This is a genomic window from uncultured Roseobacter sp., assembly GCF_947493125.1.
In the GTDB taxonomy this organism is placed as follows: Bacteria; Pseudomonadota; Alphaproteobacteria; order Rhodobacterales; family Rhodobacteraceae; genus Roseobacter.
This window is the reverse complement of sequence record NZ_CANLQB010000006.1, coordinates 337,304-389,001: the sequence shown is the minus strand read 5'-3', so window position 1 is coordinate 389,001 and position 51,698 is coordinate 337,304. Positions and strand designations below refer to the sequence as shown.

Below are 51,698 nucleotides of genomic sequence, written 5' to 3'. Positions count from 1 at the left end.
ACGCTTTAGTTCCTTCAATTGATCCGTGCCTATTCCACCGTACTCTTTCTTCCAACGGCAGAACGTCTGTTCAGTCCACCAATCTGACGGATCGCATCCAGACGCGGCATCCCTTGCCCCGTCAGAACCTCAACTTGCCGCAACTTCGTGACAATCTCTTCGGGCTTGGGTCGCTTGTTGGCCATGTCTTTCCTCCGCTTTCCTAAACATAGCGGAGGACCACTTCACTGGCGGAGGACCAGGTGTCGATGTCGGGGGGTTTTGGTCTGCCGCTCCTCCCTGTCTGGAGGCGGATGAACTCTTTCGGTTAGTTGATTCCCGACTGGCATTCATAGCCGCTCTTGGACCCGTTATGGACCGAGGTGCATCGCTCGCGCCGGCGGTGGGACCGCCGCTCAGTCGTTTAGAGGTGCAATTCGACGCGTGCTATTCGGCGGCCCAGCCGGACACTGCCTTGACCTCGAGGAATTCTTCCAGCCCGTAGGTGCCGCCCTCGCGGCCATTGCCCGACTGCTTGTAGCCGCCGAAGGGGGAACCCTGCGCGAAGCCCTGGCCATTGGTCTCGACCATGCCAGAGCGCAGGCGACGGGCGACGCGGCGGCGTTTTTCGTCATCCTCGGTCTGGACATAGTTGGTGAGCCCATAGGGCGTGTCATTGGCGATGCTGATCGCCTCCTCCTCACTCTCGAAAGGGATGATGGAGAGGACCGGACCGAAAATCTCCTCGCGTGCGATGGTCATGTCGTTGGTGACATCGGCAAAGACTGTGGGTTTGGCGTAGAAGCCGCGATTGAGCCCATCGGGGCGGCCCAGACCTCCGGCGACAAGGCGGGCCTCCTGCATCCCGGTTTCGATCAGTGCCTGGACTTTGTCGAACTGCGCCTTGGAGACAAGCGGGCCAATGTGGCGGCCTTCCTCAGACGCGGGCCCAACATGGGTGGCTTTGGCCGTCTCCGCAGCCATTTCAACGGCTTCGTCGTAGCGGGACTTGTGTACGAGCATGCGCGTGGGTGCGTTGCAGGACTGGCCGGTGTTGCGGAAACAGCGGATGGCACCCGCCTTGGCGGCCTTGGGGTGCGCGTCCTCAAAGATGATATTCGCACCCTTGCCGCCGAGCTCGAGGCTGACACGCTTGAGGGTATCGGCGGCGGCCTTGGAGATGGCGATCCCTGCGCGGGTGGAGCCCGTGAAGCTGACCATGTCGACCTCCGGATGCGCCGAGAGCTGGCTGCCCACGCCCGCGCCATCGCCGTTCACCAGGTTGAAAACGCCGGGCGGGAAGCCCGCCTCATGCACGAATTCGGCGAAGAGCAACCCGGAGAGCGGTGCGATCTCGGAAGGTTTCAGCACCATGGTGCAGCCGGTGGCCAGGGCAGGCACAGCCTTGAGCACGATCTGGTTCATCGGCCAGTTCCACGGCGTGATCAGAGCGCAGACGCCGATGGGTTCGAGCAGGGTCTTTTCGGTGGCGGTATAGTCACGCTCGAAGCGGAAGTCCTCGAAGGCCTTCAGGAAACCTTCCAGATGCCAGCTACCCGCGCCGACCTGCTGCGCGCGGCTGAGGTCGATGGGGGCGCCCATCTCCATGGACATGGCCTGTGCCATCTCTTCGGCGCGGGCGTTATAGATCTCGAGCAGCTTGGCGAGCAGCGCCGTACGCTCCGCCTTGGAGGTCTGCGACCAGCTGTCGAAGGCGGCGCGGGCGGCAGCGACGGCGGCATCTGTATCGGCCTGATCGCCCAGCGAGATGACCGCGCATTGCTCTTCGGTCGAGGGGTCGATCACGGCAAAATCATTGGGTTTTGCGGGGGCGACCCACTGGCCGTTGATGTAGAAGTCGCGTTTTTCCAGCATGGGTTCTGTCCTTCGTGTCTGAGCTTGGCGGCACTCTGTCATCGGGGGGGTGGGTCCGCAAGAGAGGGGGATGAAACCCGCCGGTGATATGATTAAGTTAACGCAACGAGTCACCAAAGCATTGCACCGGAGGACACCATGGGCTTGCGCATTAACGACACCATCCCGAACCTGACCGTCGAAACCGACCACGGGACCCTGCAGCTGCATGACTGGATCGGCGACAGCTGGGCGATCCTGTTCTCGCACCCCAAGGATTTCACACCGGTCTGCACCACCGAATTCGGGGCCGTGGCACAGCTGGCCGACGAATGGGAGAAGCGCGGAACCAAGGTGATTGGCGTCTCCGTCGACGGGGTCGAGGACCACAAGAAATGGAAGCAGGACATCGAAAAGGTGGGCGGGGCGAAGGCCGGTTTTCCGATCATCGCGGATGACGGGCTGGAAGTGTCGAAGGCCTTCGACATGCTGCCCGCCGAGGCCTACCTGCCCGACGGGCGCACGCCGGCCGACAGCGCCACTGTGCGCTCGGTCTTCATCATCGGGCCGGATAAGCAGCTGAAGCTGAGCATGACCTACCCGATGACCGTGGGGCGCAACTTTGCCGAGGTGCTGCGCGCGCTCGACGGGTTGCAGACCTCGACTGGCAAAGGAGTGGCGACGCCGGCGAACTGGAACGTGGGCGATGACGTGATCATCCCGGCGACGGTGTCCGATGAAGATGCCAAGGCGAAGTTCGGCGAGTTCACGACGGTGCTGCCGTATCTGCGCACAACCAAGGCGCCGGAGTAACCCAAGCTTTTGTGGCGGCGTCATCCTGCGCCGCCTCTCCCGGTTGAAATCGACCAAGGTTGGAGTGGGACCGTGCTGTGCTCCGCGGACTCTCAGCTGGGCAGACCATAGTCGTGGTCATTGCCCGAACGTGCCCTTGGGACGCCCCGCCTGACCTGATGCGCTAAATTGGCAGTTCGGTGGTTGATTTCAGCTCTTTCAACACAAAGCTCGAGTGCACTCCGCGCACGACCTCGTTGCGCAGAAGCGTATGGGTCATGAAGCGCTCGTAGGCCTCCACATCCTCGACGCGGATTTTCAGCTGATAATCGGCGCTGCCCGACGTGGCATAGCATTCCACGATCTCCGGATGTCCCTCGATCAGTTGTGCAAAACCCGCCACCGTCTGTTCCGCATGATCGCGCAGGGTGATTGCCGCCAGAACGCAGAGTTTGGAGCCCACCTTGGACGGATCCAGCAGTGCGACCCGCGCGGTGATCAGCCCCTGGCGCTCGAAGTCCTGCATCCGTCGCCAGACCGTGCTCTGGGCCATGCCGCACCGGTCAGCCAACTGAGCAAGCGACAGGCTGGCGTCGCGTTGAATTTCCCGCAAAAGCCGCTGGTCGGTGGAGGAGAACGCCATTCTGGCTCCATCTGTGAAATCTCATCCCATTCTACAGTATCCCGTGAACAGAAAAACCCCCGGCGCAGGCCGGGGGCATGAGAGTGTTTCGGGTGTGCTCCCGCTCAGGCGCGGCGGCGGCGCGCCATGACGCCGAAGACACCGAGCCCAGCCAGCAGAAGAGGCAAAGCTGCGGGCACCGGAACCGGTGCGGGCAGGCGGTCTTCGATACTGGACAGGGCGAACTCTGCAAATCTGGCCTGTGCGATGCGGTTCGGATGCACACCGTCAGCAAAGAGCACGCTGTCCGCCAGCGTCGGATCGAAGATCGGTTGCCCGTCCGGGGAAAACCCGACAAAGGAGCAGTTGCCTTGCAGCTGAACCTCTCTCAGATTTGGTGTGCAGGGAAAGACGGTGTCGACGATCCCGAGGCTGGGCGCTTCGGTAATCAGGTTGTTGAAGTAGGAGAACTGATCGACCCGGGCGATCGTCAGCCCGTCGATGTTCTCAAGCTCTTGCAGGCCGTCTTCGAGCTCTGCGTTGAACAGCAAAGAGGCGCCCTGGATCGCCGCAGCCCGCGCGCTGAGCGCCGCAACCGTAGCCTCGGCGCCCGCGACTTCGACCGGGTCTGCGGTCGGATCGGCTTTGAGCGCGGCGAGGGTTGCCTGCGCGACCACAAGCTCGGCGTTGAAAGCCGGCGTACGGCTGATGTCTGGAAGGTTGGAGACCAGGAAGTCGTCAAAGACTGGCCCGACGGCCGCAACTGCCCGGATACCGGAAATGACCTCGGAGGCCGTGCGTGCGGGGTCAAAGGCTGCCGTCCCGATCTGCTGAAAGAAGTCGTTGGCCCCGAACAGCACGGAAACCAGCGGGTTGCTGCCCGAATTGGCAACCGTCGCAGCGAGGGTGGCGGCCTGGGTCTTGAAGGTGGAAAGTGCCGTCAGCGCGGCCACCTGAGCGGGTGGCACCGTGCCGCCATTGCTATAGTCGGTGGTGTTCAGGTCACCTGCTGTGGCGCCGCCCAAGGCGTAATTCCGGGTCTCCTTCCGTGCCGTGCGGAACCGGTCGGCGATGATCTCGGTCCAGACCGGACCGTTGGAGAAACGCCCGCCGACGCTGGGTGGTGCAAGCTGGCCGAGCTTGCCGTCATCGGACAGGCTGTCGCCCAGAGCGTAGTAGCTGGTGAAATCGAGAACACCGGCCCCAGCGCTGGTTGCGAGGCTGCAGGCCAGCGCAAGTGAAAGAATACGGTTTTTCATGAAGGCCCTCCCAAGCCGGAATCGCAGGCAGGGTAGCACCGATTTGTGCGTCGCCTAGGCTGACCCTGCGGAAGGCAGTAGAGACGCTGCGTCACGAAAAAGGCCCCGGTGGGGTCACCGGGGCCTCATTTTTGCCGTGTCGCGCCGATTATTCCTCGGCGGGAGCGGCCTCTTTCTTGATCTCTTCGCCGGTCTCCTGATCGACGACCTTCATCGACAGGCGCACCTTGCCGCGGTCGTCGAAGCCCAGAAGCTTGACCTTCACTTCCTGACCTTCCTTCAGCACATCCGACGGATGGTTCAGGCGGCGGTTTTCGATCTGGGAGACGTGCACCAGACCGTCGCGCTTGCCGAAGAAGTTCACGAAGGCGCCGAAGTCCACGATTTTCACGACGGTCCCGGTGTAAACCATGCCTTCTTCCGGCTCGGCCACGATGGAGTGGATCATGTCGTAGGCCTTCTTGATGGCTTCGCCGTTGGGCGAGGCGATCTTGATGGTGCCTTCGTCGTTGATGTCTACTTTCGCGCCCGACACTTCCACGATCTCGCGGATGACCTTGCCGCCGGAGCCGATGACTTCGCGGATCTTGTCAGTTGGGATCTGCATGGTCTCGATGCGTGGGGCATGTTCGGAGAATTCCGCGGCCCCGGTGATCGCCTTGCTCATCTCGCCAAGGATGTGCATCCGGCCGTCTTTCGCCTGCGCCAGAGCTTTCTCCATGATCTCGGGCGTAATACCCGCAACCTTGATGTCCATCTGCAGCGAGGTGATGCCGTTTTCGGTGCCCGCCACTTTGAAGTCCATATCGCCGAGGTGGTCTTCATCGCCCAAGATGTCCGACAGGATCGCGTAGGATCCGTCCTCTTCGAGGATCAGACCCATGGCCACACCGGCAACCGCTGATTTCAGTGGCACACCTGCGTCCATCATCGACAGAGAGCCGCCACAGACGGAGGCCATGGAGGACGAGCCGTTGGATTCGGTGATCTCGGAGACTACGCGTACCGTGTAGGGGAAGTCGGTCGCTGCGGGCAGCACCGCTTGCAGGGCGCGCCAGGCCAGCTTGCCGTGGCCGATTTCGCGCCGTCCCGGAGGGCCCACGCGACCCGCTTCACCCACTGAGTAGGGCGGGAAGTTGTAGTGCAGCAGGAAGTTGGATTTGAAGTTGCCATGCAGCGCGTCGATGAATTGCTCATCATCGCCGGTGCCGAGCGTGGTCACGACCAGACCTTGCGTCTCGCCGCGGGTGAAGAGCGCCGAGCCATGGGTCCGGGGCAGGAAGCCGGTTTCACAGACGATGTCGCGGATTTCGTCGGTTTTCCGACCATCGATCCGCTTGCCGGTTTTCACCACATCGCCACGCAGGATCGAGGCCTCGAGGCCTTTCATCGCGGAACCGAGGTTGGGGTCTTCCTGCTGCTCTTCTGTCAGCGCTTCCATGATCTTTTCGCGGGCGGCGGCGACGGCTGTGGTGCGCTCCTGCTTGTCGGAGATCGCGAAGGCGGCACGCATGTCCGCTTCACCTGCCGCGGCAATCGCAGCGGAGAGCTCGGAGTAATCCGCGGGCTGGAAATCAAACGGCTCCTTGGCCGCTTCTTCCGCGAGGCTGATGATGAGGTCGATCACCGGCTGGATTTGCTCATGGGCGAATTTCACCGCACCCAGCATTTCCTCTTCGGTCAGCTCGTAGGCTTCGGATTCGACCATCATCACGGCATCTTTGGTGCCGGCGACCACCAGATCGAGCCGCTGGTCCGGGTTCAGGCGCAGGTCCTGCATATCGTCCACGGTCGGGTTCAGGATGTATTCGCCGTCCTCGAAACCAACGCGGGCACCAGCAATCGGGCCCATGAAGGGCGCGCCGGAGATGGTCAGCGCGGCGGAGGCCGCGATCATCGCCACCATGTCGGGGTCGTTGACCAAATCATGGGAAAGCACGGTGCACATCACCAGCACTTCGTTCTTGAAGCCGGGGACGAACAGCGGGCGGATCGGACGGTCGATCAGACGGGCGGTCAGCGTCTCTTTCTCGGTCGGGCGCGCCTCGCGCTTGAAGAAGCCACCCGGCACTTTACCGGCGGCGTAGTATTTCTCTTGGTAGTGCACGGTCAGCGGGAAGAAATCCTGCCCCGGCTTTTGTTTCTTGGCAAAGGTGACGTTTGCCATCACGCTGGTCTCGCCCAGCGTTGCAATCACCGACCCATCCGCCTGACGGGCCACTTTTCCGGTTTCCAGTGTGAGCGTCTCTTCGCCCCACTGCATCGATTTTTTCGTTTCGTTGAACATCTAGGTTCCTCAAGTTGGCCCATTGGCCATTTGCATAGGGGGCGTATTCCCCCTGACCCCGGTATCTTCTTTGACAACGGTTTTCGTCTGGCGCTGAGGTCCGGGCGCCTGTCTCAGATTGCGCGTACGTACACGAGATTGCGGGCGTTGGAAAGGGACGCCTTCCGCGACGTTAAGCCCTAGCTCCAAGGTTTTTTCGGTGGGGTTTTATAGGCGGGTGGGGCGTCAGGAAAGAGATCGCCCGTTGCGCTGTCAGCGGCGCGCGCGAAGCGGGTCATCCAGGGTTTGGGCGGAGCAATCTCACCGCCCGGACCCCACTCGAAATAGCCGAGCGCCCCACTTGCCGGGATTGGGTCGATCGGGCGGGGATTTTCCAGCAACAGGCCGGCTTCGCCGCCGAACCAGTCGCTATCGCTCTCCGTGATGATCTCCACCACGTCGACCGTGCCGATGATGGCGCCTCGCACCAGCTCGTCCGGGCGGGGGCAGGAGGTTCCATGTTGGGCAAAGCGCCAGTGCAGGTAGCGGTATTCGTCTTCCTTCATGCCGGTCGCTGCGTGGATGCAGATGGGGCCGGGCGTCATCCGGCCTGCCCGGATCGCGCCCAGTGAGCGGTTTTCGATGATCTTGCCACCGTGGATGATCGCCCAGGCGGAGGGTTGGCGGACAGAGAGAGCGAGGCGGGGCAGGTGGTCCATGCGGCAGAGCTAGCGCGTGGACAGGGTGATCACAGATCCTTTTCGCCCAGGATGCGGGTGAAAAGACCCACCACGAAGGCCGTGGTCATCCCGAACATCAGGATGCCGGTCACCGAGATCATCGCGCCAGCGATCCGGTAGCCTGGATCAAGGACCACATCGCCGTAGCCCACGGTGGTGTAGGTGACGAGCGAGTAGTAGATCGCCGCTTCATAGCCAGGTAGCGCACCGATGATCCAAAGCGAGAAGGCGCTGATGTAGATCTGGATGGTATGCGAGGCCAAAAGCAGCAGGAACAGCACACAGACGGTCAGCAGCTGGTGGCGCGTGGTGCGCCCTGGCTGAAAGTGATCGTTCTGGCGCAGATGCCGGATCAGCCGGGCAATGCTGAGGATATGCAGCAGCGCGCAAATCAGGAGCACGGTGCTGCCGAAGACGATCTCGAGAAGAACAGGCATGGGCGCGCCCCGGGGTTGCGTTTTGGCGTGGGTTTGGAACGGTTTACGCGCCGGCGCGGGGCTTGTCCAACGCTCTGCGATCAGGCCTGCGAGAGGGCCGCTAACAGGACAACCGCCATCATCGAAGCGGCCATGGCGATATTGATGGTGCGCTGGGTGCGATGCGGCAGGTTCATGCGTTGCAGCGTGATGCCGAGCCACAGCCAGCTGAAGTGGATCGGGATCCAGATCGCGTTCACAATCAGGAATTTCAGTGCGATCTCCACGGGAAAGTTTTGTGGCCAAAAGCCGAAACCTGTGAAGAGTGCTGTGTTGACCGCATAGGCCTTGGGATTGATCGCCTGCAGCAGAATGCCGCCCCGGATGCCCGGCGGGCGGGTGCGTTCGATAAAGGCCACTTTACTGCCTGCCAGTGCGATGCGCAGCGCGAGGTAGGTCAGGTAGGCAATTGAAGCAAAGAAGAGGAGTGTGCGCAGCCGGTCATCGGCGAGGATCGCTGCCGTGACGCCGGAGACGATGGCGATGCAGACCAGATTGGTGCCGATGAAGAGGCCCAGCACATAGCGGGTGGCCACACGCGCGCCGAAGGCGGCACCCACACCGGCGGTGGAGAGCACGCCGGGGCCGGGGGTGATCATCAGGAAGAAGACGGCAGCGGCGAAGGTCAGCATGGGGGCACTCTAGGTCAGAGAGACCGGGGGTAAAGAAAAACCGCGCCGGACGGGCGCGGTCTGCTTTCAACTTTGACCGGGTGCCGGACCGCAGGTTTGCTGCGCAAACCCACGCGTCGGCACGCGGAGAAAATCGCTCTGCGATTTATCTCCGGAGGCCCAGGCGTTTGATCAGGTCCTGGTAACGTGCCTCATCCTTGCCTTTGACGTAGTCGAGAAGCTTGCGGCGTGTCGCCACCATCTTCAGCAGACCACGGCGGCCATGATTGTCTTTCTTATGGGTCTTGAAGTGCTCGGTCAGCGTCGCGATGCGCGAGGAGAGGACGGCAACCTGGACTTCGGGCGATCCGGTGTCGCCCTCCTTGGTTGCGTATTCCTTCATGACGCGGGCTTTTTCTTCAGCAGTGATCGACATCGGGGGCTCCTGTTCAAATGGTTTCGGTCAAGGCGCAGGCCGGGATGTCGTCCAGCGCAGGCCCATGGAGGACACCGCGCGGAGAGATTCCACGCGGGGATGCGGGCGTATAAGCGCCCGGTTTCAAAATAGCAATCACTGAATCGGAGAGGCCCGTCCTCAGACGGCCTCGAGGCCCACTGCCATGGCGGAACTGAGCGGGATGAGGGTCAGGTCCGCGACGCTGAGCTCCGCATCCCCATAGACTTCGGCGACGTTCTCGCCGTTCATTGACACATGCATGACCTCGGGATCATCCGGGTCGGGAGAAACACCCACCTGAGGCTCGGCTGCGGCTGCGTCGCTGTCGTCCCAGACGATCATCAGGCTTTCGGTGCGCGCCTCGTAGTCAAGTATCTCTGCTCCGTCGCGTTCGGCAATCCAGTCGCTGAGCAGTTGATCGACGGCGGACTCTTCGCCGAGGTCGACATCCTCAGCGTTCAGCATCGCACTGCTGTAGGTGGTCTCGTGTGATGGCGCGGGTGTGTCCGCGGTCTCGCCCCCGGTCGCTTCGAATTCGGCCATGATTTCGTTCAGGACATCGTCACCCCAGGTGTCGCCCGATGCGGCGGTTGCGGGCGCGTTGAAGGCGACGGTCGTGTCGGAGTGCAGCAATCCGCCCGCCGCACTGTGCCCTTTGATCTGGGTCAGCAGCGTCTCGCCCTCACCGGATGTCATGAGTTCGTCGGGAAGCGTATCGTCTTCCTCTGTCGTGTCGGGTTTCACGCCGACAAATGCTGCAGCGCCGACGCCTGCCATCCCTACCAAACCAGCTAACCAGAGCATAAGCCTTTGCCCTCTTGCACATCACCGTCGACGATCTGGCCACCCAAAGACGGCACAGTCCCGCTCTGTTCGCGGTCTAGGTGCAATTCCTGACCAATGTGTTAACGCGCAGGGGCAAAATCCCAGCATTCGGGTGTTTTGGCATAGGGCAGATAGAGGGGGTGGCGGGGGTGACCGTGCTTCGACATGCCAAGATGATGGAGTGTGTAGCCCGCGTCCTGCAGCAGCTCCGCAACTCTGGCGCCCCGACCGAGGTGCGCGCCGTGCACCCCCCAGGCGGCGATCACCTGATCGGCCATCTGTGCGGCGGTGATCAGAACGCCGTCGTTCTCCGGGCCGATGGGCGCGGAGGCCTTCCGCATCGCCTGCGGGTCTGTGTCGCGCCAGGCAAAGATATTGGTGACCTCGAAGGCGCCGAAACCCAGCTGGCGGGCGCGGCGCTCGCACCGTTCGACTGTGGGGTCGTTGCGCATCTCATCCGCTTTCGAAGGGTTCAGCATCACAAAGTTTACACGCGGTCCGCTGGCGTCCCAGACCCGGGAGAGACGGTAGCGGTAGGCCGCGCATTCGGAGTAGACGGCCGTTGAACAGGTGCCGTCTGCCGTATGGGTTCGCGTGCGCATGGTGCTTCATGCCACCGGGTGCCGGTCGGAGCAAGGCGATAGAAAAAGGCCGCCCCGGAGAGCGGCCTTTCGGCGATAAGTGTCCGGAATATCACGTAAGTGCGGCGGCGCGCTTCTGCGGCAGGTCCAGCACCTCGCCGCGCAGTTCGAGCGTGGCGGCGGCGACCAGGGCGTAGACCACGTGGCCCCAGAGCGCCACCCAGGTGATGCCGGTGAAGCCGAGGAACGGCTTCATGCCCGCAACCAGATGCGCCATGCCGTAGAGTGCGAAAGCCCAGAGGGCGATGCCGTAAACCACCGCCGTCACACCCCAGTGGAGTTGCGGTAGTACGGCGCGCTGCACTGGCCGGGCAATGGCGTAATAGCCGATGACATAGAAGATGAGGCCCGTCAGCGTGTGCAGCAGGTAGGCGGCACCGGAGGGTGCAGCGCCGAACACGGATTTCAGCGTGGCGCCCGCCAGGCCGACGGGGGCCAGCTTGGCGTAGCCGAAGAGCGGGCTGAGCGCCTGGCCGAAGGTGTCGAAGGCGATGGTGGCGAAGGCGCCGGCGGTGAGGACAGTGAAGATCGTGCGGTTCATGTGAGTGTCTCCGGGTTGGATCAGTGTGCGTCGTCTGACCGCAATATGGCGGCTGTTTCGCCTCACGTGCAGAGACCTCACGCAGGGCTTATTGCGCAGCCACTTTTCGTAATATTCTTTGTAATAACCCGACGTTCTGGCTGACATCCGCGCGAGGTTTGCGACGGACTGTAATATTTGGGACCAACTAGTTCCGAATATTGAGGACGCGAGTCGGGTGCAACTCACCCGATTTGTAGCGCCCGATGGCAAGTGCCTGACCCTCATAAGAGGCCCAGGCCTCATCGCCGTAGTCCACATCGCTCGCCAAGACCATGCCGGGGTTGCCATTGCGCAGGCGGGCGGCGCCCTCGGCTGTCGCCTTCACTTCCGGCAGATCGGCGAGCGCCATTTCCACGGGGCGCAGGTGATCGTCCAGCGCGGGTGTGCGGGCCATCTCTTCGATCTGGTCAAGGCTAACGCCGTCCTCGGCATCGAAAGGGCCCGACCAGATGCGGCGCAGCTCGCGCACATGGCCATAACAGCCAAGCGCCTGTCCGAGGTCGCGCGCAATGGAGCGCACATAGCCACCCTTGCCGCAGGTCAGCTCCAGTGTGACGTGGTCGGGATCCGGCATGTCGATGAGCAGGAGGCTGTCGACATAGAGAGGCCGCGCGGCGATTTCCATGGTCTCGCCGTCGCGGGCGCGTTTGTAGGCTCGCTCGCCGTCAATCTTTACGGCGGAGAACTGCGGCGGAACTTGCTCGATGTCACCAATGAAAGCGCTGAGCGCGGCTTTGATCCGCTCTTCATCCGGGCGTCTGTCGCTTTCGGCAATTACTTCGCCCTCGGCGTCATCGGTGTTGGTGGCCTGCCCCAGCCGGACGGTGAACTCATAGGCCTTCAGCGCATCCGTCACGTAAGGCACCGTCTTTGTGGCCTCGCCCAGAGCCACGGCCAGGACGCCTGTTGCGTCGGGATCGAGTGTGCCCGCGTGCCCCGCCTTCTTGGCATTCAGCGCCCAGCGGACCTTGTTCACGACAGCGGTCGAGGTCGGGCCCGCGGGTTTGTCCACCACCAGCCATCCGGAGATGTCTCTGCCTTGCCGTTTGCGTCCCATGATGTCCTCGTCAGTCTTGACGCCGCCGCTCTAGCGGGTTCGGGGACAAACGGCCAGTGCAGGGTGCCGAAAATCTGCACCATCCGACCACCGCGCTGAGGGCAACGGCCCAACCCCAGGGGACAAGCGCGTCGTCCTCCGCATCAGGGTCAGGCGCCGTTCGGCAGTTCAGTTCGGCGAGACACCTGGGGCAGTTCGCTCCGACGGATCAGTCGGACGGCGCCACCACCCCGACGATGGGGCCGAGACTGAACCCGAAATCGCTGCGCCCCAGTTCCGGCGCGTAGAGCCGCGAGATCTTGCCATCGAAGTAAAGCGCGTTGGGCAGGCTGAGATGGTCGCGAAAAAGCCGCCCGAAATCGTAGAAATTCACCGGCTCGTCGGAAATGGCGAAAACCACCCGCTGTCCATCCTCTGAGGTGCCGACCCCGTTGCGGATGAACTTCGACGTCCCGTCTTCCAGAAACCGCGGGTGCAGTGCGCCGTCGATCACCAGCATCGGGCCGGATTGCGTAGCGTCCTCGCATGCGGGAGCGGCGGCAACAAATTCGGATGTCTCGAAGACATCGGCCCGTCCCTCGCGCAGGCAAAAGACACCGTTGGGCAGCAGCCCGAAGTTGCCCGGGCCTGCGCTTTCAATCACGCGCATGATCTCCTGCCCGTCTTGCACATAGTGCCCGACGGGCGCGCGGTCGTCATGATACATGCCGGCGTTCATGGCGAAAATGAGTTGCAGGTTTTCGGATGCGAGTGCGCGGTTGATGTTGGAAAACTGCCCAAGCGGTGATCCATCCTCGCCGTAGAGGAACAGCTCTAGCGTTTCCGTCGCGGCGTCCACTTCGCAGATGGTATATCGGACGCCATCGAAAGGCTCGGCGCGGCAGTCGACAGCGCCTGCCGTTTGCGCCAGCAGCATCAGCCCCGTGGCCATGACAGCCGTGCGGATCATTCGGCCCCGCGCTCCTCCGCGTCGGTATTCTGCGTGTCCCGGCGCACTTCTTCGCGGCCGAGCATCTCGCGCGTTTCATCCATCCGGTCGAACGTCTCGTCGAGCTGGAACCGCAGGTCGGGTGCGAATTTCAGCGCGAGCTTCTTGCCGATGATGCGGCGCAGCTCGCCCTTGTTGCGGGCCAGCAGTGCGATGACCTCGTCTTGCCCGCGCCCGCCGAGAGGCAACACATAGGCCGTGGCGATCTTGAGATCGGGCGAGGTACGCACCTCGCCGACAGTGATCGACATGCGGTTGAGGTCGGGGTCATGCACGTCGCCGCGTGCGAGCACGTCCGACAGCGCGCGCCGGATCAGTTCGCCCACGCGGAGCTGCCGTTGCGAGGGCCCCGGCCCGTCGTGAAACTTGTTCTTGCCCATGCGCCTCATCTAAGCGGTCGCAGAGGCTTTGCCAAGCGCGGGGTGGCGCGATAAGCAGAGGCCCGGAGTTTTGCGCGAGGGAGAGCGGCATGGGCGAGCAGATGAGAATCGTGGTGACGGGCGTGTCGGGCCGGATGGGTCGGATGTTGGTCGAGACCATTGCCGCCTCGGACCGCGCGGTGCTGAGTGGTGCTTTGGAGCGCAGCGGGCACGATTGGATCGGACGCGATCTTGGGATGGCCATGGGCGGCGTTCAGAGTGGCGTTGTGGTGAGCGATGATGCGGCAAAGGTCTTCGCGGCGGCGGATGTGGTAATCGACTTCACAGCGCCGGCGGCCACGATTGCCTTTGCCGAGGCCGCAGCGGCGGCTGGTGTGGCCCATGTGATCGGGACCACCGGCATGACGGATGCAGAAATTGCGCAGCTCGAAGGGCCTGCGCGGCAGACGGTCCTTGTCCGGGCGGGCAACATGAGCCTGGGGGTGAATCTCCTGGTGCAGCTGACAAAGCGTGTCGCAGCGGCGCTTGATGATGACTATGATATCGAGATCGTCGAGGCGCATCATAACAAGAAGGTAGATGCGCCCTCGGGCACGGCGCTGATGCTCGGTGAAGCCGCGGCGGAGGGGCGTGGCGTTGCGCTGGCGGATGTGTCCGACCGGGCGCGCGACGGAATCACCGGCGCGCGGGAGCGGGGCCGGATCGGCTTCACGGCGATCCGGGGCGGCGACATTGTGGGTGAGCATGATGTCATGTTTGCCGCCGCCGGAGAGCGCATCACCCTGCGCCATGTGGCGTCGGACCGGTCGGTCTTTGCGCGCGGCGCCTTGAAAGCGGCGCTCTGGACGCGAGGAAAGACGCCCGGCGCCTATGATATGCGCGATGTTCTGGGGCTCGCTGAGCAATAATTTGCCGGTTAACCACGGTTTGAGAAAACCAAACCCGAGGCTGAGGCGTATCTCTATCACAGCACCAAACGGGAGCTTGGACAATGGGACGAGTGAAGAGTGTACTGATTGCCGCAGCGCTGCTGGCCGCGAGCCCGGCGGCGGCTGAATTTGCCAAGGTTGACAGCCAGGAAGAGTTTATCTCGCTGATCCAGGGCAAAGAGCTGCGCCGCCCCTTCGTGCGGCTGGAAGTATCACGTGAGGGTGAGATTTCGGGCATGGGCGCGGCCTGGGCGGTGACCGGGAACTGGACCTGGCAGGACGGCTATTTCTGCCGCGATCTTTTTTGGGGTGGCGATCCGCTTGGATATAATTGCCAGGAGGTGCGGGCGCATGACAACCGCATTCGGTTCACCTCGGACCGTGGCGCGGGCGATTCTGCAGACTTTCGGCTGAGATAGTCTGCTCCTGATCCCACGGAACGCGCTGCGCGCGTGCGCCAATCCTTGTTTGCGGGTGGCACAGGTGGCGCTCAGAAATCGATCGCAAGACCCTTCTTTTCCCAGTCGCCATAGCGGACGGGTTCCGGCCCATCGCGCCCGCCAAGTTCGGGCGGCAGGTTGAGCTGTTCGGCTTTGCGCCGACGGTCTTGCGCCTCAGCCAGTGCGCGTTGGGCTTCGGGCGGCAGCTTGCGGGCAGGCTGTTCGGGCGGGGTTTCGTCAGTCATCTGTGCATCTTTCGTCGCTCAGTGCTTGATATACCCCGGAGATTGACGCAGACAACCCGCCAGCACCCAACGGAGCCTCATTCATGTCCGACACCGGCGTTCCCGCGCGCAGAAGCGCGGTTTATCTGCTTGACCAGATCCTGGGCGAGAGGCGGCTGATGTCGGAGCTTGCGAGCGCGGGTGCGCTGGACCGTCTCGCGCCCGAGGAGCGCGCCCGGGCGCAGCGCCTGGCCATGGATACGTTACGTGGACTGGAGCGGGCAGACCGGTTGTTGCAGAAGCATCTGTCGAAGTATCCGCCACTGACCGTACGCAACGCGCTGCGGGTCGGCACGGTGGAACTGTGTCAGGGCGCTGCGGCCCATGGCGTGGTCAACGCGATGGTTCAGCTGGTGTCGCGGCACAAGCGGTTGAGGCATCTGAAGGGGCTGACCAATGCCGTGCTGCGCAAGGTGGCGCAGGAGGGTCCCGAGGCCTGGGCCAAGCTGCGTGCGCCGCGCTTGCCGAAATGGTTGCGCGGGCCTTTGCTGGAAGCCTGGGGTGCGGACGCCATGGGCGCAATGGAGGTGGCGCATTTTGCGGGCGCGCCGCTCGATCTGACCGCCAAGGGGGACCCGGCGGCGGTCGCGCAGAAGACAGGCGGCGTGCTGTTGCCGACCGGGTCTGTCCGGGTGATAGAATCGGGGCAGGTTTCGTCCATGCCGGGGTTTGGCACTGGTGAGTGGTGGGTGCAGGATGCGGCGGCTGCGCTGCCGGTGCAGGTTCTGGCCCCGCAGAAGGGCGAGCGGGTTCTGGACCTTTGCGCCGCGCCGGGCGGCAAGACCATGCAATTCGCCGCTGCGGGGGCAGAGGTCACCGCGGTGGACGACTCAAAGGTGCGGATGGCCCGGGTGTCGGAGAACCTTGCGCGCACGGGGCTGACGGCCGAGCTGGTCGTGCAGGATGCACGGCATCACGAGGGTACCTATGATGCCATCCTCCTGGATGCACCCTGTTCGGCCACGGGCACGATCCGGCGGCACCCGGATTTGCCTTTTGCCAAGGACGGCTCGGAGTTCGCCGCGCTCATCAGGCTGCAGAGCGAATTGATCGACCACGCATGGTCGCTGCTGAAGCCCGGCGGTCGTATGGTGTTTTGTACCTGCTCGCTCCTGCCGGATGAGGGCGAGGTGCAGGTGCAGGAGGCGCTGGCGCGCCATGGTGACATGCTGGTGGATGTGTTCGCGCTGGAGCGGCCCGGTGTCGAGGTCAGCTGGCGGTCAGAAGAGGGCGGACTACGGCTGAGACCCGACTATTGGGCCGATCTTGGGGGCATGGATGGTTTCTACATCGCCTGCCTGCGCAAATCCGGCTGATACAGGCAAAGATAGTCGATGACTTGATTCGCTACTCGGGGTAGAATCGGACCACACGCCGCCAGAGCGTCCAGCAGGCAGGTACCCCATGTCCGAAACCCGCAGTTTTGCCGCCCGCAAAGCGCATTTCTTGAACCGCTGGCATGCCTTGCACGCGGGGCGGATGCGGGCCCGCGCCGTTGGGTTCGTCTCGTCGCCGGAACCGCGTACGATTGGCAGTTTTGCCCGCGGTCGGCAGCTTGTGGCGGGCAACTTCCTGTTTGCGGGACATCTGCTGGAGCATAGGGAGGCGGATCTGTGGGATCTGCCTATGCCCAACGCGGATTTCGAGCAGGAGATCCACGGATTTTCCTGGCTTGACGATCTTGCAGCCGTGGGTGATCGCGGGGCACGGGCGGCCGCGCAGCGCTGGGTCTGGGGCTGGATCGACCGATACGGGCGCGGACGCGGGCCGGGTTGGACGCCAGATCTGACCGGACGGCGGCTCATTCGGTGGATCAACCACGCGCTCTTCATGCTGCAAGGCAATGACGCGCCAGACAGCGACCTGTTCTATCGCTCGCTCAATCAGCAGACGCATTTTCTGGCGCGGCGCTGGCAGGGGGCGGTCAGCGGGTTGCCAAGGTTCGAGGCGCTGACCGGGCTGATCTATGCCAGTCTCGCGCTGGAGGGCATGGAGCGCATGGCTGAGCCTGCAGTTAAGGCCTTGGCGCGGGAGTGTCAGAGCCAGATCGACGCGCAGGGCGGGTTGCCGACGCGCAACCCCGAAGAGCTGCTCGATGTCTTCACGCTGCTGACCTGGGCGGCGTCGGCGCTGTCGGATGCGGGGCAGAGCGCTGCCGATGAGCATCTGGAAGCCATCGAGCGCATCGCGCCCACCTTGCGGACCCTCCGGCATGCGGACGGCGGCCTGGCCCGGTTTCACGGTGGCGGGCGCGGGCCCGATGGCTGGCTGGACCATGCGCTGGCGCAGGCCAGGGCCAAGACGCGGCAGCCGGATGGGTTATCGATGGGATTTGCGCGGCTCTCGGCGGGGCGCACCAGCGTCATCGTCGATGCGAGCAAGCCGCCCGCGGGCCGTGCCTCCTACAATGCGCATGCCTCGACCCTGGCGCTGGAATTGACATCCGGGCGGCGGCCCGTGGTGGTCAATTGCGGCTCGGGGCGGTCTTTCGGGCCGGACTGGCGCCGCGCGGGGCGGGCGACGCCGTCGCATTCCACCCTGTCGCTCGACGGCTATTCCAGCGCGCGGTTGGGCGATGAGGAACGCGCCACCGGACGCGAAGAGCTTATCGAAGGGCCGACAAAGGTGCCGATCGAGATTGGCCATGTGAGCGACGGGCTGCGCTTTCAGGGCGGGCATGACGGCTTCGCGCTGACCCATGGGCTGACCCATGCGCGCACGCTGGAGATGACCTTCGATGGCCGCGCAATGGCCGGCGAGGACATGCTGCTCGCCTTGACTGATGCAGAGAAGAAGCGCTTCGATCTTGCGATGGATGCCGCGCGGCTGCAGGGCATCGCGTTCGACATTCGCTTTCATCTGCACCCTGAGGTGGATGCGACGCTGGATCTGGGCGGTGCCGCGGTCTCGATGGCGCTAAAAAGTGGTGAGATCTGGGTCTTCCGCCATGATGGCGCGCAGACGCTGACCATACAGCCCTCCGTCTATCTGGAAAGCGGGCGGCTGAAGCCGCGCAGGTCAAATCAGATTGTGCTTTCGGGCCGGGCTATGTCATACGCCACGCGTGTCCGCTGGTCTATCTCCAAGGCGCAGGAAACTGCGGTGGGTGTGCGGGATCTGAACATGGACACGGCCAGTTTGACAGAAGACCCCTGAAGGACCCTGCCCATGACCGATCTCGCCCCGCTGCGCCGCGCGCTGCTTTCCGTTTCCGACAAGACCGGGCTGGTCGACTTCGGGCGCGCATTGGCCGAACGCGGTGTGGAATTGCTGTCGACCGGGGGAACAGCGAAGGCGCTGCGCGCGGCGGGGCTGGACGTGCGTGATGTGGCCGAGGTCACCGGTTTTCCGGAGATGATGGATGGCCGTGTGAAAACCCTGCACCCGGTGGTGCATGGGGGGCTGCTGGCGCTGCGTGACAATGACGATCACGTTGCGGCGATGGAGACGCATGGGATCGGGGCTATCGATCTGGTGGTGGTGAACCTTTACCCCTTTGAGGAAACCGTGGCCAAGGGCGCTGAATACGCCGAGGTGATCGAGAACATCGACATCGGCGGGCCGGCAATGATCCGGTCGGCTGCGAAAAACCATGGCTTTGTGACTGTGGTGGTGGATGTAGAAGACTATGACGCGGTATTGGCCGAACTGGAGGCGCAGGACGGGCAGACATCCTATGTGCTCCGCCAGCGGCTTGCGCAAACAGCCTACGCGCGGACGGCGGCCTATGACACCGCGGTCAGCACCTGGATGGCGGCACAGGTGGACGAGACACCGCGGCGCCGAACCTTTGGTGGCACGCTGGCGCAAAGCCTGCGCTATGGCGAAAACCCGCATCAGCAGGCCGCCTTCTACACGGATGGTTCCGGCGGTGCGGGGGTGGCGACGGCGACGCAGCACCAGGGCAAGGAGCTGAGCTACAACAACATCAACGACACCGATGCCGCGTTCGAGCTGGTGAGCGAGTTCGACCCGGCGGGTGGCCCCGCCTGCGCGATCATCAAACACGCCAACCCTTGCGGTGTGGCGCGGGGTGCGACGTTGAAAGACGCTTACACACGGGCCTTTGACTGCGACCGGACGTCGGCCTTTGGGGGCATCATTGCGCTGAACCAGCCGCTTGATGCCGAAACGGCCCAAGAGATCACCGGCATTTTCACCGAAGTGGTGATTGCGCCCGGCGCCGATGCGGACGCCCGCGCCGTATTTGCGCAGAAGAAGAACCTGAGGCTGCTGACAACCCATGGGCTTGCCGACCCACGCGCGGCCGGGCTGGCGGTACGGCAGGTCTCGGGCGGGTATCTGGTGCAGGACAAGGATGTGGGCCATGTCAGCGTCGAGGATCTGCAGGTGGTGACCAAGCGCCGGCCGTCCGAGCAGGAGATGGCCGATCTGCTGTTTGCCTGGACTGTGGCGAAACACGTGAAATCCAATGCAATCATCTATGTGAAGGATGGGGCTACCGTAGGTGTGGGCGCGGGGCAGATGAGCCGGGTCGACAGCACGCGGATTGCTGCGCGCAAAGCCGAAGATATGGCCGAAGCGATGGGCCTGCCCACGCCGCTGACGCAAGGGTCGGTTGTGGCGTCGGATGCGTTTTTCCCTTTTGCCGACGGGCTGATCACCGCCGCCGAGGCAGGGGCCACGGCGCTGATCCAACCCGGTGGGTCGATGCGCGATGACGAGGTGATTGCCGCCGCCGATGAGGCCGGGCTGGCGATGGTCTTTACGGCCATGCGCCATTTCCGGCACTAGGGGGCTCTGATGCGTGCCTTGGCCTGGGCCGCGGTGGCGGCTTTCGCGATCGACCAGTTGAGCAAGTATCTGGTGATCCACCAGATGGAGCTGTGGCGCATTCGCGCGGTGGATGTGCTGCCGCCGGTGCTGAATTTTCGCTATGGCGAGAACCGGGGCATCAACTTCGGGCTCTTCGGCGATGCGCCGGAGGCCAGCCGCTGGGTGCTGATTGGTCTTGCTTTGGTGATCTGTGTCGCAGTGCTCATCTGGGTGCGCAGGCATGATATTGGCCCTTGGCCGCAGGTGGGTGCGGGGTTTTTGATCGGCGGGGCGCTGGCGAACGTGCTTGACCGGCTGATTTACGGCTATGTTCTGGATTTCCTGAACATGTCCTGTTGCGGCATCAACAACCCCTTTGTGTTCAACCTCGCGGATGTGTTCATCTTCGGCGGCGCACTTATGCTGGTGTTTCTCGCCCCGGATCCGAAGGACAAGACCAAAAAAGGCCAGTGACATTCCCTGCCGGGCTGGCGTATCAACGGGGTGTTCTGAAGGAGACTTCCATGCGCCGCATCCTGGCCCTCATCCTGATCACTGCGTGCGTTGGCGCCTGCGCCAACACGGGGCTGCGCGACCTGCGGTCGAATTCGCGCGGGCCGGATGAGTTCATCATCGAGCCAAGGGCCCCCCTGCAGACACCTGATGATCTGACCACGCTGCCTGCGCCGACGCCGGGCCAGGCCAATCTGACCGATAACGACCCTATGGCGGATGCCGTTGTGGCGCTGGGGGGGCGGCCGTCCAGCGGAACGGCGATCCCCGCGTCTGATGGCGCGCTTGTGACGGCTGCGAGCCGCTTTGGCGTTACGCCCGGTATCCGACAAGAACTCGCCGAAGCGGACGAGCGGTTTAGAACGCGTCAGGCGCGCTTTACGCAGTTCCGACTGTTCCGCGAGGACCGCTATCTGCAGGCCTACCGGCGGGAGCGGCTCGACGCAGCGGAGACCGCGGCGCAGTGGCGGCGCGCGGGTGCGCGGACGCCAAGCTATCCGCCCAATTGACGCGGCGCTTGCCTCACATTCCTGACAGTGCGACTTGAACCGCCGCCCTCGGGGCGTATCTCTTTGCGAAACCGGTTGTCTCGTTCCTGAAGGATCTCTCATGCTCCGATTAATCCTGCGCGCCGCCTGCCTTGCGATTTTGCCCGGCCTGGCCGCGGCCGATGACGAGACGGTCACCACCTTCGCGCTGGAGAACGGCATGCAGGTGGTGGTGGTCGAGGATCACCGCGCTCCGGTCGTGCAGCATATGGTCTGGTACCGCGCAGGCTCCGCGGATGAGCCAAAGGGATCATCCGGCGTGGCGCATTTCCTGGAACACCTGCTGTTCAAGGCGACCGACACGCTGGAGGCAGGCGAGCTGTCCGCCACCGTCGCGCGCAATGGGGGGCAAGACAACGCCTTTACGTCCTATGACTACACAGCCTACTTCCAGCGCGTGGCGGCGGATCGGCTGGATCTGATGATGCGCATGGAGGCGGACCGGATGCGCAACATTCGCCTCACCGAGACCGATATCGAGACGGAGCGCAAAGTGATCATTGAAGAGCGGAACCAACGCACGGAGAACAATCCGGGCGCGCTTTTTGGTGAGCAGCTCGCGGCCGCACAATATCTCAACCATCGCTATGGCGCGCCGATCATCGGATGGATGCACGAGATGCGGAGCCTCGATATGGAGGATGTGCTTGGCTTCTATGATCTCTACTATTCTCCCAACAATGCCATCCTGGTGGTGTCCGGCGATGTCGATGCTGAGGAGGTCCGCCGGCTGGCCGAGCAATACTATGGCATGATCCCCGCAAATCCCGATTTGCCCGCGCGCCTCCGGACCGAGGAGCCGCCTCAGACGGCGGAACGGCGGCTGATCTTCCGCGATGCGCGTGTGGCGCAGCCTTATGTGCGGCGCTCCTATCTCGCGCCCGAGCGGGACCCGGGCGCACAGGAGGCTGCGGCGGCCTTGACCTTGCTGGCAGAGATCCTGGGTGGTGGGACGACCTCCTATCTTTCCGACGCGCTGCAGTTTGATACGCAGATCGCGACCTATTCCGCGGCCTTCTATCGAGGCGTGTCGCTGGATGATACGACCTTCAATCTCGTGGTCGTGCCGCGCCCGGGCGTGAGTTTGCAGGAGGCGGAAGATGCGCTGGATGCGGCTGTGACACAGTTCATGGTGGATGGTGTCGACCCCGAGCAGCTTGACCGGATCAAGCTGCAGATCCGGGCCAGCCAGATCTATGCCCGGGACGACGTGGACCGCATCGCCAATCGCTATGGTCAGGCACTCGCGTCGGGCTTGTCGGTGGAGGACGTGCGGGCCTGGCCTGATATTCTCAAGGCGGTCACGGCGGAGGATATCATGCAGGCTGCACGGGACGTGTTTGACCGGCGGGCGTCCGTCACCGGCTGGCTGATGCGCGAGGAGGTGACCCAATGACGCGGTTTGTTCTGACGATTCTCATGGTGTTCGGTCTGTCGCTGTCGGCGCGCGCTGATGTGGAGATCCAGGAGGTCACGTCCGACGCGGGGCTGACCGCCTGGCTGGTCGAGGACCATTCCATTCCCTTTGTGGCGCTGGAAATCCGGTTTCGGGGCGGTGCTTCACTCGATGCGCCGGGCAAGCGCGGGGCGATCAACCTGATGACCGCCCTGCTCGAAGAAGGCGCGGGCCAGATGGATGCGCGGGCCTTTGCCCGAGAGACAGAGGCGCTGGCGACCAGCTTCGGCGTTGATGTGGGCGATGACGCCCTCTCGGTGTCAGCCCGGTTTCTGACCGAGAACAAGTCAGAGTCGATCGCACTCTTGCGCGCCGCCCTGCTCGAGCCGCGGTTTGATGCGGATGCGATCGAGCGGGTGCGGGGGCAGGTTCTCACCGGCATTCGATCCGACGAGAAGGACCCGACGACGCTGGCCTATCGGACCTTTGATCAGATCGCCTTTGGCGATCACCCCTACGCAACATCGCCTGATGGCACCCTGGAGAGCGTGACGGCCTTGACCCGGGAGGACCTCATTGCCGCGCACCGGGCCGTGCTGGCGCGGGATCGGGTCTATATCGGGGCGGTGGGAGATATCACGCCGGACCAATTGACCGAGCTGATGGACGCGGTGCTGGCCGATTTGCCGGACACCGGCGCGCCGATGCCTGAACGCGCGGACGTGCAGATCCCGCCAGGTGTGACGGTCGTGCCCTTCGATACGCCCCAGTCGGTTGCAATCTTTGGCCAGGGCGGCATCGCGCAGGACGATCCGGATTACTTTGCGGCGCTGGTCCTGAACCAGGTGCTCGGCGGTGGCGGTTTCGAGAGCCGCCTGATGCAGGAGGTGCGCGAGAAGCGGGGGCTGACCTATGGGGTTTACTCTTTTCTTGCCCCCAAGGACCTCGGTGAGGTGTTCATGGGCTCGGTGAGCTCGGCCAATGACCGGATCGCCGAGGCCATCGACGTGGTCCGAGAGGAATGGTCAAAGGCCGCAGCGGAGGGCATCAGCCAGGCCGAGCTGGACGATGCCAAGACCTATATGACGGGGGCCTATCCTCTCCGGTTCGATGGCAACGGGCCCATTGCGCGGATTATGGTGGGGATGCAGATGCTGGGCCTGCCGATTGACTACATCTCCACACGGAACGCGCGGGTCGAAGCGGTGACGCTCGACCATGTGAGACGCGTGGCGGATGAGCTGCTGACCCCTGAGGGGTTGCATTTCGTTGTGGTCGGTCAGCCTGTCGGGTTTGAGAGCTCGCCCGGCAACTGAGGACATCTGTCAGAAGGAGGCGCTGACGCGCCACGCCATGTCCTCGGCCCTGATCGGGCCGAGTGTTGTCGCAAGGTGCGGGCGTCACTCTCCGTAGGGAACCCAGATGTTTTTCACCTCCGTCGCGGCCGCGAGGAAATCGTGGCCCTGCCCTGCAGAGCCCATCCAGTCAAGGGCCTGTCCGTTGTTGACCCAGGTGCGTTTGAGGTTCGAGGCGCTCGCTTTTTCGATGTCTGCAGAGAGGGGCGCCGCTCCGAAGCACCAGACCCCATCGATGTCCATATGGCCGGCCATATGCAGCGCGATCTCTTTGTGTGAGCCCGTCAGCAGGTTCACCACGCCTGCAGGAACGTCCGAGGTTTCCAAGACCTGGATAAAGTCTGTCGCGGCAAGCGGGAAGGTTTCGGATGCGCTGAGAATCACCCGGTTGCCCATGGCGATGGCAGGGGCCATGCAGGAGATCAGGCCCAGCAGTGGCGCCTCGTCCGGGCAGAGCGCCCCGATCACACCGACGGGCTCCTTCATTGCCAGCGCCACACCGCGGATCGGCACACCATGGATCTGGCCATCGTATTTGTCGGCCCAGGCGGCATAGGTGAAGAGCCGATTTATGGCCGCCTCAACTTCCTTCGCACCTTGTTTGCCACCCTGCATCGCGTTCAGACGCGTGGCGAACTCCCCGGCGCGGGCTGAGAGGTTTTCGCCGATGTAGTAAAGGATTTGTGCACGCAGATGGCCGGTGGTCCTGGACCAGCCCTTGGCGGCCTGCGCGGCTTCCACGGCGTTGCGCAGGTCTTTGCGGTTGGCCAATGAAACATGGCCCAGAAGTGCCCCCGACCTGTCCCAGACCGGTGCCGAATACCCTCCGTCGGGGCGTGTTTGTTTGCCACCGATGTAGAGCTTCGCGGTTCTGTCGATGAGGTCTGCGGGCCCACCGTCGCCCTTGAACGGAGTGATCTCCTTGAGCGATTTGCGGGCGCCTTTCATGCGGGTGTAGGCTGCAAGCCCTTCCCAGCCGCCTTCGCGGCCAAACCCGCTTTCACGGACGCCACCAAAACCCGCGGCGGCATCCATCAGATTGGTGCCGTTGATCCAGACAATGCCGGTGGCGAGCTTGGGCGCGATGTCGAGCGCGAGATTGATGTTCTCGCTCCAGACCGTCGCGGCGAGCCCATAGCGGCTGTTGTTCGCCAGCGCCACCGCCTCGTCCGGCGTGCGAAAGGTCGTGGAGACGAGCACGGGGCCGAAGATCTCCTCCTGCATCAGCGTGTCGGCGGGGTTCAGTCCGGTGATCAGAGTGGGGGGATAGAAGGAGCCGTCAGCGGGCAGGGTGGCTGCAGCCACATGGCGTTCACCGGCGGTGTTTGCGGCAACAAGATCAGTGATGGTGCGCAGTTGTACCGGATCGACAATCGCGCCGACGTCGATGCCCTTGTCGAGCGGGTCGCCCACGCGCAGCTTGTCCATGCGGGCGCGCAGTTTGGCATAGAAGAGCTCGGCGACTGGCTCATGCACCAGAAGGCGGGATCCCGCGCAGCAGACCTGACCCTGGTTGAACCAGATCGCATCCACCAGCCCTTCGACTGCTGAATCCAGATCGGCGTCATCGAAGACGATGTAGGGCGACTTGCCGCCGAGCTCCAAGGTCAGGGCTTTGCCTGAGCCCGCCGTTGCCTCGCGAATGCGGCGCCCCACAGCAGTGGAGCCTGTGAAGGCCACCTTGTCCACCTCTGCCGTCACGACCATCTCACCCACGGCACCATCTCCGGTCACAATGTTCACCACGCCCTTGGGCAACCCCGCCTGCTGGCAGATCTCGGCAAAGAGCAGCGCGGTCAGAGAGGTGTATTCCGCCGGTTTCAGCACCACCGTATTGCCCATGGCCAGCGCCGGCGCGATCTTCCAGGCGAGCATCAGCAGCGGAAAGTTCCAGGGGATCACCTGCCCGCAGACACCCAACGCCTCCCGGTCGGGCAACTCATCTTCCATCAACTGCGCCATGCCGGCGTGGAAGTAGAAATGCCGCTGCGCCAGGGGCACGTCTATGTCGCGGCTCTCGCGGATCGGCTTGCCGTTGTCGAGCGTCTCCAACACGGCGAAGAGGCGGCTGTGCTTCTGCAGCAGCCGCGCCAGAGCGTAGAGGGTGCGCGCTCGACCGGCGCCGCCCAAGCGCTCCCAGCCGCTCTGCGCCTTGCGGGCGGCTTTCACCGCGGCATCGACGTCCGCCTGGCTTGCCTGAGTCAGCGTCGCCAGCACCTCGCCCGTTGCCGGGTTGCGGCTCTCGAAGCCCTTGCCGGGCTTTGTGAAATCCCCATCGATGAAATGACCGAACGCTCCATCCCGCTCGGCAATCCAAGCCAGCGCTTCCGCTGCACTCTCCGGTGCCGGACCATAGTCCATGGTCTCGAAGACTTCTTTGACAGTCATGTCTGCACCCTTCCAAAAATACTCAAATCCCGACGCCTGAACTCAACTCGTCGGGTGGCGATAGCTGGCGGAATACTGGCCTGTCACGTGGTGCTCCAGCTGCCGCTCGATGTCGTTCAGCAGCGACGATGCGCCAAAGCGGAAGAGGTCGGGTTGCAGCCAGCGGTCGCCCAGCTCTTCCTTCATCAGCGCCAGATAGGTGATCGCGTCCTTGGCTTTCGAAATCCCGCCCGCAGGCTTGTAGCCCACACGATAGCCGGTGCGCGCATGATACTCGCGGATGGCGCGGATCATCACGAGCGACACGGGCAGCGTGGCGTTCACGCTTTCCTTGCCCGTCGAGGTCTTGATGAAATCCGCCCCTGCCATCATGCAGATCAGCGAGGCCCGCGCCACATTGCGCAGGGAACCGAGCTCGCCCGTCGCAAGGATCGCCTTCACATGCGCCTCGCCGCAGGCCGCACGAAAGGTGCGCATCTCGTCATAAAGCGCCTGCCAATCGCCTAAGAGCACATGGCGGCGCGAAATCACGATGTCGATCTCGGCGGCCCCTGCGGCAACACTCTCCTCGATCTCCGCGATGCGCAGATGAAGCGGCGACAGACCCGCCGGAAATCCGGTGCTCACGGCCGCGACGGGTATACCCGAGCCCTCAAGCGCGTGGACGGCGGCGGGGATCATCTCATGATAGACACAAACCGCGCCCGTGGTGACCGGCCCCATCTCCATCGCGTCGAGCAGGCTCTGCGCGATCGGCTGGCGCGCCTTGGCGCAGAGCCGCCGCACCCGGTTCCCGGTGTCGTCGCCCGACAATGTGGTCAGATCAATGCAGGTGACGGCGCGCAGCAGCCACGCGGCCTGATGGACTTTCTTCACCGACCGCCGCGCAGGCAATGTCGCGGCACGCCGCTCAATGGCGGAGGTATTCGCCTGCACCGCGCGCACCCAGTCCATGTCGAGCGCCATGCCAGGATTGCGCGGTTCGGTCACCTGCGGCAATTGATGGCTGGCTGAGGCTGTGGCGGTCTGGTCGGCGGGACTGAGCATCGCGATCCTCCGGGTCGGTCAGAGCGGCAAAATCGCATGGCCTGCGCGCCTTGGCAAGGCGCGCGCCGCCGCGTCACCTATCAAATCGGATCAGCTGCCGCGATAGGTGGAATAGCCGAACGGCGACAGAAGCAGCGGCACGTGATAATGGCTGTCAGCCTCAGACATGCCAAAGCGGATCGGGATGCTGTCGAGAAACCGCGGCTCTTCCTGCGCCACCCCACTGGCGGTCAGGTAAGGCCCTGCGTCGAACACCAGCTCATAGGTGCCCGTCTCAAAAGCCTCCTTACCGAGGATCGGCGCATCTGTGCGTCCATCCGTGTTCGTCACCGCCTCGGCGATCTTCAGAGGCCCTTTGTCGGTGATCCGGTAGAGCGTAATCTCAATCCCCGCCGCAGGACAGCCGCGGGCCGTATCCAGAACATGGGTGGTCAGATATCCTTGCGCCATCCGTCTCTCCTTGGTCGGGGTGCGCGCAGCCTGCCCGCCCCAGATACGAATTGCAACGCGGTCTTAACGGGTATTGAATGGCGCCGCTGAGCAAGGAGACCATTTGTGAAACGCTACCCCCGCGATTTTTCAGGCTATGGCGCAACTCCACCGGATGCGGCGTGGCCCGGGGGTGCCCGGATCGCTGTACAGTTCGTCCTGAATTACGAGGAGGGCGGCGAGAATTGCCTGCTGCATGGGGATGCGACCTCTGAGGCGTTCCTGTCCGAGATCGTCGGTGCGCAGCCCTGGCCGGGGCAACGGCACTGGAACATGGAATCGATTTACGACTATGGCGCGCGGGCGGGGTTTTGGCGCTTGCACCGGCTCTTCACCGGGGCGGGCATTCCGGTCACCGTCTACGGCGTTGCCTCAGCACTGGCGCGCGCGCCGGAACAGGTGCGCGCCATGCAGGACGCGGGCTGGGAAATCGCCAGCCACGGGCTGAAATGGATCGACTACAAGGATCATTCCGAGGCCGATGAGATGGCCGATATGATGGAGGCGATCCGTCTGCATGGCGAGGTCACCGGCGAAAGCCCGCGCGGCTGGTACACAGGGCGCTGCTCGGAAAACACCGTGGCGCTGGCGGCGAAGACCGGGCAGTTCGAGTATATCTCGGACACCTACGATGACGATCTGCCGTATTGGGCCAGGATCGGGCGGCGCACCCAGCTGATCATCCCCTATACGCTCGACTGTAACGACATGCGGTTTGCGACGCCGCAGGGGTTCAATTCCGGCGATCAGTTCTTTGCCTATCTGCGTGATACCTTCGATGCGCTTTATGCCGAAGGCGCGGCGGGTGCGGCCAAGATGATGTCGGTCGGGCTGCATTGCCGTCTTGTGGGGCGGCCCGGGCGGGCACAAGCGTTGAAGAAATTCATAGAGTACATTCAGGGGTTCGAAGGGGTGTGGTGCTCCCGCCGGATCGAGATCGCCGAGCATTGGCGCAAGGTCCACCCGCCCGCCCGCGGCCCGGCGCGGCCCTCGGCCATGAAAAAATCGGATTTTCTTGAGAAATTCGGCGGCATCTTCGAGCATTCGGAGTGGATTGCCGAGCGTGCCTATGATCTGGAGCTGGGTCCTGCCCATGACACGGCGGTGGGCCTGCACTCCGCACTCGCCAGGATGTTCCGCAGCGCCAGTATCGACGAGCGCATGGGCGTGCTGCGCGCGCATCCGGATCTTGCAGGCAAGCTTGCGGCAGCCAAGCGCCTGACCGTGGAGAGCACGGAAGAGCAGGCCAGTGCCGGACTTGATGCGCTCACCGATAAGGAGCGAAAGTCCTTCGAAAAGCTGAATAAGGCCTATGTCAAAAAACACGGCTTTCCCTTCATCATTGCGGTCAAGGACCACGACAAACCCGGCATTCTGCGTGCTTTCGAGCGGCGGCTGGATCATGAGACGGACGCCGAGTTTGATGAGGCCTGCCGACAGGTGGAGCGTATCGCCGAGATCCGGCTGGAGGCGCTGTTGTGAGCTATGCGTTCCCGCCCGGCGGTCTGCCGGATCAGGCGCAGAGTCCTAAAGGTACGGCGATTTTCACTGAGGCCTATGCGGTTATCCCGGCGATAACCCAGCGCGATATCGTGACAAGCTTCCTTCCCGGTTGGCAGAACGCCCGGGTCTGGGTGCTGGCGCGACCCCTGAGTGGCTTTGCCGAGACGTTTTCCTACTACGCGGTGGAACTCGATGAAGAGGGCGGCAGTGCGGAGCCAGAACCGGACAAGGACGCGCAGGCGGTGCTCTTTGTCGCCAAAGGTCAGGCCCGGCTCACACTCGGGCATGACACCTTCGATCTGATCCCCGGCAGCTATGTCTATCTGCCCCCCAGTGCGGTCTGGACGATCTATAACGTCCATGAAGAGCCCTGCAAGTTTCACTGGATCCGCAAGCGGTTCCAGCCGGCGCCGGGTCTGAAGGTGCCCGAGGCGCTGATCACCCACGACAGCGAGGTGCCGAAGGCGTCGATGCCCGGATGCAACGGCACTTGGGCCACGCAACGCTTCCTTGACCCCCTCGACCTCAGCTATGATTTTCACGTCAATATCGTGAATTTCGAGCCTGGTGCCCGCATCCCCTTCGCCGAGACCCATGTGATGGAGCACGGGCTTTACGTGTTGCAGGGCACGGCGGAGTATCTGTTGAACACCGACTGGGTCAGCGTCGGGCCGGGTGATTTCTTGTGGTTGCGCGCCTTTTGCCCGCAGGCCTGTATCGCCACGGGCGACGAGCCCTTCCGCTACCTGCTCTACAAGGACGTGAACCGTCATATGCCGCTGTGAACCGGACACTCACCTGCGCGCCGCTGACGGCAGAGGCCTTTGCGCCGTTTGGCGATGTGCTGGAGTGCGCAGGCCCGCCGGACAGACTGATCAACGCAGGCCTGTGCGGGCGGTTTCATGATCGGGCACGGATGGAATTTGGGCCAGACGGCCGTGCAGGACTGAGCCTTTTCAACGCCGAAGCGCGCAGCCTGCCCTACACACTCGACCTACTGGAGCAGCACCCTGAGGGCAGTCAGGCATTCGTGCCGATGACGCCCGCGCCCTTCCTCGTCACCGTTGCACCGGATGAGGGCGGTCAGCCGGGCACGCCAAGTGCCTTTCTGACCGCACCGTACCAGGGCATCAACCTGCATCGCGGCACCTGGCACGGGGTGCTGACACCGCTTTCAGCGCCCGGTATTTTTGCAGTCGTGGACCGAATTGGTGAAACGCCCAATTTGCACGAGGTTTTGCTTGATCCGCCCTATTTGGTGGTTTCATAACGTCCAAAGCCGCCGCAGAGCGGCCATAGCAAGACAGGGATATCAAGATGACCGACATGCGCGCAGGCTTTTACAGTGACCCGGATGAAACGCCTCCATTGGTCCAGGCTGTCCCATTGGGGTTGCAGCACGTCTTGGCGATGTTTGCCTCCAATGTCACACCCTCGATCATCGTCGCGGGCGCCGCGGGCCTCGCGTTCGGCGGGCCCGAGCAGGTCTATCTGATCCAAATGGCGATGTTGTTTGCCGGTGTGGCCACCCTGTTCCAGACCATCGGCATCGGCCCCATCGGTGCCCGGCTCCCGATCATGCAGGGCACCAGCTTCGCCTTTGTGGGTGTGCTGGCGGGCGTGGCCGCCACGCAGGGGCTGAGTGTGGCGCTTTCGGCCTGCATCATTGGCGGCTGCGTGCATTTCGTGCTGGGCGCCTTCATCAAGCACCTGCGCTGGCTCTTCCCGCCGCTGGTGACCGGTCTCGTGATCCTCGCCATCGGGCTCTACCTGATCCCGGTCGCCATCAAATACGCCGCTGGCGGAGCGGCCAAGTTCCAGATGGAGGCGGAAAGCTTCGGCTCTCTCATGCACTGGTCTGTGGCGCTGAGCGTTGTGGTCGTGGCCCTGGTGCTGAAGTTCTTCACCAAGGGCACCTTGTCGAACGCTGCAATTCTCGTGGGGCTCATCGTCGGTTACCTGCTGGCGTTGGCGCTCGGCATGGTGAACTTCGCCCCGGTTGCCAACGCAAGCTGGATCACGACGATCACGCCTTTGCCTTACGGCTTCGAGTTCTCTCTGGGCGCGGTGATCGCGGTTACGCTGGTCTCCATTGTCTCGGCCATCGAGACGGTGGGCGATGCCTCCGCCACCACAAAGGCCGGAGCGGGCCGCGAAGCGACCGACGCCGAGATCTCCGGCGCGACCTACGCGGATGGCCTCGGCACCGCCGTTGCGGGCGTCTTCGGCGGGTTGCCCAACACCTCCTTCAGCCAGAACGTCGGCATTGTCGGCATGACCGGCATCATGAGCCGCCATGTTGTCACGATCGGCGCGCTAGTGCTGATTGTCTGCGGGTTGCTGCCCAAGATCGGTGCGGTCATCGCCTCCATGCCTCTGCCCGTGCTGGGCGGTGGCGTGATCGTCATGTTTGGCATGGTGGCCTCTGCAGGTCTCAATGTGCTGAGCGAGGTCGACATGAACCGCCGCAATATGGTCATCATCGCCGTCTCACTCGCTGCTGGTCTGGGATTGAACCTGGTGCCCACCGCCGTGCAATACCTGCCCGGTGTGGTGAACACCCTGGCCACGTCGGCAGTTGCGCCGACCGCGCTTGTGGCGATCATCCTCAATCTTGCCTTGCCGGATGATGTCTAGCAGACTGGTATCACCCGTCCTGAAATACTCCCGCCGGAGGCCGCCACCGGTCTGAAAGGATGTAGCTGATGTATGACCTGGCCGTGGCCGGCGCCTGGATCGAGTTTGCCGTGCGCTGGCTGCACGTCATAACTGGCATTGCCTGGATCGGATCTTCCTTCTACTTCATCGCGCTGGATTTGGGGTTGCACCGTGATCGCAACCTGCCAAGCGGGGCAGATGGGGAAGAATGGCAAGTACACGGGGGCGGCTTTTATCACATTCAGAAGTATCTGGTCGCGCCAAAGAACATGCCTGACGGCCTGATCTGGCACAAATGGCAGAGCTATTGGACCTGGATCAGCGGATTTGTCCTGCTGGTGCTGGTCTACTATCTGGGAGCGGAGTTCTACCTGATCGATCCCACAGTCGCGGATCTCGCACCCTGGCAAGCCATCGGCCTCTCGCTGGCATCTCTTGCCTTTGGCTGGATCATCTACAACACGCTTTGCCGGGTGTTCGTGGATGCAGATCAGACCATGCTGATGGTGGCGCTCTTCGGTGTGCTGGTCCTGATGTCCTATTTCTATACATCCGTGTTTTCAGGCCGCGCGGCGATGCTGCACCTCGGGGCGTTTACGGCGACGATCATGAGCGCGAATGTCTTCATGATCATCATCCCAAATCAGAAAATCGTGGTCGATGATCTGATCGCGGGCCGGACGCCGGATGCCAAGTACGGCAAGATCGCCAAGCAGCGCAGCACGCACAACAACTATCTGACGCTGCCCGTGATCTTCCTGATGCTGAGCAACCATTATCCGCTGGCTTTCGCGACACCCTACACCTGGGTGATCGCCAGCCTGGTATTTCTGATGGGCGTCACGATCCGCCACTATTTCAACTCCATGCACGCGCGTGCCGGACATCCGCACTGGACCTGGGCTGCGACCACCCTGATCTTCATCGCGATCATCTGGCTGTCGACTGCACCCGCGGTGACCGTCGATGCGCCCGAGCGGGCTCAGGGGGCGGGCCTGCGGTTCGCGGAGGCCGAGGGGTTTGCCGATGTGCAGGACATAGTGCTCGGCCGCTGTTCGATGTGCCATGCGCAGGAGCCGGTGTGGGAGGGTCTGCACTGGGCTCCGAAGGGCGTCCGGCTGGAGACCGAATACCAGATCGCCCAACAGGCCCGGGCGATCTACCTGCAGGCCGGCCTCAGCCACGCCATGCCACCGGCCAACCTGTCCTACATGGAAGAGAGCGAGCGCGCGCAGATCACCGCGTGGTACCGCGCCGCGATGCAAGACTAAGCCGGGGTGGCCTGAAAGCCCACCCTACCTGCCGGGCGAACCGGTCGTCACTGATAGGTAAGGTGGGCCTTGGGCCACCGTTTGCCGCGAATCCGGTTTCAGAATCGTTGGAGGCCATGCTACACTTAGCGGTATGGCCTCCCTTGACCCCAATATAGGCGACGACCGCCCTGTCATCCGCCAACTCGATGACGCTGCGATCAACCGCATCGCCGCCGGAGAGGTGGTCGAACGCCCGGCATCCGCGGTAAAGGAGCTGGTTGAGAATGCGTTGGATGCGGGCGCGCGTCGGGTTATCGTCGACTACGCCGACGGCGGCAAGACCCTGATCCGGGTGCAGGACGACGGCTGCGGCATGACAGAGCGGGACTTGCCCCTCGCGCTGTCACGTCACGCAACCTCGAAAATCGACGGCTCCGACCTGCTCGACATCCATACGTTTGGATTTCGCGGCGAGGCCTTGCCCTCCTTGGCCGCCGTGGGCCGTCTGACGCTGGCCAGCAAAGCCGACGGTGCACCGGGTATCTCGGTATCCGTCACGGGCGGCAAGATGGAGACGCCGAGACCCGCGGCGCTCAATCACGGCACCACGGTCACGGTGCGTGATCTCTTTTTCGCGACACCCGCGCGGTTGAAATTCCTGCGCACCGATCGGGCCGAAAGCCAGGCGATCCTCGACGTGATCAAGCGGCTCGCGATGGCCGAACCCTTTGTTCAGTTCATCCTGAGCGACGTCTCCGGCGAGGGTGGGTCGCGCGAGGTCTTTCGAGCCGACGCGGAGCAGGGCGATCTCTTCGGTGCGTTGCGCGGCCGGCTCGCCCGTGTCCTCGGTCGGGAGTTTGCAGAGAATGCACTTGCGATCGATGCGGAGCGGGAAGGGCTGCATCTGACGGGGTTTGCGGCCTTGCCGACCTACTCGCGGGGCTCTGCCGTGGCGCAGCATCTGTTCGTGAATGGCCGGCCCGTTCGCGACAAGCTTCTCGTCGGAGCGCTGCGCGGCGCCTATTTCGACTTTCTCAGCAGGGACCGCCATCCGGCGGCGGCGCTTTTCATCGACTGCGACCCCAGGCTCGTCGACGTCAACGTTCATCCCGCCAAGTCCGAGGTCCGGTTTCGTGACCCGGGCGTTGCACGGGGCCTGATCGTGTCCGCCCTGCGCCATGCCTTGGCAGACGCGGGTCACCGGGCCTCCACGACGGTCGCGGGCGCGACGCTGGGCGCGATGCAGCCAGAGGCGGTACCCGCAAGGGTCTATCAGATGGACCGGCCCGCACCCGCACCCGCCGCGCCCGCCTTCGCCGAGACCGCAGCAGTCTGGGGGCGGGTCGACGCCGCTGAAATCACGGACGACACCCGCTCCGAAGAAACGCAGGACTATCCGCTGGGCGCGGCCCGCGGGCAGGTTCACGAAAACTACATCATCGCGCAGACGGCCACAGGCATGGTGATCGTGGATCAGCACGCCGCTCATGAAAGGCTGGTCTATGAAAAGCTCAAACGTCAGATGGCCGAAGCTGGCGTGGCACGGCAGGCCCTTCTCATTCCGGAGATCGTGGAACTGTCGGACGGTGACTGTGCCCGCCTTATGGAGGTGGCCGAGGATCTCGAAACATTTGGTTTATCCATTGAACCATTTGGACGTGGCGCCATCGCCGTCCGGGAGACGCCCGCCATATTGGGCCCGGTGGAGGCCCGCGCGATGATCCTCGACATCCTCGATGAACTGGCCGATCAGAACAGCTCCAACACCGTTCAGGCGCGCGTGGAGGCGATCCTCAGCCGGGTGGCCTGCCACGGCTCGATCCGGTCCGGTCGGCGGATGCGGGCGGAAGAGATGAACGCGCTTCTGCGCGAGATGGAGGAGACACCGCACTCGGGGCAATGCAACCACGGGCGCCCGACCTATGTGGAGTTGAAGCTCAGTGACATCGAACGCCTCTTTGGCCGCACATGATTGAAATTGCAGGACAATCCTATGCCCTGAGTGACCCGCTGGTGATCGCTGCGCTGGCCGGAAGCGCCCTTGTGCTGCTGGTCTTGCTGCTGCTGATCATGGCGGTGCGGGCGGCGGGTCGGAGTGCGGCGCTCACCGCCCCTCTGGTGCAGCAAGTCGGGGCTCTGGGACAGCATGTGCAACAGCTCGGCCAGGGGCAGGAGCAACTGCGCGGCGGGTTGCAGATGGTCTCTGACACCCAGGCCACAGCACAGGCGCAGGTGATCCAGACGGTCGAGGCGCGGCTTTCCACGGTGCAGCAGCAGATGCAGGACCGGCTGGCAGACAACGCCCTACGTTCGGCCCGGTCGCTCGCCGAGATGCAGGAGCGCATGAAAGAGACGCTGCACGGGTCGTCGAAGCAGACCACCACGAGCCTGACGCAGCTGCAGGAGCGGCTGGCGGCCATCGACAAGGCGCAGGACAATATCACCAAGCTCTCGGGGGATGTGTTGAGCTTGCAGGATATCCTCAGCAACAAGCAGACCCGCGGAGCGTTCGGCGAGATCCAGCTGCGCGATATCGTCTCGAAAGCCCTGCCCGCGGACAGCTACGCCTGGCAGCCGACCTTGAGCAACGGCAAGCGCGCCGATTGCATGATCCATCTGCCCAACCCGCCGGGACCCATTGTTATTGATAGTAAATTTCCACTCGAGGCCTACGAGGCCTTGCGGGCGGCCAAGACCGAACCGGCGCTGAAAGACGCTGTCGCCAAGATGAAAGTGGCCGTCACCAAACACATTGCGGACATCTCGGAGAAATACATTCTGGACGGTGAAACGGCGGATGGCGCGTTGATGTTCCTGCCCTCCGAGGCGGTCTATGCGGAGCTGCACGCGAACTTCCCGGAGCTGGTGCGCAAGGGGTTCGACGCGCGGGTCTGGATCGTTTCGCCCACCACCTGCATGGCGACGCTGAACACCATGCGGGCGATCCTGAAGGACGCGCGGATGCGGGAGCAGGCAGGGGCCATTCGCAAGACGCTGAAGCAGCTGCATCGGGACGTCGAACTGGTGGTCACGCGGGTTGGGAAACTCGACACCCACTTCCGGCAGGCCCGCGAAGACCTCGATGGCATCGGCACGGCGGCGGAGCGGGCCGGGAAGCGCGCCGCGCGGCTCGACAGCTTCGATTTTGCCGAGCTCTCACCCGAGGAAGAAGCCGCCGTCACACTCAGCCGTCCGAAGCCGTAAACAGACCGGACGCGCAACACGCCGATCCGCGGTTTTGCGAAATCCGGCGAATCGACCCATTAACACGGCCTGCCATGGCAAAACCCGTGTCGGTATCACGTCGGTATCACGTCGGTATTTTGTCGGTGCGCGCGTCGGTCGGGGCCGGGTTAACAGAGCGCGCGCCCGCAAGTCTTGCCAAAACCTCACCGCAGCGCGCGTCGGGCGCCCGGTCCCCTCATCCGACCGCCGCCATGATCCCGCGCAGCTCTGCCAGCCCGCGCATGCGTCCGATCAAGGGATAGCCGGGCATGCTGTCGGCCTCCCGGTCATAGAGCAGCTCCTGCCCGTGATCGGGGCGCATGGGGATCTGCCAATCCGCGCGGCCCGCGGCTTTGCGGCGCTGCTCTTCGGCCACCAGCGCACGGATCACGGCGACCATGTCTGTGTCGCCTTCCAGATGCGCCGCCTCGAAAAAGTCCGGGCGCTGCGGGTCATCGCTGAGGCGCTGCGTATTGCGCAGGTGCACGAAGTGGATGCGGTCGCCGAGCCGCGCGACAAACCCCGGCGCATCGAAATCGGCGCGCACGCCAAGCGAGCCGGTGCAGAGCGTCGCGCCATTCGCCGGGCTGTCGACGGCCTCCAGCACGGCAGCGTAGTCCCCGGTGCTCGACATCACACGGGGCAGGCCGAGCAGGCCAAAGGGGGGGTCATCCGGATGGCAGCAGAGCCGCAGGCCAAGGCGCTCGGCCACGGGCACCACCTCCGAGAGGAAGTCGATGAGGTTCTGACGCAGACGCTCGGGCGTGATCGCGGCATAGCTGGCGAGCTGTGTCCGCACATCCTCAACGGTCCAGGTGTCATTGGCGCCGGGCAGCCCGGCAACGATGTTGCTCTTCAGCGCCACGCGCTCGGCCCCCGACATCTCGGCAAAGCGCGCGGCGGCGGCGGAACGCTGGGCCTCGGAGTAATCCTGCTCCGCGCCCGCGCGCGCGAGGATGTGCAGATCGAAGACGCTGAAGGCCAGCAGCTCGAACAGCATGGCCGTGCCGCCGTGCGGTTGTGGGGCACGCAGGGTCGTGCGGGTCCAGTCGAGGATCGGCATGAAGTTGTAGCAGACGGTTTCAATGCCGTGCCGGGCGAGTGCTTCGAGGCTTTCCTTATAGGCTGCGATGTGCTGCCTGGCCTCGGCGCCTTGGGTCTTGATCGCTTCGGAGACGGGCAGGCTTTCGACCACATCCCAGGCGAAGCCTGCGGCGCTCAGCGTCTTCTGCCGCTTGGCGATCTCCGGATCGGGCCAGACCGCGCCCGGCGCGATGTGGTGCAGGGCGGTCACGATCCCCTCGACGCCCACCATATGCAGATCGGGCAGTGCCACGGTGTCCTGTGGGCCGAACCAGCGCCAGCATTGTTTCATGGCTGCCATCCTTCATAGAGCGGGTGATCGGGCGTGATCGGGAGCGTGACGCGTTCCCCCGTGCGCGCGGCGTGGTAGATCGCGGTGACAAGGGCGACAGAGGCTGCGCCGTCCTCCAGCGTGACGGCGCTGTTGGGTCGGCCTGCGCGATCCTGTGCGATGGCGGTGAGGAAGCCCGCGAAACCGGTGGGCGCATCTGGCGTCTGCGCCAGCACCGCGTCGACCTCGGGCTGTCGCGCGGGGTCGCGCGCGATGAAGCTCCAGGGGGCGGCCCCGGGGGCGTAGGGCGTGCTGCCCGAGGTGGCGGTCAGGTTTTCGAAGACGAAGCGCAGGCGGGTCTCATCCATGGCGGCGCCCAGCGTGATGCTGCTGGTGGCGAGCGCGCCGTTGGCCAGCTCGAAGGTGATCGCGGCGCAATCCTCCGTCTCGATCGGGTTCACGCGGGTGGTGGTGAACGCCGAGAGCGCGGCAACCGGGCCCATCAGATGCGTGAGCAGGTCGTGGTTGTGGATCGCGTGACCGAGCACCGCGCCACCCTGTTCCCCGGCCCAGGTGCCACGCCAGGGCACGGCGTAGTAGTCAGCGCCGCGCGACCAGTGGGTCTCGATGCTGGCGGTCTGGGGCTGGCCTGTGAGCCCCGCGGCGATCAGCGCGCGCAGCTGTGCCAGCGAGGGCCCCCAGCGGTATTGGAAGACGGGGTAGACGGTCCGCCGCGCGGTGTGCGCGGCCTGCCTGATCCGATCCACATCGGCCATGGCGGTGGCGAGTGGCTTTTCGCAGATCACGTCTTTGCCCGCGTCCAGCGCCTGCCGTGTGACGGGCACATGCAGGTGCGGCGGCAGGCAGATGTCGATCAGGTCGATGGTCGGATCCTGCAGCGCGGTCGCGATGTTGTCGGCGACGACGAAGCTGTCCCCGTCACGCAGGGCTTCGGCGCGGGCGGTGTCCTGATCGACGATCAGGGTCACGTCAAAAGCATCCGGTAGCGTCCGGTAGGCGACGAGGTGTTCGGCTCCGATACCCGCGCCGAGGATGGCGACCCGGGTCATGCGGTGGCCTCGGCCTGCGCTTGCGCGTCAAGGGCCAGCTGCATGACCGTGAAGCAGTGATCCTGGGTCATGGCGGTCTCGGTGCGCTGTGCGATGTCGTTGGCGAGGCGTTGGAAATAGGGGAGCCCTGCGTCGCTGGCGTCGATCTTCTCGCAGGTGGTGCCGGTCACGAGGATCAGGTGATCGGTGCCCTCCGCCCCGCCCACATCCACATATTTGCGCAGCTCGATATAGCCGTCCGTGCCGAGGATCGTGAGCCGCCCGTCGCCCCAGGTGGGCAGCGCGTCGGGCGTGTACCAGTCGACGCGGATGGTGCCGGAGGCACGGCTGCTGCGCAGGCCGATCTCGCCGAAGTCCTGCAGGCCAGGGTCGTCCGGGTTGGCGTGGTTGGCGACCATCGCGTGGGTGATCTCGGCGGTGTTCGACCCGGTGAAATGCAGGAACTGGTCGATCTGATGCGAGGCGATGTCGGTGAGGATGCCGCCGTAGCGGTCGCGCTGGAAGAACCACGCGGGCCGGGTGGTGCGGTTGAGCCGGTGCGGGCCGAGGCCGGCGGTGTGCACGACGCGGCCGATGGCGCCTTGCTGGACCAGTTCCGTGGCGCGGGTCACGGCGGGCACTTCGAAGCGTTCGGAGAAGTTGATCGACCAGATGCGCCCGGTCTCGGCGACGCAGGCCCTGATCTCGGCCAGTTGTGCATGGGTGGTGCAGCCGGGCTTGTCGGTCATCACGTCCATACCCTGGCGCATGGCGCGGACCGCGAGGGTGGCCCGGTCGGCGGGGATGGCCGAGATGAGCGCGAGGGCGGCGCCTGCGTCGAGCGCCTCGTCGAGTGTGGCGAAGCGGTGGAGATCGGGGAAGCGCCTGGTGAAGCCCGCGAGGGTCCCCGGCGTGCCCTCGGTCCAGTAGCCGAGGCAGTGACCACCGACCTTCAGCATGTTCTCGGTCATGCCGTAGATGTGGCGATGGTCGAGCCCGAGGGCGATGAAGGGCAGGCTCATGGGCGGGTGATCTCCGTGATATGGCCGCTGCGGCTGGCGCGTTCCATGGCGTCGATGACACGGTGCGCCTCCAGCGCGCTGCGGCCCGAGGCCAAGGGCGTGGCGCCGGATATCAGACAGTGCGCGAAGTCTTCCAGCACGTGTTGGTGCCAGGCGTGGGTGAAACCCATCGGGTCCGCGCCGCCGCCGGTCGTGGCCTCGGCACCGAAGGTTTCGACCCGCCCGTCGAGGTGGGTTACGGTGAGCACGCCGGAGGCGAGATGGGCCGCGGCCTTCTCGCCCTGAAGGCTCAGGCTTTCCGCCTCGCCGGGATAGGCCGAGGTGGTCGCCATGAGGCTGCCGCAGGCACCGCTGTCGAACTCGAGGAGCGCCCCGGCCCAATCCTCGGCCTCCATCCGGTGCAGAGGCGTGGTGCGCAGCATCGCCTGCACCCGGCGCACGGGCCCCAGCAGCCAGAGCGCCAGATCCAGCGTGTGGATCGCCTGGTTGATCATCACGCCACCGCCATCGCGCGCATAGGTGCCGCGCCCAGGCGCATCATAGTACGCCTGATCGCGCCACCAGGGGACGCGGATCTCGACGGTGGCCACCTGGCCCAGCGCGCGTCCGTCCAGAAGCTGTTTCAGCTTCTGGGACGCTGCGCGCGCCCGGTGTTGCAGCACGATTCCCAGCGGCACCTGGGCCGTTTCGCAGCGGGCGACCAGCGCCTCGGCGGCGGCGAGGGTGCGCTCGATGGGCTTCTCCATCAGGATCGGTTTGCCCGCCGCACTGAGCGTGTCGACCAGCTCCTGCCGGGCGTCGGGCGGCGTGGCGATGATGACGAAATCGACGGTTCTGTCCTCGGCGATCTCGGCCGGGGAGCTGCGCACCGGCACTGCATATCCGACCGCGGCGCTGGCTTTGTCGGCGAAGGCCTGTGCGCGGGCGGTGTCGCGGCCCATCACGCCAGCCAGTTCGATCCCCTCTGCGTCGCGGATCGCGGCGAGATGGGTGTCTGCGACCATGCCGAGGCCCACCAATACCGTCTTCATATCCCCTCCCGTTTCGGGCACATTTGCACCAAAGGCCCGCGAAGGCCACGCAAAAGATGGGAATACGCATGCACCAGCTGACCGGGACGGCGGGGGCGCTTTACGAGGCCATCCGCGACCTGCCGATTGTCTCGCCGCATGGGCATTGCGACCCTGCCTGGTTTGCCACGGATGCTCCCTTTCCCGATCCGGCGGCGCTGCTCGTGGTGCCGGATCACTATGTGTTTCGGATGCTCTATGCGCAGGGGGTGCCGCTGGAGGCGCTCGGCGTGCCGGAGCCGGGGCGCGGGGCGGACCCGCGCGACATCTTCCGGATTTTTGCGCAGAACTGGCACCTCTTTCTCGGCACGCCCTCGCGGTTCTGGATGACTTACGTGTTGACCCAGACCCTTGGGATCGAGACGCCGCTGTCGGCAGAGACGGCGGATGCGGTTTATGACCAGATCGCGGAGCGGCTGGCGGAGCCCGCCTTCCGGCCCCGCGCGCTCTTTGACCGCTTCGGGATCGAGGTGCTGGCGACGACCGACGGCGCGCTCGATGATCTGGCGCATCACGCGGCGGTGGCGGAGAGCGGTTGGGGTGGCCGCGTGATCCCCACGTTCCGGCCAGATGCGGTGTTGGACCCGTCGCATGAAGGCTTTCTGGGCAATATCGATGCGCTGGGTCAGCTGACGGGCGAAGATGTGGGCGCCTTCGCAGGCTATCTGGCGGCGCTCCGGGCGCGGCGGGCGGTGTTCAAGGCGCAGGGGGCGACGGCGACGGATCATGCCATTGAGGTCATCGAGACGGTCTGGCTGGACGATCCCGATGCGCTCTACCAGCGGCTGCGGCAGGGCGCGGCCTCGGCGGCGGAGGGCCGTGCGTTCTACGGGCATATGCTGATCGAGATGGCGCAGATGTCGGTCGAGGACGGGCTGGTCATGCAGCTGCATGGCGGCAGCAGGCGGAACACCAATGCGGATGTGTTCCAGCGGTTCGGGCGCGACAAGGGGGCGGATATTCCCATTGCGGTGGACTGGGTGCGCGGGCTGGAGCCGCTGCTCGGTCGCGTGGGCAATACGCCGGGGTTCAGGCTGATCCTGTTTACGCTGGACGAGACGACATACGCGCGGGAGTTGGCGCCCATGGCCGGGCATTGGCCGTGTCTGCGGATCGGGCCGCCCTGGTGGTTTCATGACAGTGCGGCGGGCATCGCGCGCTATTTCGATCAGGTGGTGGAGACGGCGGGATACTGGAACCTTGCCGGGTTCAACGATGACACGCGGGCGTTTCTGTCGATCCCCGCGCGGCACGATCTGTGGCGGCGGGGCGTGGCGCTGCATCTGAGCGCGCAGGTGGCGCGCGGTGTGTTCGGCACGGCGGATGCGGAGATGTTGGCGCCACTTCTGGCAGTGGATCTGGCGCGCGATGCCTATGGGTTGCGGCCATGAGCCCGCGCATCCTGCACATCGGCCTCGGCAATTTCGCCCGGGCGCATATCGCGGAGTATACGCAGGACGCGGGGGGCTGGCGGATGGTGGGTGTGAGCCTGCGCTCCTCTACGGTGCGCGATGGGTTGCGGGCGCAGGGCTATGATTATGGGCTGGCGGTGCAGGGGCAGGGGGTCAAGCGGATCGATGTCTTTGACGAGGTGCTGGTGGCGCCGGAGGACCCCGGCGCGGTGCTGGCGCAGATCACCGACCCGGAGGTGCATATCATCTCGGTCACGGTGACCGAGAAGGGCTATCACCTGACGCCGGAGAATGTGCTGGATCTGGAGGATCCGCTGATCGCGCGGGATCTGGCCGGTGGCGGCCCGCGCACGGTGATCGGGTTCCTGGCCCGTGGGCTGGCGGCGCGCAAAACGCCGGTGACGGTGCTGAGCTGTGACAATCGGGCGAACAATGGCGATGTGCTGCGGGATGCGGTGGTGGCTTTTGCGGCTGAAGCGCGGCTGGAGACCAGGGCGATGCAGGCGCGGTTTCCCAACAGCATGGTGGACCGGATCACGCCCGCGACCACCGATGCGCTGCGCGCCGAGACCGGTGATGCGATGGCGGTGCCGACGGAGCCCTTCCGCGAGTGGGTGATCGAGGATCACTTTGCCGGGCCGCGCCCCGCCTGGCCCGAGGTGGTGTTCACCGATGACGTCGCGCCGCATGAGATGCGCAAGCTGCGGATGCTGAATGGGGCGCATTCGATGCTGGCCTATGCAGGGACGCTCGCGGGGCACGCGTTTGTGCATGAGGCGATGGCGGATGCGGCGCTGCGCGCGCAGGCGCGGGCGCTGATGGGGGAGGCGGCGCAGACGCTCAGCCCGGAGATGCAGGAGATCGCGCCCGCCTATGCGGAGGCGCTGGTGGCGCGCTTTGACAACCCGCATATCAACCACAGCCTGCGCCAGATCGCGATGGATGGCACGCAGAAGCTGCCCTACCGGATGATCGACAGCCTGCGTGCCTTGTGCGGTGATGCACCTACCTTGGCGGCGGGGGTGCGGGCCTGGACCCGTTTCTGCCGGGCCGAGGTGGCAGCGGGGCGGGCCTTGCAGGATCCGAAGGCGGAGGTGATTGCGGGGATCGTCGGTGCGGGGGGGGAGGACGCCCAGTTGCTGGCGCTGATCGGCGCGGAGGATCTCGCCGGCGCTATTCTGGAATGATGGCACCCCGGTGCTGGACGACGCGGGCGGCGCAGGCGTGGCCGGCCATGAGCGCCTCCACCTGAGATTGGCCGGTCAGCAGCGCGGCGAGGTAGCCGCCGTTGAAGCTGTCGCCTGCGGCGGTGGTGTCGATGACGGCTTCGGCAGGGAGGTAGGTTTGCGTGACCGGGTCGCCGAGGGAGAGCGGCCCGGTTGCGCCGCGTTTCAGAGCGCCGGTGCCGGGATAGCTCTGCACGCGGGCGGTGACCTGGGCTTCGGTTTCGCTGAAGAGGGCCATTTCGTCGTCGATGGAGGGCAGGGCGATGTCGGCGCGGGCCCACATCGCCCGGGTGATCTCCTGCGCGGTGGTCTGATCCTCCCAGAGGCGCGGGCGGTAGTTGCTGTCGTAGACCAGCTTTTGGGGGGCGTCCTTCAGCCAGTCGATGAGAGCGAGACGCACCGGTTGGGGCAGGATCGCGAGCGAGATGCCGGAGAGGTAGAGGACGTCGTAGTCGGCCAGCGGTGAGACGTCGTAGCCGCCGTCCGTCTGGAACAGATCGCGCGCGGCGGCGGCGCTGCGCCAGTAGGTGAAGGAGCGCTCGCCGTCCTCCGTGGTGGTGATGGCGTAGAGGCCGGGGGACTTGCCGGGGATGGTGCGGATGGCGTCGGTGCCGATGCCCTGGGCGGCGATGAAGTCGCGGATCTGGGCTGAGAAGGGATCGTCGCCGAGGCAGGTGACATAGTCGACCGTCAGCGACGGCGCGCAGCGATTGAGATAGATCGCCGTGTTGAGCGTATCGCCAGCCACGCCAACCTTTGCCATCTCACCTTGCATGGAGAGTTCAATCATGGCTTCGCCGATACAGGCCACGCGCAGGGTCATCGCTGTTCCCTTTTCCAGATGATGAGGCCCGAGACCACGATGATCAGGGCGCCGAGGACGGTCCACTGATCGGGCAGGTGGTCGAAGACCAGATAGCCCATGATCGTGAGATAGATCATGAACGAATAGGTGAAGGGCATCAGTGTATTGGCGGAGCCGAAGCGGTGGGCGTTGGTGAGCAGCTGGTGGCCGCCCCAACCGAAGACACCCAGGCCGATGAGCAGCGCCCATTGCAGCGGGTCGGCGGGCGCCTGCCAGCTCCAGATCGCCAGCGGCAGGAGCAGCGTGGTGCCGAGCGCGCCCATATAGAACTGCATGGTTTCTGTGGCGACGATACCTGCGAGCTTGCGCGTCATGATGGAATAGAGCGCGAGGCTGAGGGCGTTGAAGAGTGCAAGCAGCATGGCCCAGTGGAAGGCCGCACCCAGGGGGCGGATGACGATCAGAACACCGACAAAGCCCAGCAGGATCGCGAACCAGCGCCAAGGGCCGATCTTCTCGTTCAGGAAATGCTGGGACAGGAAGCAGACGATCACCGGACTGGAGAACATGATGGCCGAGATCACCGTGAGCGGCAGGAAGTTCAGCGCGTAGAAATTCGACACGGTGGCGGTGATCAGCAGCAGGGCCCGGGTGACGACCTGGCCTGCGTGACCGGTGTGCAGCCGGTCGCGGGTGAGCCCGCCGCGCGCAATCACCCCGAAGGAGATCACGAAGTGGCCCGCATAGCGCATGAAGGCCAGTTGGAACGCCGGGAAGCCAAGCAACGCCATCCATTTGGCGCTGGTGTCCACAACGGAGAACATGAGCCATGCGCAGAGCATGAGGCTGATGCCGAAATGCGGACGATCCTCGACCAGACCGGCGGTGACGGCCATCTCAGGGTTTCATTTTCTGCGCATAGAAGTCGATCATCTGGCTGACCATGTTCTCGCCGTGGCCCGTCTCGGTCGCCTCGCGCAGGGCACCCAGAGCGCATTTCGACATCATGCTGTCGACGCCTGCGTCTTCGGCCATTTTCGCGTAATAGCCCACGTCCTTGGCGGCGTTCTTGATCGCGAAGGCGAGCTGGTTCGGGTCACCTTTGAGCCCGTAGCCCGAGACGAAATCCATCATGCCGGAGTGCAGCGGGCCTGCGGACATCACGTCGTAAAGCTGCTGGCGGTCGATGCCCGCGACATCGGCCATGGCGAAAGCCTCAGCCATGGCGTTGGCGACGGTCATGCCGAAGAAATTGTTCATCAGCTTGATGGTATGGCCCGAGCCAAGCGCGCCGAGGTGGAAGACGTTTTCGCCCAAGTCATCGAGTACGGGTTTCACGGTGTCGAATGCGTCCTTGTCGCCGGCGGCCATGATGTTCAGCAGCCCGTCTTTGGCGTGGGTGGGCGTGCGGCCCAGTGGTGCGTCCATATAGGTGCCGCCTGCGGCGGCGACCTCGTCTCCCAGTGCGCGGGTGCTGCCGGGCAGCGAGGTGCCGAAGTCGATCACCACGGCACCCGATTTCAGGCCCGCGATCACGCCGTCCGCGCCACGCATGCGGCTTTCCACGCTGTCGCTGGTGTCCATGCAGAGCATGACGATATCGCTTGCGGCGGCAACATCGCGGGCGGTGGCGACCTCCGTGGCCCCGCGCGCCACGGCAGCGTCGATGCGCGGGCGCGAGCGGTTGGCGGTGATCGTCACCGCATAACCCTTGTCGATCAGCCGGTCGACCATGGCGGAGCCCATGAGCCCGAGCCCGATGAATCCGATTGTCTGCTGTGCCATGGGGTATCTCCTTTTGGGATGTGGGTCAGGGGTGCGCGGGCTCAGGCGCGGGGGCCTGCTGGCGCAGTTGGTCTTCGATCTGAAGGGCGATGTCGAGCGTCCGGGTGGCATCCGCCACGTCGATCAGGGGCGCGGCGCCTTGGGTCACCTCGAGGAAGTGGTCGAGCTGGGCGTCGAGCGGCGGTTTGGCGTTTTCGGCGCGGGTGCAGGGCACCTGCTCGGCGGGGCGGGACCAGTCCTGCCCGGACCAGAGCGTCATCGAGGGGAAGCTGATTGCCCCTTTGGTGCCGGTGATCCAGAGCATGTCCTGCCGGGTGGTGCCGATGTTGGGGTTTTCGCCCGTGCCCGCCTCGAACCCCCAGGGAGAGGGCGCGGTGTCGGCGAAGGCGATGGTGCCTGTGGCGCCGCTCTCGAAGGCGAGGGCGACGGCGCCGCTTTCGACGCGGGCCTGTCCGCGCAGGCGGCGTCCCCGGAGTGCGGAGACGGCGGCGATGTCACCGAGGACGAAGCGCAGCAGGTCGATATCATGCACGAGGTTGATGAGCACCGGGCTGCCGTGGGCGCTGCGCCAGTTCCCGTCGAAATAGGCGTCGGGTTTGCGCATGGCCCAGATCAGGGTGGCGGTGACGGGCTGGCCGATGGCGCCGTTCGCGACGAGGGATTTCATTTGCTGGACGGGCGCGTGGTAGCGGCGGTGGTGGCCGACGAGGGAGGGAACCTTTGCCGTCTGGATGGCCTTTTGCAAGACGCGGGCCTGGGCGAGGTCTTCGGTAACGGGTTTTTCGATGAGCATGGGCCAGCCGCGTTTGGCGGCATAGGCCCCATGTTTGCTGTGCAGATGCGTGGGGGTCGCGAGGATCACGCCATCGACCGGGGCCGGCACCTCGGCCATATCGGCAAAGCGGGGATAATCCGTGATGATTTCGGGGTTGGGGTCTACCAGCCCGACAAGCGTGCACGCGGGGTGCGCGGCGACGGCCTGCAGATGGCGGATGCCGATCAGCCCGCCGCCGACGACGAGGATGCGGCTCACATCACCGCCCCGATTTGCCAGGGGACGAACTCGTAATCCCCGAGGCCCTGGGCTTCGGATTTCGTGGCTTCGCCGGAGGCCACGCGCAGGAAGGTTTGGTAGATCTCGCGGCCTTTTTCTTCGACTGCCGTGCCCTCGGTCAGGATGGTGCCTGCGTCGATGTCCATGTCTTCCGCCATGCGCTTGGCCATGGCGGAGTTGGTGGCCACCTTGATGGTGGGCGCGGGTTTGGAGCCGAAGGCGGAGCCGCGGCCGGTGGTGAAGCAGACAAGGTTGCAGCCGCCGGCGATCTGGCCGGTGACGGAGGCCGGGTCATAGCCGGGGCTGTCCATGAAGGTGAAGCCGCGCGCCGTGACCGGTTCGGCGTATTTGTAGACGCCCATGAGCGGCGAGGTGCCGCCCTTGGCCGCGGCCCCCAGCGATTTTTCGAGGATGGTGGTGAGCCCGCCCGCCTTGTTGCCGGGGCTTGGGTTGTTGTCCATCGAGCCGCGGTTGCGGGCGGTGTAGTCCTCCCACCATTTGATGAGGCTCACGAGCTTGTCGCCGGTGGCTTGGTCCGCCGCGCGGCGGGTGAGCAGGTGCTCGGCGCCGTAGATCTCGGGCGTTTCGGCCAGAACACCTGTGCCGCCTTGGGCGGCGAGCAGGTCGCAGGCGTATCCCAGGGCCGGGTTCGCGGTGATGCCGGACCAGGCGTCGGAGCCGCCGCATTGCAGGGCCACTTTTAGTTCGGAGGCGGGGCATGGGCTACGCGTCGCCTCATTGGCAATGGGCAGCATCGCTTCGATCTTCTGAATGCCGAGTTGAATCGTCTTGCGCAGACCGGCGACGTTCTGGATGTTCATCACCTGGAAGGTGGGGTCTTGTTTCAGCCCATAGGCGTCGAGCATCCAGTCGATCTGGTTCATCTCGCACCCGAGGCCCACCATGAGCACGGCGGCGTGGTTGGGGTGGCGGGCGTAGCCCCACATGACCCGCTGGAGCGCCTCGAAGCCGTCGCCTGAATCGGCCATGCCGCAGCCGGTGCCATGTACGAAGGCCACGACGCCGTCGACGTTGGGGTATTGGCTGAGGACGTCGGGTGTGAAATGCGCCGCGATCATGCGCGCGGCGGTGGCGGAGCAGTTCACGGAGGTGACGATGGCCACGTAGTTGCGGGTGCCGACCTGGCCGTTTGCACGGGCATAGCCCTGGAAGGTGTCGCGTTCGTCCTCGGGCACCGGGGTCACGGGGCGCAGATCGGTGGAGAACTCATAGTCCGCGTCCGTGTTGCGGAATGCGACGTTCTGGGTGTGCACATGGGCGCCGGGGGCGATGTCTTCGGCGGCGTAGCCGATGACTTGCGCGTATTTGCGGATGGCGGCGCCCTTGGGGATCGCCTGCGTGGCGATCTTGTGACCGGAGGGGATCAGGCTTTGGGTTGTGGCGTCCTCGACCGCCACACCGGCTTCGAGCGCGCGGGTGGCGGTGACGACGTTGTCGGCGGGATCAAGGCGGATGATGTCAGGCATGTCCGGGACGGTGGCACAGGGTTGGGGTGGTCACAAGGGTTGGGCGATGGCGGGCGGGATGTGCGGTCGGATTTGAGTATTTTTGGAAGGGTGAAGGGGGCGGGGTGTTGGACCCGCCCCGGTTACGGGAGCAGCAGCGAGACGATGGGCGGCCAGATCAGCAGTACCGAGAGGGCGCAGAGCTGGATGCCGATGAAAGGCAGGAAGCCTTTGAAGATGTCGGTCAGGCTGATGTGCGGCGGGGCCACGGATTTGAGGTAGAAGGCGGCGGGGCCGAAGGGGGGCGAGAGGAAGCTGACCTGCATGTTCATACAGAACACAACGCCGAACCAGATCGCCACATGGCGCGGGTTCAATTCGCCGAAGAGGCCGATTTCCTCGATGGGTAGCCGCTGCACGATGGGCAGGAAGACCGGGATGATCAGCAGCACGATGCCGACCCAGTCCATGAAGGCGCCCATGAAGAGCAGGATCAGCATCATCATCAGGATGATGCCCATGGTGGGCAGCTCGGAGCCAACGATGAAGTCGGCCACATAGGTGGGCCCGCCCGCGATGGTATAGGCGCCCGCGAGGGCCGTGGCGCCGATGGTGACCCAGATGATCGTGCCGGTGGATTTCAGCGTGCGCATCAGGCTGTCCCAGACCAGCTCGAACGAGGCTTCACCCCGAAAGATCGCGATGATCAGGACGGCCAGCGCGCCCATGCCCGCGGCCTCGGTGATCCCGGTGATGCCGCCGTAGATCGAGCCCATGACGACGCCGATCACCACGATGGGGGCCACCAGCCCCTTGCCCAGTTTCCAGCCGAGCGCCGTGCGGGCGCGGCCCAGCACGCCGAACATCATGACAAAGGCAAAGACCACCATACCGCCGAACCACGGCAGCCAGTCGGCGGTACCATAGGCGAAGGCATCGCCGGTGTTGCCGGCGTTCTGACCGCTGAGCTCGAAGAACAGCGCGCGCAGGAAGAGCACGGTGGCGAAGCCTGCGAGCAGCACGCAGAGGAAGGCGCCGAAGAGCTTGGCTTTCTCCCACCCGTATGGCTCGCCCTCGATGGGTTCGGGCAGCGGCGCGTCTTCGGGGCGCAGCTGGGTGCGGATGATGATGTAGATGATGATGAAGCTGGCCAGCATGAAGCCGGGCAGGAAGGAGGCGGTGAAGAGCGCCTTGATCGAGGTCTCGGTGATCAGCCCGTAGATGATGAGGACAATGGAGGGCGGGATCATCGTGCCGAGGGAGCCGGAGGCGCAGATGGTGCCGATGGCGAGGTTCTGGTTGTAACCGAGGCGCAGCATCTGCGGCAGGGCGATGAGGCCGAGGAGAACGACTTCGCCGCCGATGATGCCGGACATGGCCGCCATGATCACCGCCATGATGGAGGTCACGATGGCAATGCCGCCGCGGGTGCGGTTGAGCCAGACGTTCAGCGAGGAATACATGTCCTTGGCGATGCCGGAGCGTTCCAGCAGTGCGGCCATGAAGATGAAGAGCGGAATGGATATGAGGACATAGTCCGTTAAGAGCCCGTATATTCGCTGCGCGAGAATGTTGAGCGGGCCGGAACCCGGCCGCCCGGTGAGGACGCCGTCGCCGAAGGTCCAGGGTGCGGTGAGCAGCTGTGGCTCGAACTTCATCACCAGCACACCCACGGCGAGGATGGCAGAGGCAAAGCCCAGCGGCATGCCGATGGCGAGCAGCAGGATCAGGCCCAGCATGAGGACCAGTGAGATCGTTCCGATATCCATCAGCGAAGATCCTTGGACTGGATGCTGCCGCGCGTCACATCCATCCCTGCGGTGCCGTCGCTGCCGACGGCGGCTTTGAGCTTCTCCAACTCGTCCTGGTCGATGTCGTCTGCGGCAGTGTGGATGACAGGCTCGGCGTTCCAGTCGGAGATGAGGTTGATGATCGCCTGCACCGCGACGAGCGCCACGACGATCAGCACCATGGGTTTGAGCGTGGCGGGGATGGGCGGGTCGAAGACGGTGCCGAAGGTCTCCCAGCGGTAGAACTTGTCGAAGGCCTCGCCATAGCCGCCGTAGAAGAGGAAGAAGGCGAAGATCACGATCATCGCAGTCGAGATGCAGTCGCAGGTGCGTTGCAGCGCGCGGGGCAGCATGTCGTAGAGCAGGAAAATGCGGATGTGGCTGCGCTGTTGCATGGCGTAAAGCCCGGCGCAGAGGAACACGAAGCCCGCAAGCCAGAGCGACAGCTCGTTGGCCCAGAGGGTGGGGCGCTCAAAGACGTAACGCAGGATGACCTCGTAGATCATCACGCTGCAGAGCACCACGACCAGCATCATGGTGACCCGCCCGATGAAGACGGCGAGACGGTCAATGGCGCGCCAGCTTTCGAACTCCATCGGCGCGCGGCGTACGGTGCGCATGCCGATCCAGGCCAGGATCGGGATCAGGATCAGCGCCAGCCAGTCCCCGGCATCGGCATAGCCGCCGAAGAGGCCGGTCATGTTGGGTGTGATATCCGCGCGGGCGAAGAGCGCGGAGAGCTTGTCATATTGCGAGGGGTCTTCGGGCCTGGCCCAGGTCAGGGTGAAGGCCGGCATGTGCCAGGTGACCCAGCCTGCGCAAAAGATGAAGGCCAGCGGCACCAGCCATTCGATCAGGCTTCCGGATTTTTCCTGCATGATGTCTCCCCACGGGGCCGTTTTCGGTGCCCCGGCCCGGGACAAAAAAGACCCCGCCCGGTGTGGGCGGGGTCGAGGGTGTGGTCAGCTTACTGCTTGAGACCCAGCTGATCGAGGTAGGCGAGGTGCGAGTCCACCAGCGCCTTGGCTTCGGGCGTGTCGGCGAACTCGGCCCAGGCCGACTGTGCCGCGGCGCGGAACTTGTTCAGCTCCTCTGTCGACCACTGCGACAGGGTCACGCCCTGCTCGCGCAGCTGTGCGGCGGCTTCGGCGTTCTTCTTCTCGAAGGTCAGGGCCGTGCGCAGCGCCAGCGCTTCCATCGCCACCTTCATGATCTTCTGGTGATGCGCGGGCATCGCGTCGAAGACAGCCTTGTTGCAGGCCAGGTGATCGGACGGCATCGAATGGAAGCCGGGGAAGTTGGCGTGCTTGACGATGTCATAGAGACCCAGG

Annotated in this window: 49 protein-coding genes and 1 pseudogene (1 of these 50 cut by a window edge); 19 read left to right on the top strand and 31 right to left on the bottom strand. The window is 64.4% G+C overall.

The window, feature by feature from the left end:
* Nucleotides 1-185, bottom strand: a pseudogene (locus Q1A71_RS15505) (IS3 family transposase); the annotation flags it as partial.
* Nucleotides 186-426: 241 nt separating this feature from the next.
* On the bottom strand, nucleotides 427-1,854 hold the full coding sequence (locus Q1A71_RS15500) for an aldehyde dehydrogenase family protein (RefSeq protein ID WP_299678081.1): 1,428 nt from the start codon (nucleotides 1,852-1,854) through the stop codon (nucleotides 427-429).
* A gap of 138 nt (nucleotides 1,855-1,992) precedes the next feature.
* On the opposite strand from Q1A71_RS15500, the gene Q1A71_RS15495 reads away from it, so the two are divergent.
* Nucleotides 1,993-2,646, top strand: a complete 654-nt coding sequence (locus Q1A71_RS15495) for a peroxiredoxin (RefSeq protein ID WP_299678078.1) — start codon at nucleotides 1,993-1,995, stop codon at nucleotides 2,644-2,646.
* A 163-nt stretch (nucleotides 2,647-2,809) separates the two neighbouring features.
* Here the strand turns inward: Q1A71_RS15495 and Q1A71_RS15490 are convergent, their stop codons facing one another.
* The 13 genes from Q1A71_RS15490 to rbfA all read right to left on the bottom strand — a co-directional run bounded on the left by Q1A71_RS15490 (nucleotide 2,810) and on the right by rbfA (nucleotide 13,530).
* On the bottom strand, nucleotides 2,810-3,268 hold the full coding sequence (locus Q1A71_RS15490; protein WP_299678076.1) for an Lrp/AsnC family transcriptional regulator: 459 nt from the start codon (nucleotides 3,266-3,268) through the stop codon (nucleotides 2,810-2,812).
* A gap of 104 nt (nucleotides 3,269-3,372) precedes the next feature.
* Nucleotides 3,373-4,506, bottom strand: a complete 1,134-nt coding sequence (locus tag Q1A71_RS15485; RefSeq protein WP_299678073.1) for an SGNH/GDSL hydrolase family protein — start codon at nucleotides 4,504-4,506, stop codon at nucleotides 3,373-3,375.
* A gap of 148 nt (nucleotides 4,507-4,654) precedes the next feature.
* Nucleotides 4,655-6,793, bottom strand: a complete 2,139-nt coding sequence (gene pnp, locus Q1A71_RS15480; protein ID WP_299678070.1) for a polyribonucleotide nucleotidyltransferase — start codon at nucleotides 6,791-6,793, stop codon at nucleotides 4,655-4,657.
* A 179-nt stretch (nucleotides 6,794-6,972) separates the two neighbouring features.
* Nucleotides 6,973-7,491, bottom strand: a complete 519-nt coding sequence (locus Q1A71_RS15475) for a hypothetical protein (RefSeq protein ID WP_299678067.1) — start codon at nucleotides 7,489-7,491, stop codon at nucleotides 6,973-6,975.
* A 29-nt stretch (nucleotides 7,492-7,520) separates the two neighbouring features.
* Nucleotides 7,521-7,949 carry an ion channel gene (locus tag Q1A71_RS15470; RefSeq protein ID WP_299678064.1) on the bottom strand — a complete coding sequence of 143 codons (429 nt, stop codon included), beginning with the start codon at nucleotides 7,947-7,949 and terminating at the stop codon, nucleotides 7,521-7,523.
* An 80-nt stretch (nucleotides 7,950-8,029) separates the two neighbouring features.
* On the bottom strand, nucleotides 8,030-8,620 hold the full coding sequence (locus Q1A71_RS15465; protein ID WP_299678061.1) for a LysE family transporter: 591 nt from the start codon (nucleotides 8,618-8,620) through the stop codon (nucleotides 8,030-8,032).
* Nucleotides 8,621-8,765: 145 nt separating this feature from the next.
* Nucleotides 8,766-9,035: a 30S ribosomal protein S15 gene (gene rpsO, locus Q1A71_RS15460; RefSeq protein ID WP_299678058.1), complete on the bottom strand. Its 270-nt coding sequence runs from the start codon at nucleotides 9,033-9,035 to the stop codon at nucleotides 8,766-8,768.
* Nucleotides 9,036-9,194: 159 nt separating this feature from the next.
* A complete protein-coding gene (locus Q1A71_RS15455) occupies nucleotides 9,195-9,833 on the bottom strand; it encodes a hypothetical protein (RefSeq protein ID WP_299678055.1) in 639 nt (212 codons plus the stop codon).
* 128 nt (nucleotides 9,834-9,961) lie between these two features.
* Nucleotides 9,962-10,483, bottom strand: coding sequence for a DUF1643 domain-containing protein (locus tag Q1A71_RS15450; RefSeq protein WP_299678052.1), 522 nt, complete (start codon nucleotides 10,481-10,483; stop codon nucleotides 9,962-9,964).
* Between the two features lie 91 nt (nucleotides 10,484-10,574).
* Nucleotides 10,575-11,063 (bottom strand): hypothetical protein, encoded by a 489-nt coding sequence (locus Q1A71_RS15445; protein ID WP_299678049.1) that lies wholly within the window; start codon nucleotides 11,061-11,063, stop codon nucleotides 10,575-10,577.
* Nucleotides 11,064-11,250: 187 nt separating this feature from the next.
* The gene (truB, locus tag Q1A71_RS15440) at nucleotides 11,251-12,162 is read right to left on the bottom strand and encodes a tRNA pseudouridine(55) synthase TruB (RefSeq protein WP_299678046.1); all 912 of its coding nucleotides are present in this window, start codon (nucleotides 12,160-12,162) and stop codon (nucleotides 11,251-11,253) included.
* Nucleotides 12,163-12,370: 208 nt separating this feature from the next.
* Entirely contained in the window at nucleotides 12,371-13,111 is a 741-nt protein-coding gene (locus tag Q1A71_RS15435; protein WP_299678042.1) for a phosphodiester glycosidase family protein, read from the bottom strand.
* Nucleotides 13,108-13,530, bottom strand: a complete 423-nt coding sequence (gene rbfA, locus Q1A71_RS15430; protein ID WP_299678039.1) for a 30S ribosome-binding factor RbfA — start codon at nucleotides 13,528-13,530, stop codon at nucleotides 13,108-13,110. The genes Q1A71_RS15435 and rbfA overlap by 4 nt, the downstream gene beginning before the upstream one ends.
* Nucleotides 13,531-13,619: 89 nt before the next feature.
* Here rbfA and dapB point away from each other — a divergent pair, with 89 nt between their 5' ends.
* A complete protein-coding gene (gene dapB / locus Q1A71_RS15425) occupies nucleotides 13,620-14,438 on the top strand; it encodes a 4-hydroxy-tetrahydrodipicolinate reductase (RefSeq protein WP_299678036.1) in 819 nt (272 codons plus the stop codon).
* 83 nt (nucleotides 14,439-14,521) lie between these two features.
* Entirely contained in the window at nucleotides 14,522-14,878 is a 357-nt protein-coding gene (locus Q1A71_RS15420; RefSeq protein WP_299678033.1) for a dihydrodipicolinate reductase, read from the top strand.
* A 71-nt stretch (nucleotides 14,879-14,949) separates the two neighbouring features.
* On the opposite strand, the gene Q1A71_RS15415 is transcribed toward Q1A71_RS15420, so the two are convergent.
* Nucleotides 14,950-15,144 carry a DUF1674 domain-containing protein gene (locus tag Q1A71_RS15415; protein ID WP_299678030.1) on the bottom strand — a complete coding sequence of 65 codons (195 nt, stop codon included), beginning with the start codon at nucleotides 15,142-15,144 and terminating at the stop codon, nucleotides 14,950-14,952.
* Between the two features lie 83 nt (nucleotides 15,145-15,227).
* Here Q1A71_RS15415 and Q1A71_RS15410 point away from each other — a divergent pair, with 83 nt between their 5' ends.
* The 7 genes from Q1A71_RS15410 to Q1A71_RS15380 all read left to right on the top strand — a co-directional run bounded on the left by Q1A71_RS15410 (nucleotide 15,228) and on the right by Q1A71_RS15380 (nucleotide 23,732).
* Entirely contained in the window at nucleotides 15,228-16,499 is a 1,272-nt protein-coding gene (locus tag Q1A71_RS15410; protein WP_299678027.1) for an RsmB/NOP family class I SAM-dependent RNA methyltransferase, read from the top strand.
* Between the two features lie 88 nt (nucleotides 16,500-16,587).
* Complete coding sequence (locus Q1A71_RS15405) at nucleotides 16,588-18,339, top strand: heparinase II/III family protein (RefSeq protein WP_299678024.1); 1,752 nt, start codon at nucleotides 16,588-16,590, stop codon at nucleotides 18,337-18,339.
* 12 nt (nucleotides 18,340-18,351) lie between these two features.
* Entirely contained in the window at nucleotides 18,352-19,938 is a 1,587-nt protein-coding gene (gene purH / locus Q1A71_RS15400) for a bifunctional phosphoribosylaminoimidazolecarboxamide formyltransferase/IMP cyclohydrolase (protein ID WP_299678021.1), read from the top strand.
* A gap of 9 nt (nucleotides 19,939-19,947) precedes the next feature.
* On the top strand, nucleotides 19,948-20,433 hold the full coding sequence (gene lspA / locus Q1A71_RS15395; RefSeq protein ID WP_299678018.1) for a signal peptidase II: 486 nt from the start codon (nucleotides 19,948-19,950) through the stop codon (nucleotides 20,431-20,433).
* 50 nt (nucleotides 20,434-20,483) lie between these two features.
* A complete protein-coding gene (locus Q1A71_RS15390) occupies nucleotides 20,484-20,981 on the top strand; it encodes a DUF3035 domain-containing protein (RefSeq protein WP_299678015.1) in 498 nt (165 codons plus the stop codon).
* 100 nt (nucleotides 20,982-21,081) lie between these two features.
* Nucleotides 21,082-22,416 carry a pitrilysin family protein gene (locus Q1A71_RS15385; protein WP_299678012.1) on the top strand — a complete coding sequence of 445 codons (1,335 nt, stop codon included), beginning with the start codon at nucleotides 21,082-21,084 and terminating at the stop codon, nucleotides 22,414-22,416.
* Nucleotides 22,413-23,732 carry a pitrilysin family protein gene (locus Q1A71_RS15380; RefSeq protein ID WP_299678009.1) on the top strand — a complete coding sequence of 440 codons (1,320 nt, stop codon included), beginning with the start codon at nucleotides 22,413-22,415 and terminating at the stop codon, nucleotides 23,730-23,732. The genes Q1A71_RS15385 and Q1A71_RS15380 overlap by 4 nt, the downstream gene beginning before the upstream one ends.
* Before the next feature lie 84 nt (nucleotides 23,733-23,816).
* On the opposite strand, the gene Q1A71_RS15375 is transcribed toward Q1A71_RS15380, so the two are convergent.
* The 3 genes from Q1A71_RS15375 to uraH all read right to left on the bottom strand — a co-directional run bounded on the left by Q1A71_RS15375 (nucleotide 23,817) and on the right by uraH (nucleotide 27,656).
* Nucleotides 23,817-26,159, bottom strand: coding sequence for an aldehyde dehydrogenase family protein (locus Q1A71_RS15375; RefSeq protein ID WP_299678006.1), 2,343 nt, complete (start codon nucleotides 26,157-26,159; stop codon nucleotides 23,817-23,819).
* 42 nt (nucleotides 26,160-26,201) lie between these two features.
* Complete coding sequence (gene deoC / locus Q1A71_RS15370) at nucleotides 26,202-27,206, bottom strand: deoxyribose-phosphate aldolase (protein ID WP_299678003.1); 1,005 nt, start codon at nucleotides 27,204-27,206, stop codon at nucleotides 26,202-26,204.
* Nucleotides 27,207-27,296: 90 nt separating this feature from the next.
* On the bottom strand, nucleotides 27,297-27,656 hold the full coding sequence (gene uraH, locus Q1A71_RS15365; RefSeq protein ID WP_299678000.1) for a hydroxyisourate hydrolase: 360 nt from the start codon (nucleotides 27,654-27,656) through the stop codon (nucleotides 27,297-27,299).
* Nucleotides 27,657-27,761: 105 nt separating this feature from the next.
* Between uraH and puuE the strand changes: the two genes are divergently transcribed.
* The 7 genes from puuE to rmuC all read left to right on the top strand — a co-directional run bounded on the left by puuE (nucleotide 27,762) and on the right by rmuC (nucleotide 36,313).
* Nucleotides 27,762-29,177 (top strand): allantoinase PuuE, encoded by a 1,416-nt coding sequence (puuE, locus tag Q1A71_RS15360; RefSeq protein WP_299677997.1) that lies wholly within the window; start codon nucleotides 27,762-27,764, stop codon nucleotides 29,175-29,177.
* A complete protein-coding gene (locus tag Q1A71_RS15355; RefSeq protein ID WP_299677994.1) occupies nucleotides 29,174-29,983 on the top strand; it encodes a bifunctional allantoicase/(S)-ureidoglycine aminohydrolase in 810 nt (269 codons plus the stop codon). The genes puuE and Q1A71_RS15355 overlap by 4 nt, the downstream gene beginning before the upstream one ends.
* Nucleotides 29,980-30,468 carry an ureidoglycolate lyase gene (locus Q1A71_RS15350; RefSeq protein ID WP_299677991.1) on the top strand — a complete coding sequence of 163 codons (489 nt, stop codon included), beginning with the start codon at nucleotides 29,980-29,982 and terminating at the stop codon, nucleotides 30,466-30,468. The genes Q1A71_RS15355 and Q1A71_RS15350 overlap by 4 nt, the downstream gene beginning before the upstream one ends.
* A gap of 47 nt (nucleotides 30,469-30,515) precedes the next feature.
* Nucleotides 30,516-31,835, top strand: a complete 1,320-nt coding sequence (locus Q1A71_RS15345) for a nucleobase:cation symporter-2 family protein (RefSeq protein ID WP_299677988.1) — start codon at nucleotides 30,516-30,518, stop codon at nucleotides 31,833-31,835.
* Between the two features lie 68 nt (nucleotides 31,836-31,903).
* Nucleotides 31,904-33,127: a urate hydroxylase PuuD gene (locus Q1A71_RS15340; protein ID WP_299677985.1), complete on the top strand. Its 1,224-nt coding sequence runs from the start codon at nucleotides 31,904-31,906 to the stop codon at nucleotides 33,125-33,127.
* 133 nt (nucleotides 33,128-33,260) lie between these two features.
* On the top strand, nucleotides 33,261-35,081 hold the full coding sequence (mutL, locus tag Q1A71_RS15335; RefSeq protein ID WP_299677982.1) for a DNA mismatch repair endonuclease MutL: 1,821 nt from the start codon (nucleotides 33,261-33,263) through the stop codon (nucleotides 35,079-35,081).
* Entirely contained in the window at nucleotides 35,078-36,313 is a 1,236-nt protein-coding gene (gene rmuC / locus Q1A71_RS15330) for a DNA recombination protein RmuC (RefSeq protein WP_299677979.1), read from the top strand. The genes mutL and rmuC overlap by 4 nt, the downstream gene beginning before the upstream one ends.
* A 217-nt stretch (nucleotides 36,314-36,530) precedes the next feature.
* Here rmuC and uxuA read toward each other — a convergent pair whose 3' ends face one another.
* Genes uxuA through Q1A71_RS15310 form a run of 4 tightly spaced genes read right to left on the bottom strand, consistent with a single transcriptional unit; the run spans nucleotide 36,531 to nucleotide 40,790 of the window.
* Nucleotides 36,531-37,709 carry a mannonate dehydratase gene (gene uxuA, locus Q1A71_RS15325; RefSeq protein WP_299677976.1) on the bottom strand — a complete coding sequence of 393 codons (1,179 nt, stop codon included), beginning with the start codon at nucleotides 37,707-37,709 and terminating at the stop codon, nucleotides 36,531-36,533.
* The gene (locus Q1A71_RS15320) at nucleotides 37,706-38,758 is read right to left on the bottom strand and encodes a Gfo/Idh/MocA family oxidoreductase (RefSeq protein ID WP_299677974.1); all 1,053 of its coding nucleotides are present in this window, start codon (nucleotides 38,756-38,758) and stop codon (nucleotides 37,706-37,708) included. Before Q1A71_RS15320 ends, uxuA begins: the two co-directional genes overlap by 4 nt.
* Nucleotides 38,755-39,759 (bottom strand): Gfo/Idh/MocA family oxidoreductase, encoded by a 1,005-nt coding sequence (locus tag Q1A71_RS15315; protein ID WP_299677971.1) that lies wholly within the window; start codon nucleotides 39,757-39,759, stop codon nucleotides 38,755-38,757. The genes Q1A71_RS15320 and Q1A71_RS15315 overlap by 4 nt, the downstream gene beginning before the upstream one ends.
* A complete protein-coding gene (locus tag Q1A71_RS15310) occupies nucleotides 39,756-40,790 on the bottom strand; it encodes a Gfo/Idh/MocA family oxidoreductase (RefSeq protein ID WP_299677968.1) in 1,035 nt (344 codons plus the stop codon). Before Q1A71_RS15310 ends, Q1A71_RS15315 begins: the two co-directional genes overlap by 4 nt.
* Nucleotides 40,791-40,858: 68 nt before the next feature.
* On the opposite strand from Q1A71_RS15310, the gene uxaC reads away from it, so the two are divergent.
* Both uxaC and Q1A71_RS15300 read left to right on the top strand, forming a co-directional pair.
* Nucleotides 40,859-42,220, top strand: coding sequence for a glucuronate isomerase (gene uxaC, locus Q1A71_RS15305; RefSeq protein ID WP_299677965.1), 1,362 nt, complete (start codon nucleotides 40,859-40,861; stop codon nucleotides 42,218-42,220).
* Complete coding sequence (locus Q1A71_RS15300) at nucleotides 42,217-43,428, top strand: mannitol dehydrogenase family protein (RefSeq protein ID WP_299677962.1); 1,212 nt, start codon at nucleotides 42,217-42,219, stop codon at nucleotides 43,426-43,428. The genes uxaC and Q1A71_RS15300 overlap by 4 nt, the downstream gene beginning before the upstream one ends.
* On the opposite strand, the gene Q1A71_RS15295 is transcribed toward Q1A71_RS15300, so the two are convergent.
* From Q1A71_RS15295 to Q1A71_RS15260, 8 genes are all read right to left on the bottom strand, one after another.
* Nucleotides 43,415-44,290 carry a sugar kinase gene (locus Q1A71_RS15295; protein ID WP_299677959.1) on the bottom strand — a complete coding sequence of 292 codons (876 nt, stop codon included), beginning with the start codon at nucleotides 44,288-44,290 and terminating at the stop codon, nucleotides 43,415-43,417. The genes Q1A71_RS15300 and Q1A71_RS15295 overlap by 14 nt on opposite strands.
* Complete coding sequence (locus Q1A71_RS15290) at nucleotides 44,287-45,168, bottom strand: DMT family transporter (RefSeq protein ID WP_299677956.1); 882 nt, start codon at nucleotides 45,166-45,168, stop codon at nucleotides 44,287-44,289. Before Q1A71_RS15290 ends, Q1A71_RS15295 begins: the two co-directional genes overlap by 4 nt.
* Nucleotide 45,169: 1 nt before the next feature.
* Nucleotides 45,170-46,057, bottom strand: coding sequence for an NAD(P)-dependent oxidoreductase (locus tag Q1A71_RS15285; RefSeq protein ID WP_299677953.1), 888 nt, complete (start codon nucleotides 46,055-46,057; stop codon nucleotides 45,170-45,172).
* 25 nt (nucleotides 46,058-46,082) lie between these two features.
* Nucleotides 46,083-47,090 (bottom strand): Gfo/Idh/MocA family oxidoreductase, encoded by a 1,008-nt coding sequence (locus Q1A71_RS15280; protein WP_299677950.1) that lies wholly within the window; start codon nucleotides 47,088-47,090, stop codon nucleotides 46,083-46,085.
* Entirely contained in the window at nucleotides 47,087-48,598 is a 1,512-nt protein-coding gene (locus Q1A71_RS15275; RefSeq protein WP_299677947.1) for an altronate dehydratase family protein, read from the bottom strand. The genes Q1A71_RS15280 and Q1A71_RS15275 overlap by 4 nt, the downstream gene beginning before the upstream one ends.
* A 122-nt stretch (nucleotides 48,599-48,720) precedes the next feature.
* Nucleotides 48,721-50,346, bottom strand: a complete 1,626-nt coding sequence (locus tag Q1A71_RS15270) for a TRAP transporter large permease subunit (protein ID WP_299677943.1) — start codon at nucleotides 50,344-50,346, stop codon at nucleotides 48,721-48,723.
* Nucleotides 50,346-51,245, bottom strand: a complete 900-nt coding sequence (locus Q1A71_RS15265; protein WP_299677940.1) for a TRAP transporter small permease — start codon at nucleotides 51,243-51,245, stop codon at nucleotides 50,346-50,348. Before Q1A71_RS15265 ends, Q1A71_RS15270 begins: the two co-directional genes overlap by 1 nt.
* Nucleotides 51,246-51,334: 89 nt before the next feature.
* A protein-coding gene (locus Q1A71_RS15260) for a TRAP transporter substrate-binding protein (RefSeq protein WP_299677937.1) crosses the window boundary here: on the bottom strand, nucleotides 51,335-51,698 show its 3' end. 659 nt of this gene lie beyond the right edge of the window; only the last 364 of its 1,023 coding nucleotides appear in the window; the start codon falls outside the window, past its right edge — the gene reads right to left on this strand; its stop codon occupies nucleotides 51,335-51,337.

Excerpts from the sequence above, each read along its gene's own strand:
- Q1A71_RS15500 (WP_299678081.1), bottom strand. The coding sequence starts at position 1,854 with ATGCTGGAAAAACGCGACTTCTACATCAACGGCCAGTGGGTCGCCCCC.
- Q1A71_RS15495 (WP_299678078.1), top strand. The coding sequence starts at position 1,993 with ATGGGCTTGCGCATTAACGACACCATCCCGAACCTGACCGTCGAAACC.
- Q1A71_RS15490 (WP_299678076.1), bottom strand. The coding sequence starts at position 3,268 with ATGGCGTTCTCCTCCACCGACCAGCGGCTTTTGCGGGAAATTCAACGC.
- Q1A71_RS15485 (WP_299678073.1), bottom strand. The coding sequence starts at position 4,506 with ATGAAAAACCGTATTCTTTCACTTGCGCTGGCCTGCAGCCTCGCAACC.
- pnp (WP_299678070.1), bottom strand. The coding sequence starts at position 6,793 with ATGTTCAACGAAACGAAAAAATCGATGCAGTGGGGCGAAGAGACGCTC.
- Q1A71_RS15475 (WP_299678067.1), bottom strand. The coding sequence starts at position 7,491 with ATGGACCACCTGCCCCGCCTCGCTCTCTCTGTCCGCCAACCCTCCGCC.
- Q1A71_RS15470 (WP_299678064.1), bottom strand. The coding sequence starts at position 7,949 with ATGCCTGTTCTTCTCGAGATCGTCTTCGGCAGCACCGTGCTCCTGATT.
- Q1A71_RS15465 (WP_299678061.1), bottom strand. The coding sequence starts at position 8,620 with ATGCTGACCTTCGCCGCTGCCGTCTTCTTCCTGATGATCACCCCCGGC.
- rpsO (WP_299678058.1), bottom strand. The coding sequence starts at position 9,035 with ATGTCGATCACTGCTGAAGAAAAAGCCCGCGTCATGAAGGAATACGCA.
- Q1A71_RS15455 (WP_299678055.1), bottom strand. The coding sequence starts at position 9,833 with ATGGCAGGCGTCGGCGCTGCAGCATTTGTCGGCGTGAAACCCGACACG.
- Q1A71_RS15450 (WP_299678052.1), bottom strand. The coding sequence starts at position 10,483 with ATGCGCACGCGAACCCATACGGCAGACGGCACCTGTTCAACGGCCGTC.
- Q1A71_RS15445 (WP_299678049.1), bottom strand. The coding sequence starts at position 11,063 with ATGAACCGCACGATCTTCACTGTCCTCACCGCCGGCGCCTTCGCCACC.
- truB (WP_299678046.1), bottom strand. The coding sequence starts at position 12,162 with ATGGGACGCAAACGGCAAGGCAGAGACATCTCCGGATGGCTGGTGGTG.
- Q1A71_RS15435 (WP_299678042.1), bottom strand. The coding sequence starts at position 13,111 with ATGATCCGCACGGCTGTCATGGCCACGGGGCTGATGCTGCTGGCGCAA.
- rbfA (WP_299678039.1), bottom strand. The coding sequence starts at position 13,530 with ATGGGCAAGAACAAGTTTCACGACGGGCCGGGGCCCTCGCAACGGCAG.
- dapB (WP_299678036.1), top strand. The coding sequence starts at position 13,620 with ATGGGCGAGCAGATGAGAATCGTGGTGACGGGCGTGTCGGGCCGGATG.
- Q1A71_RS15420 (WP_299678033.1), top strand. The coding sequence starts at position 14,522 with ATGGGACGAGTGAAGAGTGTACTGATTGCCGCAGCGCTGCTGGCCGCG.
- Q1A71_RS15415 (WP_299678030.1), bottom strand. The coding sequence starts at position 15,144 with ATGACTGACGAAACCCCGCCCGAACAGCCTGCCCGCAAGCTGCCGCCC.
- Q1A71_RS15410 (WP_299678027.1), top strand. The coding sequence starts at position 15,228 with ATGTCCGACACCGGCGTTCCCGCGCGCAGAAGCGCGGTTTATCTGCTT.
- Q1A71_RS15405 (WP_299678024.1), top strand. The coding sequence starts at position 16,588 with ATGTCCGAAACCCGCAGTTTTGCCGCCCGCAAAGCGCATTTCTTGAAC.
- purH (WP_299678021.1), top strand. The coding sequence starts at position 18,352 with ATGACCGATCTCGCCCCGCTGCGCCGCGCGCTGCTTTCCGTTTCCGAC.
- lspA (WP_299678018.1), top strand. The coding sequence starts at position 19,948 with ATGCGTGCCTTGGCCTGGGCCGCGGTGGCGGCTTTCGCGATCGACCAG.
- Q1A71_RS15390 (WP_299678015.1), top strand. The coding sequence starts at position 20,484 with ATGCGCCGCATCCTGGCCCTCATCCTGATCACTGCGTGCGTTGGCGCC.
- Q1A71_RS15385 (WP_299678012.1), top strand. The coding sequence starts at position 21,082 with ATGCTCCGATTAATCCTGCGCGCCGCCTGCCTTGCGATTTTGCCCGGC.
- Q1A71_RS15380 (WP_299678009.1), top strand. The coding sequence starts at position 22,413 with ATGACGCGGTTTGTTCTGACGATTCTCATGGTGTTCGGTCTGTCGCTG.
- Q1A71_RS15375 (WP_299678006.1), bottom strand. The coding sequence starts at position 26,159 with ATGACTGTCAAAGAAGTCTTCGAGACCATGGACTATGGTCCGGCACCG.
- deoC (WP_299678003.1), bottom strand. The coding sequence starts at position 27,206 with ATGCTCAGTCCCGCCGACCAGACCGCCACAGCCTCAGCCAGCCATCAA.
- uraH (WP_299678000.1), bottom strand. The coding sequence starts at position 27,656 with ATGGCGCAAGGATATCTGACCACCCATGTTCTGGATACGGCCCGCGGC.
- Q1A71_RS15345 (WP_299677988.1), top strand. The coding sequence starts at position 30,516 with ATGACCGACATGCGCGCAGGCTTTTACAGTGACCCGGATGAAACGCCT.
- Q1A71_RS15340 (WP_299677985.1), top strand. The coding sequence starts at position 31,904 with ATGTATGACCTGGCCGTGGCCGGCGCCTGGATCGAGTTTGCCGTGCGC.
- mutL (WP_299677982.1), top strand. The coding sequence starts at position 33,261 with ATGGCCTCCCTTGACCCCAATATAGGCGACGACCGCCCTGTCATCCGC.
- rmuC (WP_299677979.1), top strand. The coding sequence starts at position 35,078 with ATGATTGAAATTGCAGGACAATCCTATGCCCTGAGTGACCCGCTGGTG.
- uxuA (WP_299677976.1), bottom strand. The coding sequence starts at position 37,709 with ATGAAACAATGCTGGCGCTGGTTCGGCCCACAGGACACCGTGGCACTG.
- Q1A71_RS15320 (WP_299677974.1), bottom strand. The coding sequence starts at position 38,758 with ATGACCCGGGTCGCCATCCTCGGCGCGGGTATCGGAGCCGAACACCTC.
- Q1A71_RS15315 (WP_299677971.1), bottom strand. The coding sequence starts at position 39,759 with ATGAGCCTGCCCTTCATCGCCCTCGGGCTCGACCATCGCCACATCTAC.
- Q1A71_RS15310 (WP_299677968.1), bottom strand. The coding sequence starts at position 40,790 with ATGAAGACGGTATTGGTGGGCCTCGGCATGGTCGCAGACACCCATCTC.
- uxaC (WP_299677965.1), top strand. The coding sequence starts at position 40,859 with ATGCACCAGCTGACCGGGACGGCGGGGGCGCTTTACGAGGCCATCCGC.
- Q1A71_RS15300 (WP_299677962.1), top strand. The coding sequence starts at position 42,217 with ATGAGCCCGCGCATCCTGCACATCGGCCTCGGCAATTTCGCCCGGGCG.
- Q1A71_RS15295 (WP_299677959.1), bottom strand. The coding sequence starts at position 44,290 with ATGACCCTGCGCGTGGCCTGTATCGGCGAAGCCATGATTGAACTCTCC.
- Q1A71_RS15290 (WP_299677956.1), bottom strand. The coding sequence starts at position 45,168 with ATGGCCGTCACCGCCGGTCTGGTCGAGGATCGTCCGCATTTCGGCATC.
- Q1A71_RS15285 (WP_299677953.1), bottom strand. The coding sequence starts at position 46,057 with ATGGCACAGCAGACAATCGGATTCATCGGGCTCGGGCTCATGGGCTCC.
- Q1A71_RS15275 (WP_299677947.1), bottom strand. The coding sequence starts at position 48,598 with ATGCCTGACATCATCCGCCTTGATCCCGCCGACAACGTCGTCACCGCC.
- Q1A71_RS15270 (WP_299677943.1), bottom strand. The coding sequence starts at position 50,346 with ATGGATATCGGAACGATCTCACTGGTCCTCATGCTGGGCCTGATCCTG.
- Q1A71_RS15265 (WP_299677940.1), bottom strand. The coding sequence starts at position 51,245 with ATGCAGGAAAAATCCGGAAGCCTGATCGAATGGCTGGTGCCGCTGGCC.